Annotated in this window: 56 protein-coding genes and 1 tRNA gene (2 of these 57 cut by a window edge); 38 read left to right on the plus strand and 19 right to left on the minus strand. The window is 70.4% G+C overall.

The window, feature by feature from the left end; translation table 11 throughout:
* On the minus strand, positions 1-220 hold the 5' end (the start) of the coding sequence (locus tag ABD663_RS13535; RefSeq protein WP_344739401.1) for a serine hydrolase domain-containing protein. It extends 1,202 nt beyond the left edge of the window; the window shows 220 of its 1,422 coding nt (coding positions 1-220); its start codon is at positions 218-220; its stop codon lies beyond the left edge, outside the window.
* A gap of 125 nt (positions 221-345) precedes the next feature.
* Here ABD663_RS13535 and ABD663_RS13540 point away from each other — a divergent pair, with 125 nt between their 5' ends.
* From ABD663_RS13540 to ABD663_RS13565, 6 genes are all read left to right on the plus strand, one after another.
* Positions 346-1,350: a LacI family DNA-binding transcriptional regulator gene (locus ABD663_RS13540; RefSeq protein WP_344739402.1), complete on the plus strand. Its 1,005-nt coding sequence runs from the start codon at positions 346-348 to the stop codon at positions 1,348-1,350.
* Positions 1,351-1,450: 100 nt separating this feature from the next.
* A complete protein-coding gene (locus ABD663_RS13545) occupies positions 1,451-2,389 on the plus strand; it encodes a carbohydrate ABC transporter permease (protein WP_425561784.1) in 939 nt (312 codons plus the stop codon).
* Positions 2,386-3,312 (plus strand): carbohydrate ABC transporter permease, encoded by a 927-nt coding sequence (locus ABD663_RS13550; protein ID WP_344739404.1) that lies wholly within the window; start codon positions 2,386-2,388, stop codon positions 3,310-3,312. The genes ABD663_RS13545 and ABD663_RS13550 overlap by 4 nt, the downstream gene beginning before the upstream one ends.
* A 76-nt stretch (positions 3,313-3,388) precedes the next feature.
* The gene (locus tag ABD663_RS13555; RefSeq protein ID WP_344739405.1) at positions 3,389-4,717 is read left to right on the plus strand and encodes an ABC transporter substrate-binding protein; all 1,329 of its coding nucleotides are present in this window, start codon (positions 3,389-3,391) and stop codon (positions 4,715-4,717) included.
* 64 nt (positions 4,718-4,781) lie between these two features.
* Complete coding sequence (locus ABD663_RS13560) at positions 4,782-6,149, plus strand: GH1 family beta-glucosidase (protein WP_344739406.1); 1,368 nt, start codon at positions 4,782-4,784, stop codon at positions 6,147-6,149.
* Positions 6,146-7,657, plus strand: a complete 1,512-nt coding sequence (locus ABD663_RS13565) for a DUF5597 domain-containing protein (protein WP_344739407.1) — start codon at positions 6,146-6,148, stop codon at positions 7,655-7,657. Before ABD663_RS13560 ends, ABD663_RS13565 begins: the two co-directional genes overlap by 4 nt.
* 30 nt (positions 7,658-7,687) lie before the next feature.
* Here the strand turns inward: ABD663_RS13565 and ABD663_RS13570 are convergent, their stop codons facing one another.
* On the minus strand, positions 7,688-8,956 hold the full coding sequence (locus ABD663_RS13570; RefSeq protein WP_344739408.1) for a cation:proton antiporter: 1,269 nt from the start codon (positions 8,954-8,956) through the stop codon (positions 7,688-7,690).
* Positions 8,957-9,109: 153 nt separating this feature from the next.
* On the opposite strand from ABD663_RS13570, the gene ABD663_RS13575 reads away from it, so the two are divergent.
* Positions 9,110-9,514 carry a DUF7144 family membrane protein gene (locus tag ABD663_RS13575; protein WP_344739409.1) on the plus strand — a complete coding sequence of 135 codons (405 nt, stop codon included), beginning with the start codon at positions 9,110-9,112 and terminating at the stop codon, positions 9,512-9,514.
* Here ABD663_RS13575 and ABD663_RS13580 read toward each other — a convergent pair.
* Positions 9,511-11,250: a threonine/serine exporter family protein gene (locus ABD663_RS13580; RefSeq protein ID WP_344739411.1), complete on the minus strand. Its 1,740-nt coding sequence runs from the start codon at positions 11,248-11,250 to the stop codon at positions 9,511-9,513. The two genes, ABD663_RS13575 and ABD663_RS13580, sit on opposite strands and share 4 nt — an antisense overlap.
* 123 nt (positions 11,251-11,373) lie before the next feature.
* Between ABD663_RS13580 and glpK the strand changes: the two genes are divergently transcribed.
* Positions 11,374-12,903: a glycerol kinase GlpK gene (gene glpK / locus ABD663_RS13585; RefSeq protein ID WP_344739413.1), complete on the plus strand. Its 1,530-nt coding sequence runs from the start codon at positions 11,374-11,376 to the stop codon at positions 12,901-12,903.
* On the opposite strand, the gene ABD663_RS13590 is transcribed toward glpK, so the two are convergent.
* The 3 genes from ABD663_RS13590 to ABD663_RS13600 are packed head-to-tail and all read right to left on the minus strand — an operon-like array spanning position 12,881 to position 14,498.
* On the minus strand, positions 12,881-13,228 hold the full coding sequence (locus ABD663_RS13590) for a DUF202 domain-containing protein (protein ID WP_344739415.1): 348 nt from the start codon (positions 13,226-13,228) through the stop codon (positions 12,881-12,883). The two genes, glpK and ABD663_RS13590, sit on opposite strands and share 23 nt — an antisense overlap.
* On the minus strand, positions 13,225-13,584 hold the full coding sequence (locus ABD663_RS13595) for a YidH family protein (protein WP_344739416.1): 360 nt from the start codon (positions 13,582-13,584) through the stop codon (positions 13,225-13,227). The genes ABD663_RS13590 and ABD663_RS13595 overlap by 4 nt, the downstream gene beginning before the upstream one ends.
* The gene (locus ABD663_RS13600) at positions 13,581-14,498 is read right to left on the minus strand and encodes a formylglycine-generating enzyme family protein (protein WP_486341544.1); all 918 of its coding nucleotides are present in this window, start codon (positions 14,496-14,498) and stop codon (positions 13,581-13,583) included. The genes ABD663_RS13595 and ABD663_RS13600 overlap by 4 nt, the downstream gene beginning before the upstream one ends.
* Before the next feature lie 68 nt (positions 14,499-14,566).
* On the opposite strand from ABD663_RS13600, the gene ABD663_RS13605 reads away from it, so the two are divergent.
* The 3 genes from ABD663_RS13605 to ABD663_RS13615 all read left to right on the plus strand — a co-directional run bounded on the left by ABD663_RS13605 (position 14,567) and on the right by ABD663_RS13615 (position 18,504).
* Positions 14,567-15,181 (plus strand): PadR family transcriptional regulator, encoded by a 615-nt coding sequence (locus ABD663_RS13605; protein ID WP_344739420.1) that lies wholly within the window; start codon positions 14,567-14,569, stop codon positions 15,179-15,181.
* Positions 15,178-16,995, plus strand: coding sequence for a sulfatase (locus ABD663_RS13610; RefSeq protein WP_344739422.1), 1,818 nt, complete (start codon positions 15,178-15,180; stop codon positions 16,993-16,995). Before ABD663_RS13605 ends, ABD663_RS13610 begins: the two co-directional genes overlap by 4 nt.
* A 93-nt stretch (positions 16,996-17,088) precedes the next feature.
* Positions 17,089-18,504, plus strand: a complete 1,416-nt coding sequence (locus ABD663_RS13615) for an MFS transporter (protein WP_344739424.1) — start codon at positions 17,089-17,091, stop codon at positions 18,502-18,504.
* 10 nt (positions 18,505-18,514) lie between these two features.
* Here the strand turns inward: ABD663_RS13615 and ABD663_RS13620 are convergent, their stop codons facing one another.
* Together ABD663_RS13620 and ABD663_RS13625 are read right to left on the minus strand one after the other, a co-directional pair.
* Positions 18,515-18,919 carry a hypothetical protein gene (locus ABD663_RS13620; protein ID WP_344739426.1) on the minus strand — a complete coding sequence of 135 codons (405 nt, stop codon included), beginning with the start codon at positions 18,917-18,919 and terminating at the stop codon, positions 18,515-18,517.
* 22 nt (positions 18,920-18,941) lie between these two features.
* Complete coding sequence (locus ABD663_RS13625; RefSeq protein WP_344739428.1) at positions 18,942-19,676, minus strand: CDP-alcohol phosphatidyltransferase family protein; 735 nt, start codon at positions 19,674-19,676, stop codon at positions 18,942-18,944.
* Between ABD663_RS13625 and ABD663_RS13630 the strand changes: the two genes are divergently transcribed.
* Genes ABD663_RS13630 through ABD663_RS13660 form a run of 7 tightly spaced genes read left to right on the plus strand, consistent with a single transcriptional unit; the run spans position 19,662 to position 26,200 of the window.
* Entirely contained in the window at positions 19,662-20,651 is a 990-nt protein-coding gene (locus ABD663_RS13630; protein WP_344739430.1) for a zinc-dependent alcohol dehydrogenase, read from the plus strand. The two genes, ABD663_RS13625 and ABD663_RS13630, sit on opposite strands and share 15 nt — an antisense overlap.
* Positions 20,648-21,043 (plus strand): 6-pyruvoyl trahydropterin synthase family protein, encoded by a 396-nt coding sequence (locus ABD663_RS13635; protein ID WP_344739432.1) that lies wholly within the window; start codon positions 20,648-20,650, stop codon positions 21,041-21,043. The genes ABD663_RS13630 and ABD663_RS13635 overlap by 4 nt, the downstream gene beginning before the upstream one ends.
* Positions 21,040-22,074: a glycosyltransferase family 4 protein gene (locus ABD663_RS13640; protein ID WP_344739434.1), complete on the plus strand. Its 1,035-nt coding sequence runs from the start codon at positions 21,040-21,042 to the stop codon at positions 22,072-22,074. Before ABD663_RS13635 ends, ABD663_RS13640 begins: the two co-directional genes overlap by 4 nt.
* Entirely contained in the window at positions 22,071-22,868 is a 798-nt protein-coding gene (locus ABD663_RS13645) for a class I SAM-dependent methyltransferase (RefSeq protein ID WP_344739436.1), read from the plus strand. The genes ABD663_RS13640 and ABD663_RS13645 overlap by 4 nt, the downstream gene beginning before the upstream one ends.
* Entirely contained in the window at positions 22,865-23,833 is a 969-nt protein-coding gene (locus ABD663_RS13650) for a lysylphosphatidylglycerol synthase transmembrane domain-containing protein (protein WP_344739438.1), read from the plus strand. The genes ABD663_RS13645 and ABD663_RS13650 overlap by 4 nt, the downstream gene beginning before the upstream one ends.
* Positions 23,830-24,555 carry a RibD family protein gene (locus ABD663_RS13655; protein ID WP_344739440.1) on the plus strand — a complete coding sequence of 242 codons (726 nt, stop codon included), beginning with the start codon at positions 23,830-23,832 and terminating at the stop codon, positions 24,553-24,555. The genes ABD663_RS13650 and ABD663_RS13655 overlap by 4 nt, the downstream gene beginning before the upstream one ends.
* A gap of 13 nt (positions 24,556-24,568) precedes the next feature.
* Positions 24,569-26,200, plus strand: coding sequence for an alkaline phosphatase family protein (locus ABD663_RS13660; protein WP_344739442.1), 1,632 nt, complete (start codon positions 24,569-24,571; stop codon positions 26,198-26,200).
* Between the two features lie 53 nt (positions 26,201-26,253).
* Here ABD663_RS13660 and ABD663_RS13665 read toward each other — a convergent pair whose 3' ends face one another.
* On the minus strand, positions 26,254-26,814 hold the full coding sequence (locus ABD663_RS13665) for a YceI family protein (RefSeq protein WP_344739444.1): 561 nt from the start codon (positions 26,812-26,814) through the stop codon (positions 26,254-26,256).
* Between the two features lie 94 nt (positions 26,815-26,908).
* Positions 26,909-27,364, minus strand: a complete 456-nt coding sequence (locus tag ABD663_RS13670) for an SRPBCC family protein (protein ID WP_344739446.1) — start codon at positions 27,362-27,364, stop codon at positions 26,909-26,911.
* Between the two features lie 273 nt (positions 27,365-27,637).
* Between ABD663_RS13670 and ABD663_RS13675 the strand changes: the two genes are divergently transcribed.
* On the plus strand, positions 27,638-28,564 hold the full coding sequence (locus ABD663_RS13675; protein ID WP_344739448.1) for an alpha/beta hydrolase: 927 nt from the start codon (positions 27,638-27,640) through the stop codon (positions 28,562-28,564).
* A 14-nt stretch (positions 28,565-28,578) separates the two neighbouring features.
* Here ABD663_RS13675 and ABD663_RS13680 read toward each other — a convergent pair whose 3' ends face one another.
* The 5 genes from ABD663_RS13680 to ABD663_RS13700 all read right to left on the minus strand — a co-directional run bounded on the left by ABD663_RS13680 (position 28,579) and on the right by ABD663_RS13700 (position 33,060).
* Complete coding sequence (locus ABD663_RS13680; RefSeq protein ID WP_344739450.1) at positions 28,579-29,328, minus strand: glycosyltransferase family 2 protein; 750 nt, start codon at positions 29,326-29,328, stop codon at positions 28,579-28,581.
* The gene (locus ABD663_RS13685) at positions 29,325-30,647 is read right to left on the minus strand and encodes a PIG-L family deacetylase (RefSeq protein ID WP_344739451.1); all 1,323 of its coding nucleotides are present in this window, start codon (positions 30,645-30,647) and stop codon (positions 29,325-29,327) included. The genes ABD663_RS13680 and ABD663_RS13685 overlap by 4 nt, the downstream gene beginning before the upstream one ends.
* On the minus strand, positions 30,644-31,711 hold the full coding sequence (locus ABD663_RS13690) for an acyl-CoA dehydrogenase (protein WP_344739453.1): 1,068 nt from the start codon (positions 31,709-31,711) through the stop codon (positions 30,644-30,646). The genes ABD663_RS13685 and ABD663_RS13690 overlap by 4 nt, the downstream gene beginning before the upstream one ends.
* Before the next feature lie 38 nt (positions 31,712-31,749).
* Positions 31,750-32,328, minus strand: a complete 579-nt coding sequence (locus ABD663_RS13695; protein WP_344739455.1) for a Dps family protein — start codon at positions 32,326-32,328, stop codon at positions 31,750-31,752.
* 105 nt (positions 32,329-32,433) lie between these two features.
* A complete protein-coding gene (locus tag ABD663_RS13700) occupies positions 32,434-33,060 on the minus strand; it encodes a TetR/AcrR family transcriptional regulator (RefSeq protein WP_344739457.1) in 627 nt (208 codons plus the stop codon).
* Between the two features lie 65 nt (positions 33,061-33,125).
* Between ABD663_RS13700 and ABD663_RS13705 the strand changes: the two genes are divergently transcribed.
* The 6 genes from ABD663_RS13705 to ABD663_RS13730 all read left to right on the plus strand — a co-directional run bounded on the left by ABD663_RS13705 (position 33,126) and on the right by ABD663_RS13730 (position 40,912).
* Positions 33,126-34,217: an ABC transporter permease gene (locus ABD663_RS13705; protein WP_344739460.1), complete on the plus strand. Its 1,092-nt coding sequence runs from the start codon at positions 33,126-33,128 to the stop codon at positions 34,215-34,217.
* Positions 34,214-35,992 carry an ATP-binding cassette domain-containing protein gene (locus tag ABD663_RS13710; RefSeq protein ID WP_344739462.1) on the plus strand — a complete coding sequence of 593 codons (1,779 nt, stop codon included), beginning with the start codon at positions 34,214-34,216 and terminating at the stop codon, positions 35,990-35,992. Before ABD663_RS13705 ends, ABD663_RS13710 begins: the two co-directional genes overlap by 4 nt.
* A gap of 79 nt (positions 35,993-36,071) precedes the next feature.
* Positions 36,072-36,569, plus strand: a complete 498-nt coding sequence (locus ABD663_RS13715; protein WP_344739464.1) for a bifunctional nuclease family protein — start codon at positions 36,072-36,074, stop codon at positions 36,567-36,569.
* 19 nt (positions 36,570-36,588) lie between these two features.
* The gene (locus tag ABD663_RS13720; protein ID WP_344739466.1) at positions 36,589-38,466 is read left to right on the plus strand and encodes an alkyl/aryl-sulfatase; all 1,878 of its coding nucleotides are present in this window, start codon (positions 36,589-36,591) and stop codon (positions 38,464-38,466) included.
* 7 nt (positions 38,467-38,473) lie between these two features.
* Positions 38,474-39,481, plus strand: coding sequence for a tocopherol cyclase family protein (locus tag ABD663_RS13725; protein WP_344739468.1), 1,008 nt, complete (start codon positions 38,474-38,476; stop codon positions 39,479-39,481).
* Between the two features lie 72 nt (positions 39,482-39,553).
* Positions 39,554-40,912: a pyridoxal phosphate-dependent decarboxylase family protein gene (locus tag ABD663_RS13730; protein WP_344740248.1), complete on the plus strand. Its 1,359-nt coding sequence runs from the start codon at positions 39,554-39,556 to the stop codon at positions 40,910-40,912.
* A 16-nt stretch (positions 40,913-40,928) separates the two neighbouring features.
* On the opposite strand, the gene ABD663_RS13735 is transcribed toward ABD663_RS13730, so the two are convergent.
* Positions 40,929-41,849, minus strand: a complete 921-nt coding sequence (locus ABD663_RS13735) for an oxygenase MpaB family protein (RefSeq protein WP_344739470.1) — start codon at positions 41,847-41,849, stop codon at positions 40,929-40,931.
* A 56-nt stretch (positions 41,850-41,905) separates the two neighbouring features.
* On the opposite strand from ABD663_RS13735, the gene ABD663_RS13740 reads away from it, so the two are divergent.
* The 5 genes from ABD663_RS13740 to ABD663_RS13760 all read left to right on the plus strand — a co-directional run bounded on the left by ABD663_RS13740 (position 41,906) and on the right by ABD663_RS13760 (position 47,825).
* Positions 41,906-42,904 (plus strand): LacI family DNA-binding transcriptional regulator, encoded by a 999-nt coding sequence (locus ABD663_RS13740; protein ID WP_344739472.1) that lies wholly within the window; start codon positions 41,906-41,908, stop codon positions 42,902-42,904.
* Between the two features lie 95 nt (positions 42,905-42,999).
* Positions 43,000-43,725 carry an L-ribulose-5-phosphate 4-epimerase gene (locus ABD663_RS13745; protein WP_344739474.1) on the plus strand — a complete coding sequence of 242 codons (726 nt, stop codon included), beginning with the start codon at positions 43,000-43,002 and terminating at the stop codon, positions 43,723-43,725.
* Positions 43,722-45,317 carry a xylulokinase gene (locus ABD663_RS13750; RefSeq protein ID WP_344739477.1) on the plus strand — a complete coding sequence of 532 codons (1,596 nt, stop codon included), beginning with the start codon at positions 43,722-43,724 and terminating at the stop codon, positions 45,315-45,317. Before ABD663_RS13745 ends, ABD663_RS13750 begins: the two co-directional genes overlap by 4 nt.
* A 19-nt stretch (positions 45,318-45,336) precedes the next feature.
* Positions 45,337-46,848, plus strand: coding sequence for an L-arabinose isomerase (gene araA / locus ABD663_RS13755; protein ID WP_344739479.1), 1,512 nt, complete (start codon positions 45,337-45,339; stop codon positions 46,846-46,848).
* Positions 46,849-46,883: 35 nt separating this feature from the next.
* Positions 46,884-47,825 (plus strand): aldose 1-epimerase family protein, encoded by a 942-nt coding sequence (locus tag ABD663_RS13760; RefSeq protein ID WP_344739481.1) that lies wholly within the window; start codon positions 46,884-46,886, stop codon positions 47,823-47,825.
* 90 nt (positions 47,826-47,915) lie between these two features.
* Here ABD663_RS13760 and ABD663_RS13765 read toward each other — a convergent pair whose 3' ends face one another.
* Together ABD663_RS13765 and ABD663_RS13770 are read right to left on the minus strand one after the other, a co-directional pair.
* Positions 47,916-48,104 carry a hypothetical protein gene (locus ABD663_RS13765; RefSeq protein WP_344739483.1) on the minus strand — a complete coding sequence of 63 codons (189 nt, stop codon included), beginning with the start codon at positions 48,102-48,104 and terminating at the stop codon, positions 47,916-47,918.
* 101 nt (positions 48,105-48,205) lie between these two features.
* Positions 48,206-49,045, minus strand: coding sequence for an SDR family NAD(P)-dependent oxidoreductase (locus tag ABD663_RS13770; RefSeq protein WP_344740250.1), 840 nt, complete (start codon positions 49,043-49,045; stop codon positions 48,206-48,208).
* Positions 49,046-49,164: 119 nt separating this feature from the next.
* Here ABD663_RS13770 and ABD663_RS13775 point away from each other — a divergent pair, with 119 nt between their 5' ends.
* From ABD663_RS13775 to ABD663_RS13795, 5 genes are all read left to right on the plus strand, one after another.
* The gene (locus ABD663_RS13775) at positions 49,165-49,719 is read left to right on the plus strand and encodes a WXG100-like domain-containing protein (RefSeq protein WP_344739485.1); all 555 of its coding nucleotides are present in this window, start codon (positions 49,165-49,167) and stop codon (positions 49,717-49,719) included.
* An 82-nt stretch (positions 49,720-49,801) separates the two neighbouring features.
* Positions 49,802-49,874, plus strand: a tRNA-Arg gene (locus ABD663_RS13780).
* Positions 49,875-49,955: 81 nt separating this feature from the next.
* Positions 49,956-50,321, plus strand: a complete 366-nt coding sequence (locus ABD663_RS13785) for a VOC family protein (RefSeq protein WP_344739487.1) — start codon at positions 49,956-49,958, stop codon at positions 50,319-50,321.
* Positions 50,318-51,805: an L-serine ammonia-lyase, iron-sulfur-dependent, subunit alpha gene (locus ABD663_RS13790; RefSeq protein ID WP_344739489.1), complete on the plus strand. Its 1,488-nt coding sequence runs from the start codon at positions 50,318-50,320 to the stop codon at positions 51,803-51,805. Before ABD663_RS13785 ends, ABD663_RS13790 begins: the two co-directional genes overlap by 4 nt.
* Before the next feature lie 158 nt (positions 51,806-51,963).
* A complete protein-coding gene (locus tag ABD663_RS13795) occupies positions 51,964-52,416 on the plus strand; it encodes an Hsp20/alpha crystallin family protein (RefSeq protein ID WP_344739491.1) in 453 nt (150 codons plus the stop codon).
* Between the two features lie 50 nt (positions 52,417-52,466).
* On the opposite strand, the gene ABD663_RS13800 is transcribed toward ABD663_RS13795, so the two are convergent.
* Complete coding sequence (locus ABD663_RS13800) at positions 52,467-52,910, minus strand: MarR family winged helix-turn-helix transcriptional regulator (protein ID WP_344739493.1); 444 nt, start codon at positions 52,908-52,910, stop codon at positions 52,467-52,469.
* A 43-nt stretch (positions 52,911-52,953) separates the two neighbouring features.
* Between ABD663_RS13800 and ABD663_RS13805 the strand changes: the two genes are divergently transcribed.
* The 3 genes from ABD663_RS13805 to ABD663_RS13815 form a co-directional block, all read left to right on the plus strand.
* Entirely contained in the window at positions 52,954-54,786 is a 1,833-nt protein-coding gene (locus ABD663_RS13805; RefSeq protein ID WP_344739495.1) for a DUF2207 domain-containing protein, read from the plus strand.
* A gap of 76 nt (positions 54,787-54,862) precedes the next feature.
* Positions 54,863-55,828 carry a TIGR03885 family FMN-dependent LLM class oxidoreductase gene (locus ABD663_RS13810; protein ID WP_344739497.1) on the plus strand — a complete coding sequence of 322 codons (966 nt, stop codon included), beginning with the start codon at positions 54,863-54,865 and terminating at the stop codon, positions 55,826-55,828.
* Positions 55,825-55,829, plus strand: partial view of an alpha-amylase family protein gene (locus tag ABD663_RS13815; protein WP_344739499.1) — the start only. Its footprint extends 1,657 nt past the window's final position; only the first 5 of its 1,662 coding nucleotides appear in the window; the start codon lies at positions 55,825-55,827; the stop codon falls past the right edge of the window. The genes ABD663_RS13810 and ABD663_RS13815 overlap by 4 nt, the downstream gene beginning before the upstream one ends.

The following is a 55,829-nucleotide window of genomic DNA, read 5'->3' on the forward strand; positions in this document are numbered from 1 at the left end:
ACGGCGTCTGCGCGGTGAGGGCCTCTCCGCTGCCGGCGAGCCGTTCGCCCTCGGCGCCGCCCGCCGACACCTCGCCGTCGGTGACGACCGCATAGGCGACGCCCGGGGCGCCGGATGCCGGAAGCTCCACGGCGATCGTTGTCTCGACGTCCGGGTCGGGGGTGGACGCGGGCAGCACCGCGCCGATGCCGAGGGCGAGGATGGCGAGCAGGCGCACCATGGACTCCAGACGTTCGATCTCGGATGGATGAGCCCATGGTACTCGTACTAAGTACGAGAACGCAAGTGCCTCACCGGTCGGGCCCCGTGCCTACAATTGGTTGCGATACCAACGGAGGGTGTGCGATGGCCGACCGTCAGCCGACGATGAGTGATGTGGCGCGGGAGGCCGGGGTGTCCGCCATCACCGTCTCGCGCGTCCTGAACGAGTACGAGTTCGTCAAGCCCGAAACGCGCGAGCGGGTTCTCGCAGCGGTCGAGGCGACCGGATACCGTCCCAATCTCGCGGCGCGCGCGCTGGTCACCCGGAAGTCGCATGTGCTCGGCGTGCTCGTCGCCGACGCCGTCGGCCACGGGCCGACGTCCTCGCTGTGGGCGATCGAGGAGGCGGCGCGCGAGGCCGGCTACGCGGTGACCGTGGTGAGCCTGCGTGGCGACGATCGTGCCGCGATGCTCGACGGGCTCCGGCGGTTGCGGGCGCAGGGCGTGGACGGCATCGTGATGATCGCTCCTCAACACGAAGACACCCAGCTCGAGATCGTGTCCATCGAAGGAACCCCCATCGTCACACTCAGCGCGTTCGAGTCCGAGTCGGTCAAGCCGATCATGCTCGATTCTGCCGAAGGCTCGCGCCAGGCGGTGAGTCACCTGGTCGGTCTCGGGCACACGCGCATCGCCCACCTCGCCGGGCCGGCAGGCTGGGCCGCCGCGGAGGCGCGCCTGCTCGGGTGGCGCGATGCGTGCGTCGCAGCAGAGCTCGAGCCGGGGCCCGTGGTGCACGGCGATTGGTCGGCCCAGAGCGGATTCGAGCTGGTCTCGGACCTTCTCGTGGACGGGACGGTCACGGCGATCTACGCGGCCAGTGACGCGATGGCCCAGGGTGCGCTGCTCGCGCTGCACGGCAGGGGCGTGCGCGTTCCGGAGGATGTCTCCGTCGTCGGGTTCGACGACGCTCCCGAGGCGGAGTACCTGATCCCGCCCCTGACGACCGTGCGCCAGGACTTCGAGACCTTGGGGCGCCGCTGCATCGTCTCGGTGGTCGAGCTGATCGACGGTCGCACCCCCGACCCCTTCCGCCCACTCGTGCCTTCACTGGTCGTGCGCGAGAGCACCGCGCCGCCTCGGCAGTAGCGAAAGTCGCCTCTCCGCTTGACAACGGGCTTGGTTGCGCTAACAATGGTGGTCATTGGTTGCGCTAACAACGACGGGCGCAGGTGAGGAACAGCCGAAGATGACTGCGATGACGACACGGCAGGCCGGTCGCCCGACCGCCTACCGACGCAGTCGGGTGCAGCGTCGGTTGATGGTCGTGGCGTGGACGATGCTCCTGCCGTTCCTGCTGGTGTTCACCCTGACGGTCATCGCACCGCTGCTGTACGCGCTCACGATCAGCGTCTTCCAGAACAGACTCATCGGCGGCACCGTCTTCGTGGGCCTCGACAATTACGCCCGCGCGCTCACCGATCCGCTCTTGGGCGAGGGCGTGGTCAGAGTCCTGCTGTTCGTCGCTGTGCAGGTTCCGATCATGCTCTTCATCTCGCTCACCGCCGCACTCGCGCTGGACAGCGGACGACTCGCAGGAAGCCGGATCGTCCGCCTGGGACTGTTCCTTCCCTACGCCGTGCCGTCGGTGGTCGCCGCGCTGATGTGGGGGTACATCTTCGGCGGCCAGTTCGGCCTCGTGGGCCAGATCTGGGGCTTCTTCGGCGTCGACGCCCCCGACCTGCTCGGGCCGGGACTCATGCTTCCGTCGATCGGCAACATCGTCACGTGGTCGATGGTCGGCTACAACATGCTCATCTTCTATGCGGCGCTGCGGGCGGTGCCGACCGAGATCTACGAGGCGTCGGCGATCGACGGTGCCGGCGAGTTCCGGCGGGCGTGGTCCATCAAGCTGCCCGCCCTGCGCCCGGCGATGCTGCTCGCCCTCGTCTTCTCGATCATCGGCAGCCTGCAGCTGTTCAACGAGCCGAGCATCCTCCAGGCGCTGCGTCCCAGCGTGATCACAACCAACTACACCCCCAACCTCTATGCCTACTCCCTGTCGTTCCTGGGCGGACAGATCAACTACGCCGCCGCGATCGCGATCCTCATGGGCCTTGTCACCGTGATCGCCGCGATCTTCGTACAAGTCGTCTCATCGCGAGCGCGACGGGGTGGTCGGTCATGACCGCGACGGTCGAGTCGACAGTCGACGCCGTGGCCCGCACGCGGTCGCCGCGCGGCGCGGTCGGCCGTCGGCCGCGTCGGCGCTCGGTCGTGCTCACGATCGTCTATTGGACGCTGCTGGCCTACTTCCTTCTTCCGATCGCCTGGCTGCTGATCAATGCGACGAAATCGAACGCGGCGTTGTTCACGACGTTCGGGCTCGCACTGCCCCCCGAACTCAACCTGTGGAACAACCTGCAGGACCTCGTCTCGTACCAGGATGGGATCTTCGTCCGCTGGTTCGGCAACACCGTGCTGTACGCCGTCGTCGGCGCGGGCGGCGCCGCGGTGATCGCGGCCATCGGAGGGTACGCGTTGGCGAAGTACACGTTCGCCGGCAAGCGGGCCGTGATCGTGACGATCCTCGGTGCGACGGCGGTTCCCGGCACGGCGCTCGCGGTTCCGACATACATGCTGTTCAGCCAGTGGGGACTCATCAACACCGAGGCCGCTGTCATCCTGCCGTCGCTGGTCAGTCCGTTCGGGCTGTTCCTGATGATGATCTACGCCGCAGACGCCGTACCCGACTCGCTCCTGGAGGCTGCGCGGATCGACGGGGCGGGCGAGTTCCGCACGTTCTGGACCATCGCGTTCCGACTTCTCGCCCCCGGCTTCGTCACAGTGCTGCTGTTCCAGTTGGTGCAGACCTGGAACAACTACTTCCTCCCGCTGATCGTGCTCAACCAGCAGGACAAATTCCCGCTCACCGTAGGACTGAGCCAGTGGAACAAGCTCGCGAACGCGGGCGGTGTGAATGTCGCCGAACCGCTGTACCCGCTGGTCATCACCGGCGCCCTGGTCGCGATCCTTCCCCTGTGCGTCGCCTTCGTCTTCCTGCAGCGCTACTGGCAATCCGGTATCGCCGCCGGCGGGATCAAGCAATGAACCCGCGATCGTCTTCGTCCATCCGATGCGCCGCACCCGCGACGCGAACACAGCGAAATGCAAAGGAGCACTGTCCATGATCACCCGAAGCATCGCCGCCAAGCGCTGGGGTGCCGCTGCGGCATCCCTCGTCGCGCTCACCCTGGTCACGGCCGGCTGCACGACGTCTGCGCCGACCGGCGACCCGACGACGTCGGACGAACCGGTCGAGATCCTGTTCTGGTCGTGGCTGCCGAACATCCAGACCACGATCGATCTCTTCGAAGAAGCGCATCCGAACATCACCGTGAACCTCGAGAACGTGGGCGCCGGGCAGGAGCAGTACACCAAGATGCAGAACGCGATCGACGCGGGAAGCGGTGGCCCCGACGTCGCACAGGTCACCTACGACGCGATCGCGAGCTTCGCCATCACGGGCGCTCTGGCAGACATCGAGCAGAGCACCGACGCCGATCTCGATGACATCTTCCTCAGCGGTGTGCTGCAGAACGTGCGTGTCGACGGCACCACCTACGGCGTACCGCAGGACTTCGGGCCCGGAGTGCTCTACTACCGCGAGGACGTCTTCACGGACGCGGGAGTCGAGGTTCCCGAGACCTGGGACGACTACGCCGTGGCCGCCGAGGCGATCCGGGCGTCCGGTGATGACCGGTACATCACCTACCTCGATGCCGGACTCGCCGACTTCGCCTACATGGGCTTCTGGCAGATGGAAGCCGACCCGTGGAGCGTGAGCTCCGCCGACGTGTCGATCGACCTCGGCGGAGCCGGGCCGCAGCAGTGGGCCGAGTACTGGGGCGACCTGAACGCGCGTGACCTGCTCATCCACTCGACGATGGGTTCCGATGAGTGGTTCCGGCAGATGGGTGACGGGCAGATCGCCTCGTGGGTCGTCGGCGCGTGGGGGCTGCAGGCGCTGCAGAACAACCTGCCCGACAACGAGGGCCTGTGGCGCGTCGCGCCGATGCCGAGCTGGGAGGCGGGTCAGCCCGCGTCGAGCCAGTTCGGAGGAAGCTCGACCGTCGTGCTCGAACAGAGCGAGAAGAAGGACGCGGCGACGACCTTCGCGCTGTGGCTCAACTCCGATCCCGTCGCCGTCGAGTCGTTGAAGAACGATCAGGGTCTCCTGCCCACGACCAACGCGGCGTGGGAAGCACCGGACTTCGTCGACGAGGAGATCGCCTACCTCGGCGGTCAGCAGGCTCGTCAGGTGTTCGCCGAGTCCGCAGACACGACCGCCCCGGGCTGGGAGTGGCTGCCGTTCCAGGTCTACGTGACGAGCGTGTTCCAGGACACGGTCGGTGCGGCGATCGACTCCGGGGGCGACATGGAGGCCGCGCTGCTGGATTGGCAGGGGCGGATCGTGGAGTACGCCCAGAACCAGGGATTCACCGTCGCCGAGTGAGTCGACGCCGTACACCGGGGCGGGGCGTCCTGCCCCACCCCGGTGCTGCCCGGAAAGAGATGACATGACCAGCGCACGCTTCCCCGACGACTTCGTCTTCGGCACGGCGACATCCGCGTTCCAGATCGAGGGCGGGTGGGATGCCGACGGGAAGGGCCCGTCCATCTGGGACACCTTCTCGCGGCGGCCCGGCGCCATCTGGCAGGACCAGCGCGCCGATGTGAGCTGCGACCACTATCACCGTTCCGCGGAGGACGTCCGGCTGCTGTCCTCGATCGGCGTCGACGCCTATCGCTTCTCGATCAGCTGGCCGCGCGTGCTCCCCGAGGGCACCGGACGACCGAACCCGGCAGGGCTGGCGTTCTACGACCGCCTCGTCGACGACCTCCTCGCGGCGGGCATCGCGCCGTCGGCGACGCTGTTCCACTGGGACCTGCCCCAGGCGCTCGAGGATCGAGGCGGGTGGCCGTCGCGCGACAGCATCGACTGGTTCGGCGAGTATGCGGGTCTGATGTTCGATTCGCTCGGCGATCGCGTCCCGCAGTGGAGCACTCTCAACGAGCCGATCGCGCTGTGGGTCGGGTACGGCCTGGGCGGGTTCGCGCCGGGGCGCACCGATCGTGCGGCGGCGCATCAGGCGATGCACAACGCCCTCGTCGCACATGGCCGGGCAGTCGACGTGTTCCGGGCGAGCAGGGCCACCGGCGAGATCGGCATCGTCATCGACGTATGGAAGCGCCATCCCGCCACGGATCATCCTGATGACGCCGCCGCGGCGCTGCGGGGCGAACAGGACGGCTTCCGATTCTTCTTCGACCCGCTGTTCGCGGGTGGGTACGACGAGGCGATGCTCGCTCGCTTCGACGCGCAGGGCTCGGGCTTCCAGATCGCCGACGGCGATCTCGAACAGATCGCGCGTCCGATCGACTTCGTCGGGCTCAACGTGTACTCGCGGATCATCGCACGTGCCGACCAGGAGGTCGACGAGTGGTGGAAAGCGCTCGAGCAGCACCCGGGTGGCAACTACCTCGCGAACGGCATGGAGTTCTACCCCCGCGCCGCCTATGACGCGATACGGATCGTGACCGACGAGTACGGGGTGGATCTGCCCATCTTCATCACCGAGAACGGCATGTCCGACACCGTGCAGACCTCAGCCGGAGAGACAGCCGACGACGACGAACGCATCAGGTACGTCAGCGGGTTCCTCGAGTGGATCGCCCGTGCTCGCGCGGAGGGTGCCGACGTCCGCGGCTACTACCTCTGGAGCCTCATGGACAACTTCGAGTGGGCCGCGGGGTACAGCCAGCGGTTCGGCATCGTGCACGTCGACTGGGACACACTCGAACGCACACCCAAGCGCAGTGCGTATTGGTACCGCGACCTGATCGCCTCGCGTAGCCTTCCCGTGGAAAGCGAGGCATCGACATGAGCAGTCCGCGATCTCGTCTCGACGACGGACGCCTGCTGGTCGACGGCGCACCGTTCACCGTGCTCGGCGTGGAGCTGCACAACTCGAGTGCATCCACACCCGTCTCGATAGACGCGGCATGGGTCGCGGTCGCCCGCAGCGGCGCGAACACCGTGCTCGCACCCGTCGCGTGGGATCAGTGGGAGCCGACCGAGGGGGTCTTCGACACCCGGTTGGTCGACCATCTCCTCGCCGTGGCGCGCGCCGGTGGTCAGCGTCTCATCCTGCTGTGGTTCGGCAGCTGGAAGAACGGCGTCTCCAGCTACACGCCCGCGTGGGTCAAACGCGACCCCCACCGGTTCCCTCTCGCCCGACGCGCGGACGGCGAGCCGCTGATGGCGCTTTCGACTCTCGCGGACGCGAATGCCGCCGCGGATGCGCGGGCGTTCGCCTCGCTCATGTCGCATCTGCGAGAGGCGGACGCGGAACACGGCACGGTCGTCATGGTGCAGGTCGAGAACGAGGTGGGCCTGCTGGGCACGGCCCGCGATCACGGCGCACTCGCTGAGCGCGCCTGGCGGCAGCGCCCACCCGCCCGGTTCGGTCTCGACGCCTGGGCCGATGCCGACGCGGACGTCGACCGCGCGGGCGAGATGTTCATGGCGTGGCACTACGGCCGGTATGTCGACACGGTCGCCGAGGCCGGCAAACGCGAGTGGCCCCTGCCGATGTACGTCAACGCCTGGCTCGATGGCGACGAGGATGCCAACCCCATGGCGGGCGGCACGGCGCCCGGCGACTTCCCGAGCGGCGGCCCTGTGCCGCGGATGCTGGAGATCTGGCGCGCCGCCGCGCCGTCGGTCGACTTCGCGGCACCGGACGTCTATGCCGGCGACGTCTTCGAACGCGCATCGTCGTACGACGCGTCGTTCGGAATGCAGTTCATCCCCGAGATGCGTCGGGACTCGCCCGCTCAGCTGTTCCGGGCCCTGGGGCGGACATCCGCGATCGGAATGGCGGCCTTCGGAGTCGACTCGGCCTCTGACGGGGAACTGGCCCGCATCGCGCGTGCCTATGCACAGCTGTCGGCGGTGGCAGAGGTCGCCGGCACCGGAGAACGGGCCGCGTTCCACCTCGACGACGACCGCCCACGCGAGAGCATCGCACTCGACGGCGTCACGTTCGAAATCGAGCGCGACTTCGACCCGCAGGGCGAGGGCGACCTCCCCGACGGCTACGGCCTTCTCGTCGCCTGTGCGGATGGGTTCCTGCTGTGCGGGAGCGGCGTCGTGCTCACACCGCGCCGCGCGGACGGCAGCCGGCTGTGGGTGGAGTCGTGCGTCGAAGTGGCCAGAGCCGACGACGGGCTGGTGCCGGCCCGCGTCCTCAACGGCGATGAGACGGGCGGAGGAACCCACATCCGGATCACCCGCGACGATCCGCCCGGGTTCGGCCCGGTGCCGATCGCGGCCAGCCGCACCGGCATCCTGTCGTTCCGCCTGTACGCGGCAGGTGCCGATAGCCGCTGACCAGGCGGCCGCGGTGAGCTCGGCAGGTTCTCACGCACCCGGGCGCTCACGCCGCAGTCGCGGCATTCGCGCAGGGACCCCTTCCGCCGAGTTCGGATCGCTCGCGATGTGGGCGGTCGACCACCGGTGGTAGACCGCCACGAGCGGCACCGACGACAGGCCGTGCAGCAGGATGCTCAGAGCCACGGTCACCACGACGGTCGACAGCAGGATGTTCCCCTCGGGCACGCCCTCCTCGAGCACCATGAGCCCGAAGACCAGCGAAGCCAGACCGCGCGGACCGAACCATCCGATGAACGCGATCGTGGGCAGCCGGATGCGTCGCCCCGCCAGTGCGACCGCCACCGGCACCATGCGCACCACGGTGAGGCTCAGCACCGCGTAGAGCACCACCTGCCACGTGATGGAGGGGAGCACCAGCACGAGGGCGAGCGCGCCGAAACCGATCCAGGTCACGGCGGCGAGCAGGTCTCCGGCCTCTTCCGTGAGCACGCTGATCTCGGAGCGCGCGCGGCCGGCGACCCGGCCGAACACGAGCCCGCCGACGAACGCGGCGATGAATCCGCTGCCGCCGAGCGTGTCGGCGATCGCGAAGCACAGCAACGCGGTGGCCAGCGGCATCACCTGTCGCCAGTGCGCGCCCACCCAGCCGCGGGCATCCGCGAAGGCGAACACGGTGCCGCCGACGATCGCCGCGCCGACCCCGGCCAGGACGCCGCCGCCGATCTGCGTCCACATGTTCATCAGCACCGCGCCGGGGACGCTCATCTCGAGCTCCGCATTCGCGATCGACAGCGCGACGAGGAACAGGGGCACGGCGAGTCCGTCGTTGAGCCCGCTCTCGACGTCGAGGGCCTGACGGACGCGGCTCGGCACCGCGGTGTCCTCGACCACCTTCTGCCCGAGCGCCGCATCGGTCGGCGCGAGCATGATCGCGAGCAGGATGACCGAGGCGAAGGCCACGTCGGGGAAGACGAGCAGTCCGACGCCGACGCCCGCGAGCACCGTGAGCGGCAGGCCGATCAGCAGCAGCCTGCTCGGCCAGCTGAGCTGGTGTCGCAGGGCGCGCAGGTCGATGCGCATGGCGTCGCTGAACAGCAGCAGCACGAGTGCGAGCTCGGCGATCAGGCGAGCCGTCGTCAGGTCGGTCGGCGCCTCGAAGGCGCTCGGCAGCAGCAGTCCGACGACGAGCCCTGCAGTCGCGAGGAACAGCGCCGATGTGATGCCGCGGCGATCGAGGGCGCCCGAGAACGCGCTCCACGCCAGCAGGATGATCAGCACCGCCAGCGCGGCGATCATGCCGGCACCATCCGCATCGCGCGTCGGGTTCTCACCCGGATCGTGTGATGCGCGCCGTTCTGCGCGGGATCTATCGTCGACGCGGGCCCCCTCCGGCGCAGAGCCGGAAGAGGGAGCGCATGATCACCTCGCCGATCAGAAGGAGCGATACTCGTGACCGACAACAGCAACGTGACCGGATGGGTCGGGTGGGGATACTTCGCCGCCACGGTTCTCCTCATCGCAGGAATCTTCGACACGATCCAGGGCTTCGTGGCCATCCTGGCACCTGACAGCGCCTACTTCGTGCTCGACGGCACGCTCTTCGTCTTCGATCTGCAGGGCTGGGGCTGGTGGACGCTCCTGATCGGGCTCCTGCTCGTGCTCGTCGCGATCGCCCTGTTCCTCGGGGCGACGTGGGCGCGCGTGGTGGCCGTCATCCTCGCGATCCTGAGCGCCGTCGGGCACCTGTTCACCATCCCCGCGCAGCCGTGGTGGTCGCTCATCGTGATTGCGCTCGACGTGCTGATCATCTACGCGCTGACCGTGCACGGCCGCGAGATGAAGGCCCGCGGCTAGCCCGAGCGTCGGCCGGCGGCCTCGCGGCCGCCGGCCTCCTCGCGCATCCAGTCCTCGATGGGCGCGTTGCGCAAGCCGCGCACCGAGCCCGTCGCCGCGAGACCGATCAGCACGCCGAGCGCGATCGACACCATGGTCGCGATGGTCGTGACGATCGTGCCCGTCCCGGACGCGTCACCCTCGAGAACGCCGGCGACGCCGATGAGCCCGAGCGCTCCCGGCACGAGCAGCCAGAACGCGGGCAGGAAGCTCACCAGCGCGGGCGGCCCGGTGCGCTGGCGCGCGATGACGATCGCGACGGGCGTCATCGCGGCCGCCCCGACGAGCGCCGAGAGCACGCCGTCGAAGAAGACGTCGCCGATCACCTGCGCACCGTAGGCGACGTACAGGACGACGATGATCCAGCCGATCGAGCGCGGCTTGGCGCACTGGTAGATGCCGATGCCGATGCCGAAGACCGCGACGGCCAGCCAGGGCGCGACCGGGCCGAGCGGCCACTCGGTCGATGTGACGCCGGGCACCCCGATGAGTGCACTGGCCGCGACGATGCCGGTCGACAGCAGCAGCAGCCTCATCGCACCGGCTGCGACCCGCGCGGCACCCGACATGATGTCGCCGGTGGCGAGTTCGATCGCCGCGATCGTGAGGAGACCACCGGGCAGCAGCATGATCAGCGGGGCGACGATCGCGGGGAGCACGCCGGGGTCGACGAAGCGGGCCACCAGGAGCACGACGAGTGACACGCCGAGCGACGCGCCCACGACGGCGAGCGCGCGGTACACGGCGCTGAGCCGGTCGGTGACCAGCAGCAGCGTGCCGACGCCGACCCCCAGCAGCGCGGCGAGCAGCATGCCGGGCAACGACGACCCGACCAGAACGCTCAGGGCTCCCGACAGCAGCGCGTAGGCAGCGATGCGCTGCGGTGCGCTGAACGGTCGGGGCAGAGCACGCGTCCGCTCGAGCTGGCGGCGCACCCACCCGGCGCTGGCCGGCCGTGACCGCGCCACGCCGGCGATGCGATCGACCGCGTCGACCTGGTACAGCAGCGCCGGGCGGTCGCCGGCGCCGACAGCCCTCGTCTGCGCCGTGCCTTCTTCGCTCGAAGACACCAGGATCGACGTCGGGAAGACGACGGCGGATGCCGCGGGCAGCCCGTTCGCCGCGGCCATCTCCTCGAGGGTTCCCCGCACGAGGCCGACGGGGTAGCCGCTGTCGATCATCGCCGTGCCGAGGCCGGCCATCGACTCCAGCACGATCGCTGGTGTCTCGTTCGCGGGCGGCGTGACCGCGGCGGTCGGTGTCGGCTCGGTCGTGGTTCTCTGGCGCCGCAGCAGCAAGCCGACCAGCACGGCGCCGGCGGCCAGGACCGCCCCGGCGATGAGCAGCGTCGGCAGCCCGACGGTCGACGTCGTCACGGCCGGCGGGATCGGGGCGACGGTCGTGGCGGGCGTCGGTGTGGGCGTGGGGTCCGGGTCGGCCGTGGGCGTCGGCTCGGCCGTGGCCTCGGTCGGTGTCGGCTCGGGGGTCGGCTCGGCCGTGGGTGTCGGCGTGGGCTCGGGCGATTCGGTCGGCGCGAGCGGGGCCGGCGTCGACGCTTCGGGGTCGGGCGCACTCGTCGTGAGTCCCCAAGCGGGCGCCGACGCGTGGACGGGCGTTGCCACCGCGCCGAGCGCCAGCAGGCATCCTGCCACGGCGCGCACCAGACCGCGCCGCCACCCCAGCGCGCGTCGACCCATGCCGAAACTGCATCATCTTCGCGCGCCGACGTCAACGTTCGGGCACCGGCCCCGGCGATAGGCTGATCGGCACGCAGTCGCCCGAGGCCGCATCCGCACACCACGAGCGAAGGAGCTCGCACCATGGCTGAGCACATCATCGCGATCGACCAGGGCACGACCAGCACCCGGGCGATCATCTTCGACCGGTCGGGTTCGGTCGTCTCGACAGGGCAGCTCGAGCACGAGCAGATCTTCCCCCGCGCGGGCTGGGTCGAGCACGATCCGGCCGAGATCTGGCTGAACACCCGCGAAGTCATCGGCCAGGCGCTGTCGAAGGCCGACCTGACGCGCCATGACATCGCCGCGGTCGGCATCACCAACCAGCGCGAAACGGCGGTGGTGTGGGACCGGCGCACCGGGAAGCCCGTCTACAACGCGATCGTCTGGCAGGACACCCGCACGCAGGACATCGTCGACCGACTGGCGGCAGACGGCGGCGCCGACCGCTACAAGGACCGCGTCGGCCTGCCGCTGGCCACCTACTTCTCGGGCACCAAGATCGTCTGGATCCTCGAGAACGTCGAGGGTGCACGCGAACGTGCCGAGGCCGGGGATCTGCTGTTCGGCACCACCGACACGTGGGTGCTGTGGAACCTGACCGGCGGCAAGAAGGGCGGTGTGCACGCGACCGACGTCACGAACGCGTCGCGCACGCTGCTGATGGACCTGCGCACCCTCGACTGGGACGACGAGATCCTCGCCGACTTCGGCATCCCACGCGCCATGCTGCCCGACATCCGATCGTCGTCGGAGGTGTACGGCACCGCCAACCCGCGCAGCCTGCTGCGCGAGGCGCCGATCGCGGGCATCCTCGGCGACCAGCAGGCGGCGACCTTCGGCCAGGCGGCGTTCGATCAGGGCGAGGCCAAGAACACGTACGGAACCGGGAACTTCGTCATCGTCAACACCGGCGAGGACATCGTCTACTCCGAGAACGGTCTGCTCACGACCGTGGGCTACAAGCTGGGGGATGGTCCCGCGCACTACGCACTCGAAGGGTCGATCGCGGTCACCGGCTCGCTGGTGCAGTGGCTGCGCGACAACCTCGGCCTGATCAGCTCGGCGCCGGAGATCGAGACGCTGGCGACGTCGGTGGACGACAACGGCGGCGCCTATTTCGTCCCGGCGTTCTCGGGCCTGTTCGCCCCGTACTGGCGACCCGACGCGCGGGGGACGATCGTCGGGCTCACCCGATACGTGAACAAAGGGCACATCGCACGGGCGGCGATCGAATCGATCGCGTACCAGTCGCGCGACGTGCTCGAGGCCGTCAACGCCGACGTCGACGTTCCGCTGACCGATCTCAAGGTCGACGGAGGCGCCTCCGCCAACGACCTGCTGATGCAGTTCCAGGCGGACATCCTCGATGTGACCGTCATACGGCCGGTCGTCGCCGAGACCACCGCGCTGGGGGCCGCCTACGCCGCGGGGCTCGCGGTCGGGTTCTGGCAGAACCTCGACGAGCTGCGGGCGAACTGGCAGGAGGATCGCCGGTGGGAGCCGACGATCGCCCCCGAGGAGCGTGAGCGGCTCTACGCGGACTGGAAGCGTGCGATCGAGAAGTCCCTCGGCTGGGTCGGCGGTGACGTCACCACGGCGCCCAGTTCGTGAACGCGAGCAGCGCGGCCGCAAGGCATCCCGTGAGCACCGGAACGGCGAGGGCGAGGGGCATGAGTCCGCCGCCGAAGGGCTCCTCGGCGCGCAAGGCGGTGTGGAATCGTCGATAGCGGATCGAGATGATGATCCATGTCGCGGCCGCGACACCGAGGCCGGTGATCCCGATGAACGCCGCGGCGAGGCCGAGAGTGTCCCACAGGTAGCGGATGCCGATCGCATTGCCGACCGCGAGCGCGAGGCTCGTACGCCGCCACGCGAGCAGGGTGCGCTCGGCCTGCAGACCGACGTCGAACGGCCCGTCGTGCTCGGCCGTCGTCACAGCAGCATCCCGGCGACCAGCAGCAGGATCGCGACCACCACGCCCACCACGACGTACACCCCGGCGGTGGGTCCCGACAGCGCGCGGTTCTGCCGAAGGGCCCGTTCGGTGCGCAGCCACGACACCCATCCGTAGACGGCGGCGGCCGCACCCAGCGCGATGAAGATCAAGCCGGCGATGAACCGCAGGACGGGATCGGCCCCGAGGGCGAGGGCCTCGATGGCGACGCCGACGGCGAGCAGCGCGAGCGCCGTGCGGATCCACGCGAGGAACGTGCGTTCGTTGGCGAGGCTGAACCGGGGGTCGGGTTCGTCGCCGACGCCGTACACAGAGCGGGGGAAGCGCCTGTCGGTCACGGGAGGGGTCCTTCCTGAGCGGCATCCGCAGGCCGGCTGACCGTACGGAATCCGCAATTTCCCATTGTGCTGTCGGGTGTGTTGCCGGTGCGTGCGGCCACGCGGTAGCGGTTGCAGTACGACTCGTGGCACAGATACGAGCCGCCACGCGTCACGCGGCGCTCTTCGTGCACGAGCGGCAGTCGCCGGCCCCCCGCGGGCGGGGCATCGGTCGTCGGTGTGAAACGGTCTGCGCACCATTCCCAGACGTTGCCGGCGACGTCGTACAGGCCGAGCCCGTTGGCGGGGTAGGTCCGCACCGGCGAGGTGGCGAGCCAGCCGTCCTCGCGCGTGTTGACGGTGGGAAAGCGGCCCTGCCAGATGTTGCACATCCATCGACCATCGGGAGTGAGCTCGTCTCCCCAGGCGTAGCGGGCACCGACGAGACCGCCGCGTGCGGCGGCCTCCCACTGCGTCTCGGTCGGCAGCGCGCGTCCGACCCAGTCGGCGTAGGCGGCGGCATCCGCCCACGACACGTGCACGACAGGGTGGTCCGCGAGCTCGTCGATGTCCGAGAGCTCGCCGAACGGATGCCGCCAGTCGGCGCCGTCGACGAGAAGCCACCAGGGCGCGCCGGGGGAGGACCCCACGACACGGTGGCGGGGTGCGGCGACAGCGAGGTGGAACACCGCGGAGTTGCCGTAGCGCTCGGCGTCGGTCGTATAGCCGGTGGCGTCCGCGAACTGCGCGAACTGCGCGTTGGTGACGGGCGTTTCGTCGATGTCGAATGCGGGGAGCTCGACCGTTCGCCGGGGGCCTTCGCCGTCGAACGGGTAGCCCTCGTCGAACGCGTCGCCGAGCAGGTATTCGCCGGCGGGTACGGGGCGGATCGCGGCGCCCCGGAGAGAGGAAGTCACACCGAAAGCTTGACACAGGCCGGGAGGCGTCGCTATAACACTAGTTACATATGTGCAGATGCACAGAGCCGCAATGAGGAGGCGACATGAAGTTCGAGAACGTGGTGCTGGGCGTTCTGGCGATGAAGCCCTTCCACGGCTACGAACTGATGAAGTGGTTCGACGTCGAGGGGCAGTTCATCCGCTCGAACACCCACCACAGCCAGATCTACCGAGAGCTGGCCCGCATGGTGAAGAACGGGCTCGTCGAGTTCGAGATCGACGCCCGCGACGGCAAGCCCGACGCCAAGGTCTACCGCATCACCGAGATGGGGCGGCAGGTGCTCATGGAGTGGGTGCGCTCCCCGTACGAGCCGACGAGCCGATTCCAGGATGCCGACTTCAACACCCGGTTCACCTTCGCCGTCGCCCTCGACCTCGAAGCCGCACTGCGCGTGGTCGAGACCGAGCTCACCTACCGCCGCGCGCAGGTCGCCAAGAGTCGCGTCCGCAAGCGCGGCCTCGTCGGTGTGCAGCCCATCGACGGCTTCGACGCCGAACGCTACTTGCGCTACGGCGAGCAGATGCACTACTTCGGCGCCGACTCGGTCGACCGCTGGATGGACTGGCTCGAGACGATGCGCACGATGATCACCACCGAACTCGAGTCCCGCGACGCGGCGACCGACACCGACACCGACACCGAGGAGCACACGGCATGAGAGCCATCATGGTCATGTTCGACAGCCTGAACCGACGGATGCTGCCGAACTACGGCGGCGACTGGGTGCACGCGCCGAACTTCGAGCGCCTCGCGTCGCGCTCGGTCACGTTCGACAACTGCTACGGCGGCTCGATGCCCTGCATGCCCGCCCGCCGCGAGATGCACACCGGCCGATACAACTTCCTTCACCGGTCGTGGGGGCCCCTCGAGCCGTTCGACGACTCGGTGCCGGCGATGCTGACCGCCGCCGGCGTGCACACCCACCTCACCACCGACCACCAGCACTACTGGGAGGACGGTGGCGCGACCTACCACAACCGTTACTCGACGTACGAGTTCTTCCGGGGCCAGGAGGGCGACCCCTGGAAGGGGCAGGTCGCCGACCCCGAGATCCCCGAGTCGCTCGGCCTGACCTCCACGGTCAAGCCCAAGTACTGGCGTCAGGACTGGGTGAACCGCGCGCATCTGGAAGACAAGGCCGACCACCCGCAGACCCTCACCTTCGACGCCGGCGTCGAGTTCATCGAGACCAACAAGGCCGAGGACTCGTGGTTCGTGCAGATCGAGACCTTCGACCCGCACGAGCCGTTCTTCAGCTACGCCGAGTACAAGGCGCACTACGCGGCCGCCGAGTACGACGGACCCCACTTCGACTGGCCCGACTACGCGAAGGTCACCGAGACGCCCGAGGCGGTGGAGCACGCCCGCGCCGAGTACGCGGCGCTGCTGTCGATGTGCGACGAGTCGCTGGGCCGCGTGCTCGACCTCATGGACGAGCACGACATGTGGGACGACACGATGCTCATCGTCTGCACCGACCACGGCTTCATGCTCGGCGAGCATGGCTGGTGGGGCAAGAACGTGCAGCCCTGGTACGACGAGACGATCCACAACCCGCTGTTCGTGTGGGATCCCCGCGCGCAGGTGGCCGGTGAGCGGCGTGGAGCACTCGTGCAGACCATCGACTTCGGTCCGACGCTGCTCGACTACTTCGGTCTCGACACGACCGACGACATGCAGGGCGCGTCGCTGGCGACCGTCGTCGCCGACGACACCCCGGTGCGTGAGCACGCGCTGTTCGGCATCTTCGGCGGTCACGTATGCGTCACCGACGGCCGCTATGTCTACATGCGCGCGTCGGCGACGCCTCAGAATCAGCCGCTGTCGGAGCACACGCTCATGCCGACCGTGATGAACGGCTTCTTCCCGCAGCAGATGCTCGCACAGGCTGAGCTCGTCGACCCGCTGCCGTTCACCAAGGGGCTCAAGGTGCTGAAGACCCCCGCGCACGCCTGGGTGAGTCCGTTCGCGTTCGGCACCCAGCTCTTCGATCTGGAGTCCGACCCCGAGCAGCACGACCCGCTGCGCGACCCCGCGCTCGAGCTGCGCCTCGCGCAGGCACTGCGCGACGCGATGGTCGCGGCGGATGCTCCCCACGAGCAGTTCGTACGGCTCGGTCTTCCGGCCGAGGGCGAGGTCACCGACGAGCACCTGCTCATCGAGAAGCAGTGGCCGATGCTGCAGGCGTCACTGGCCCCGGCATCCCGTGCCGAGGACTTCGGCGCCGACGGTGTCATCCTCGACCGCCCGCTCGCCGAGCTGCTGGGCGATCCCGCAACGCGCGGAGTGCTCGTCGAGCACGCACCCATGCTCGCCGGCGGACCGATGCTCGGGATGATCGGCAAGCTCACCCTGCTGCAGATCGCCGCGATGATGGTCGGCCTGCTGCCCCGACCCGTGCTCGCCGGCCTCGCCCAGCAGCTCACCGCAGCGGGCGCCGCCCCGGCGCCCGAGCCCGTCGAGCGGGGGTAGCCCGCCGTCATCACCCGACCCCCGTCCGAACCCGACCCCACCGACTGATCCCGGGCGCCCAGGGCAGCCCACCTCACAAAGGAGTGACAACCGATGTCCGACACGACCGAACCGATGACGGCCCCCGCGCCGCCGGTCGCCGCCCCCACGGTGACCGCTGCCATCCGGCATGGCGACCTCGACAAGAAGGGCGGCGTGCCCCGCCGCAAGACCAACCTCGTCATCCTCGGCGGCTCGATGGTCGCCGACGGCGGCGAGGGCAGCATGGCGACCACGCTCTTCCCGGTGATCGCCGCGGCCCTGAGCCTCGCGACCAGCGCCCTCGGCGTGCTCGCGGCGGTCGGCCGCATCGTCGGCGTCGTCGCCGGCCCCGCGTGGGTCTTCCTCTCCAAGAAGTTCGGCCGCAAGGCGATCCTCGCGATCGCCACCGGCTTCTGGGGACTGTGGGCCGTCGCCGCGGGCCTCTCGCAGGACTTCGCGCAGCTGCTGGTGCTCTACGCGATCATGGCGGCCGGTACCGCCGCAGCGCACGTGCTCGTCCCCGAGGTCATCGGCGACTCGTTCGAGGACAAGAAGCGCGGCCGCGTCGTCGGCTGGGTCTACGGCGGTACCGCCGCGATCGGAAGCCTGATGGCGCCACTCATCGGCAGTCTTGCCAACATCGAGGACGGGTGGCGCTACGGCTTCTTCATCTTCGGCGCGATCAACGTCTTCTTCGGTCTGCTGATCCTGTTCTTCTACAAGGATCCCGGCACCGGCGCCGGCGAGGCGCAGCTGAAGACCTTCACGCAGGAAGAGCGCCAGGCGGCCTCGAAGATCACCTGGGCCAAGGTGCGTGCGCTCCTGACCATTCCGAGCTATCTCGTCCTGCTGGGCAGCCGGCTCCTGTCGACGCATCTGCTGCTAGGCACATTCGGCGTCGTACTGCTGGTCAACGAGTTCGGCTTCGACGTCGCCATCGCCGCGACGGCCATGGCGCCCTTCGGCATCGGCTATCTCGTCGGCACCATCATCGGCGGCTTCGTCAGCGACTGGCTGAACAGGGTCAGCGTCAACTACGGTCGCCCGGCGATGCTCCAGGCATCGCAGCTGATCTTCGCCTTCGTGGCGTACTTCGCCACACAGATCACGTACGGCGGAATCGTGCCGTACCTGGTGCTGTTCGGCATCGTCGGCCTCACCGTCGGTCTGAACCCGGGCGTCAACCGTCCGCTCGTGATGGCTGTGGTGCCACCCGAGCTGCGCGGCGCCGCGTTCGCGATCTTCGTCTCGATCGTCGAGTCGGCCGGGTTCGCGATCTGGACCCTCACCGCCGGATTCCTCGCCGACACGATCGGACTGCAGGAGGTCATGCTGTGGCTGGTGTGCGGGGTGATGGTGATCAACGCGCTGTTCCTCACCCTGCTGTACCGCCCCTTCAAGAAGGACCGGCTCGCGCTCGAGGCCGAGCTCGACCGTCGCCGCGACGAGATCCTCGAGAAGGAGGCCCGCGAGGCCGATCGGATGTGACCGGCCGGGGTCAGTCGTGCTGCGCCGTCACCGGACGGCGCAGCACGACTGCGGTCGTCACGGCGAGCACGACGATGCCGATCGCCTCGACGATCACCGTCTCGGGGACGAGCGCCATGTCCCAGGTGGTGTGGATGCCGAACAATCCCACCGTGAGCGCGAGAACGAGAGCGAGCAGGGTCGCGACCAGGAACAGCAGACTCAGCACGGTGGCCAGCTGCAGCAGCCGCCCGCGCAGGATCAGCATCGCGATGGCGAGCACGAGGCCCGCGATCGCGTTGAGCACGAACATGACGCCGAGGACTCCGCCGGTGCCGGTGAAGACGAGGAACAGGTGGATCCCTCCGGCGGCGAGCAGGACCAGGGCACTGAGGATGCGGAGGACCCACATCCCTCGCGTCCGAGCAGCAGCCATCTGCGTCCCCTTCCGTCGGACCTCAGGATGCCGTATCCGGCGCGAGCCCACCAGGGGCGCCCGCCGCCCCGCCCCGGTGGCGCACCAGCCACACGACGTCACGGCCGAACGACTCCGACAGCAGACAGAGGGCGAATGCAGTGACGCCGAGCCCCACCCACGGTGAGCCGATTCCGGATGCTGCGATGACGAGGGCGATCCCCGCCACGGCCGTCACCACCTTGCGCCAGTACCGCGGCGGCAGGGGCGCCCGCATCCAGGGCACGACCCGGCCGACGGCGACGAACGCGTAGCGCAGCAGACCGATCGTGAGCACCCACCAGCCCAGCTCCGACGCGACGAACGCGCTCAGCGCGAGCAGCAGGAACGCGTCGACCTCCATGTCGAACCGCGCACCGAGTTCGCTCGACGTGCCGGTGCGTCGCGCGACCCAGCCGTCGACCGCGTCGAGGACGAGGGCGACCGAGGCGAGGACCACGAGCAGGGGCACCGAGATCGCGTCGGTGAAGGAGGTCGCCACGATCGCCGTCACCAACGCCACGAGCGTCGACCGCGACGCCGTCACGATGTTCGCCGCACCCAAGCGCATGACCCCCCGCGTCCGCAACCCCCTGGCGAGGAGGGTGTTCGAGACGATTAGGTAGAGGAGTCCGGCACCCCATCCCGCCGCAGAGAGCGCGTCCGACGCGTCGACGGCGACCAGTCCGATGACGCCGGCGCCGACCGACCAGAGCGGGGTGAGATGAGCCTTCTGCATCGTGCGAAAGCGTATTGGCTGGAGGCGCCGGGTGAGGGCGCGCTCCGCGAGTCGCAGCTCCGCGCGCCGGGGCCGGACGAGGTCGCTGTGCGCACCCTGTACACCGGGATCAGCCGCGGTACCGAAGCGCTCGTGCACCGCGGCGAGGTTCCCGCCGGCGAGAGGGACCGGATGCGCGCCCCCTTCCAGGAGGGCGACTTCCCCGGGCCGGTCAAGTACGGGTACCTCAACGTGGGCGTCGTCGAGCGGGGTCCCGCGCCGCTTCGGGGTCGCACGGTCTTCACACTCCACCCGCACCAGTCCTCCTTCGTGGTCCCCGCCTCGTCGGTCGTGCCGGTCCCGGACGACGTGCCGCCCCGACGGGCGGTGCTCGCCGGTGCGGTCGAGACGGCGATCAACATCCTGTGGGATGCCGCGCCGCTCGTCGGCGACCGCGTCACCGTGATCGGTGGGGGCATGATCGGACTGGCAGTCGCGCGCGTGGCCCGCGGCATCCCGGGCGTGGACCTCGTCGTCGTCGACGTGGATCGCGGAAAGTCCGACGCATGCCGCCGGCTGGACGTCGCCTACGCCCACCCCGGCAGTGCGCCCGTCGACCGCGACATCGTCATCGACACGAGCGGTTCGGACGAGGGACTCCAGCTCGCACTGGAGTCGACCGTGACCGACGGAGAGGTGGTCGAGGCCAGCTGGTTCGGCGATCGCCCGGTGCGCCTGCACCTGGGCGGCGACTTCCACGCACGGCGTCTGACGATCCGCTCCAGCCAGGTCGGCGCGGTCTCCCCGCGGCGGCGAGGCACCCGTCGTCCGCACGATCGGCTCGCGCTCGCGCTCGATCTGCTGCGCGATGACGCCTTCGACGTGCTGCTGACCGGCGAGTCGTCATGGCGGGATCTGCCGACCGTGATGGCCGCGATCGCGTCCGGCGCGGCACCTGGACTGTGTCACACCATCGACTGGAGGGATGCCGGATGACCTACTCCGTGACCGTCCGCGACCACATCATGGTCGCCCACAGCCTCGCCGGCGAGAGCTTCGGACCCGCGCAGCGTCTGCACGGCGCGACGTTCGTCGTCGACGCGACCTTCCGCGCGCGCGAGCTCGACCCCGACGGGGTCGTCGTCGACATCGGGCGGGCGTCGACGGTGCTCGGCGGCATCCTCTCCGAGCTCTCGTACCGGAACCTCGACGAGGAGCCGGCCTTCCAGGGCGTCAACACCACGACCGAGCGACTGTGCGGCGTGATCACCGACCGCCTCGTCGCCGCACTGCGCGACGGACGCCTCGGGCAGGCTGCGCTGTCGGGGATCGCGGTGACGCTGCACGAATCGCACATCGCGTGGGCATCGTTCGAGGTGGCTCTGTGACGGATGCCGCCACGCTCGCGTTCGTCGTCCCGCGCGGCGTCGACGATCCTGCGCGCGTGAGCGGCGGCAGCGTCTTCGACCGCCGACTCGCCGACGCGCTCGTCGCGCGCGGTCGTCCGGTGCGCGTCGTCGAGGTCGGTGCGACGCCGGCAGCGCTCGCAGACGTTTTCGACGACATCCCCGACGGTGCACCGGTGCTCATCGACGGACTCGTCGCGCGCGCGGGACCCGATGTGCTCGAGCGGCACGCCGGACGCGTGCGGACGGCGGTGCTCGCGCACATGGTGACGGCCGCGTTCGCCGACGCTGCCGAGCACGAGATCAGCGCCGAACGGCGGGCGTTCCGGTCGGCGAGCACCGTGATCGCCACGAGCGACTGGACGCAGCGTCGCCTGATCGACGACGAGGGCGTTCGCCGCGAGCGGGTCGTCGTCGTCGCACCCGGCACGGATCCGGCGCCCGTCTCGCTGGGAACACCGGATGGCGCTGCGCTGCTGTGCGTCGGCACGGTCGCGCCGCACAAGGGACAGGACGTGCTCGTGGAGGCGCTCCGGGGCGTCGGCACCGATCATCCTTGGCACTGCACGATCGTTGGTTCGGTCGAGGGGAGTCCCCCTTTCGTGGCGCACGTGCGCACGCGGGCGCGCCGGGCGGGGATCGAGGATCGGCTGTCCTTCGCCGGCGTCCTCGACCGCGCCCACTTGGAGCGGGCCTACCGCCGCGCGGATCTGGTGGTCGCACCCTCGCGGGTGGAGAGTTACGGCATGGCCATCGCCGAAGCCCTGCGGCGCGGCATCCCCGTCGTCGCCAGCGACGTCGGCGGCATCCCGCAGGCGGTCGGGGTGGGCGGTGCGGCGCTGTTGGTGCCACCGGACCGCCCTGATCTGCTCGGCCGCGCCCTGGGCGCGTGGCTGACCGATCCGGGCCTGCGCGAACGGCTCACGAATCGTGCACGGTCGACGCGCCGCGAGCGGCCGACGTGGAGCGAGGCCGCCGCTCGTGTCGACGCGATCGTGGCGGGCCTGTCGTGACCGCGATCGTGCCGGTGTCGGCGGACTGGCTCGCGCTTCGCGAGCCGGCCGACGGACGGGCACGCTCACTGCCCCTCGCGCGACGCGCGGCCGCGCTCGCCGGCAGTCCTGCCGTCGTGCATGATCTGGGAAGCGGCACCGGATCGATGATGCGGTGGCTCGCCCCGCATCTCGATCCCCGGCAGAGCTGGGTGCTGCACGACTGGAACGACATGCTGCTCGACCGCGCGGTCGAGCAGCACCCCGTGCCCGGCGCGGTCCGGACGCACGTCGTCGACATCGCGCGCCTGCAGGCCGCCGACCTGGCCGGCGCGACGCTCGTGACCGCGTCGGCGCTGCTTGATGTTCTCACCGCCGACGAACTCGCCGCCATCGTCGAGGCGTGCGTCGCGGTCGGAGCTCCTGTCCTGTTCGCCTTGAGCGTGGTCGGTCGCGTGCAGATCGATCCGCCCGACGGTGACGACGGATCGTTCGAGGCCGCCTTCAACGCTCACCAACGGCGTGTCGTGGGTGGGCGCCGACTGCTCGGTCCGGATGGGGTGGGCCGTGCGCGCGTCCTGTTCGCCGATGCGGGCTGGTCGGTCGAGGAGACGTCGACCCCGTGGCGACTCGACGCGACCGACGGGGCCCTGGTCACCGACTGGCTCGACGGCTGGCTGGACGCCGCCGTCGAGCAGCGTCCCGAGCTGGCTTCGCGCGCTGCGGCGTCGTCGGAGCGCAGAGCGTCGCACAGGGACGCCGGGATGCTGCGGGTCACCGTCCACCACCGCGATCTGCTGGCGTGGCCGCCATGACCGTGACGTCGACGACCACCCACGCCTCGACGCTGTCGGCGTCGCCGCGCGTGCGCGCGCTGCTGCGCGCGGCGGTCGGACTCGGCATCCTGGTCGCGGTGGTGGTGCAGGTCGGCGCCGAACCGTTCGTGGCGGGTCTCGCCGCGGTGTCGGTGCCGACGGCGGCGATCGCTCTCGGGCTCGGCGCGATCGCGACGGTCGCGGCGGCGTGGCGGTGGCGAGTGGTCGCGGCCGGCCTCGGACTGCGCCTCGATCGCGGGCCTGCGATCGAGGCGTACTACCGGTCGCAGTTCCTCAATTCCGTGCTGCCGGGCGGCATCGTCGGCGACGTGCACCGGGTGGTATGGCACGGGCGCGGCGCCCGTGCCATGGCCGACGCCGCGCGCGCCGTCGCGGCCGAACGTGCAGCCGGTCAGGCGGTGCAGCTGATCGCTGCGGTGGTCGTTCTGATCCTGCTGCGGGAGTACGCTTCGCTCTCGGCGCTCGGGGCGGTGATCCTCGCCCTCGTCGGCGTCGTCGCGGTGGGGGCGATCATCGCCGCGGTCAGTCGGCGGGTGCGCGTGATCCTCGCTCGCGAGGTCGCGCTGCTGCGCACCGCATTCGGCTCGACCCGCGCGATCGCGGGCGTCACGGCGGCATCCCTGGTCGTGATCGCGTGCCACGTCGTGACCTTCGTGGTCGCCGCGCAGGCGGTGGGGGTCGATGCGCCGACTCCTCAGCTCGTCTCGGTGTCGGTGATCGCGGTGCTCGCCGGCGGCATCCCGCTCGGGATCGGCGGGTGGGGTCCGAGGGAGGGCGTCGCGGCGTGGGCGTTCGCCTCCGTCGGCCTCGGCGCGGCCTCGGGTCTGGCGGCGTCGACGGCCTTCGGGGTGCTCGCGCTGATCGCGGTCGCACCCGGTGCCGTCGTGGTCGCGGCATCCGCACGCCGTGGTCGGGACCACGCCCGACGCGAGGGGGCGGCATGACCCGGCCCTACGTGCTGCTCAGCTGCGCCATGTCGATGGACGGCTACCTCGACAACGCGACGCCGTGCAAGCTGGCGCTCTCGAACGCGGCCGACTTCGACCGCGTCGACGGTCTGCGTGCCGAGTGCGACGCCATCATGGTCGGCGCGTCGACGGTGCGTCGCGACGACCCCCGTCTGCTCGTGCGCAGCCAGCGGCGCCGTCGGGAACGCGTCGAGGCGGGGCGCACGCCGTCGCCTATGAAGGTCACCGTCACCGCGTCGGGAGACCTGCCGTCGACGGCGGCCTTCTTCACCGCGGGTGACGGTGTCGACAAGATCGTCTTCTGTCCGTCGGCGTGCGCGCCCGCGGTACAGCGGCAGGTCGGCGCCCTCGCCCGCGTGATACCCCTCGGACCGGAGGCCACCGTGGCGGGCGTGGTCGACGGCCTCGCCGAGCTGGGCGTCGAGCGCCTCATGGTGGAGGGTGGCGGAAGGCTGCTCACCCAGTTCCTCGTCGCCGATCTGGCCGACGAGCTCCAGTTGGTGATCGCGCCGTTCTTCGTCGGCGAGACGGGCGCGCCGCGGTTCGTCGAGGCCGGTTCCTTCCCGTGGACCTCCACCCGGCGCGCTGCGCTCGCCGACGTCCGCCCGATCGGCGACGTGGTGCTGCTTCGCTACGCCCTGTCGGAGCGCTGCGACCGGGCCGTGTCCGACGATGCCGCCCCTCCCTTCCCGACCTGACCGCGGCGGAGCCATGCCATCCGGGCCTCACCCCACCCCACGGCGCGGTTCGCGCGTCGTCTCGGCCGTCGCGGTCGCCGCCGTCGTCGCGGCTCCGCTGCTGGCCTCCGCGCTCTCGCGTGGGAGTCCGGACGCACTGCTCGCCGTCCCCGTCGAGCCGCTCGCGGTGGCGCTCCTGCTGCTCGCCGTCGCGGCGCGAGGGGTCCGGATGCTGGTGGCGGGGCTGTTCGGGCTCACGGTGATGCTGGCGCTCGCCGTCGCGGCGCTCGACCTCGCGTTCACCGCCACGATCGATCGCCGATTCGATCCGGTGCAGGATGCGGGCGCGGTCGCTGCCGCCGTCGGTGTGGTGGCGGACGCGACCGGACCCGCGATGGCCGGGCTCGCCGTCGGCGGCGCCGCGCTCGCGCTGGTCGCCGGGGCAGCGGGGCTCGCGGCGGCGGCGCTGCGTGTGGGGCGTGCCGCCGACGTCGCCGCGCCGACCGGTCGCGCGGTGGTCACCGCCCTGACGGGGGTGTGGATCGCGGCCGCGCTCACCGGTGCGCAGCTCGTGCCGGGCGTGCCGTTCGCGGCCGGGCCCGCGGCATCGGTGCTCACCCAGGCATCCGCCCGCGCCGTGCAGAGCGTGCACGACGACGCCGCGTTCGAGCGAGCGCTCGGGTCAGATCCGCTCGCGGCGGCCGACGACTCCCGGTTGCTCGCCGGGCTCGAAGGGAAGGACGTCGTGTTCGCCTTCGTCGAGAGCTACGGCGAGGTCGCGTTGCGGCCGGCCCCTTTCACCGACCGGATCGCGGCCACCCTGCGTGCGGGGGAGGACCAGCTCGCGCGCGACGGCTACACGGCGCGCAGTGCCCTGCTCGAGTCACCGACGTTCGGCGGAGTGAGCTGGCTCGCACACGCCACTCTCCAGAGCGGCGTCTGGGTCGATTCTCAGGGCAAGTACGACCGCCTGACGTCGGGCGACCGGCGGACGCTCACGAGCCTGTTCTCCGCGGCCGGATGGCGCACCGTCGCCGTCGTGCCGTCGAACACCGAGCCGTGGCCGCTCGCGTCGACGTTCTACGGCTACGACGCCGTGCTCGACGCGCGCAACTCGGGCTATCGGGGCCCCGGGTTCGGCTACGCCCGTATGCCCGATCAGTTCACCTGGCAGGTGTTCCACGACCATGCCGCCTCGACGGGGGCGACACCCGTGATGGCCGAGATCGACCTCGTCTCGTCGCACACACCCTGGACGCCGACACCGCGCCTCGTGCCGTGGCATCGTCTCGGCGACGGCACGGTGTTCGAGGGTCACGGCGACGGCCAGCCGTCGCCGATGGAGGTGTGGGGCGATCCCGACCGCGTGCGTGACCGGTATGCGGAGTCGCTCGCGTACTCCCTCGGTGCCGCGTTCTCATACCTGCGCGAGCACTCGCAGCGCGACCTCGTGCTCGTGCTCGTCGGCGACCACCAGCCGGCTCGCATCGTCAGCGGCAGCGGGGCCGATCGCGACGTGCCCGTCACCGTGATCGCGCAGGACCCGGCGGTGTTCGAGCAGATCTCGTCGTGGGGGTGGCAGCCGGGACTGCACCCGTCAGCGGATGCTCCGCGTTGGCGGATGGACGAGTTCCGCGATCGCTTCGTCGCCGCGTTCTCGGGGTGAGACGGGGCGGGACCGGCCCTTCCGGACCGGCCCCGCGCGACATCCGTCGTTCGTCAGCTCTGCAGCGAACCCTGCAGGTCGAGAGTGATCGCGATGTCCTTGCCGACGAGCACGCCACCGGTCTCGAGGGCGGCGTTCCACGTCAGACCGAAGTCCTCGCGGTTGATGACCGTCTGCGCGGTGGCGCCGGCCTTGTAGTTGCCCCACGGGTCGGCGCCGAAGCCGCCGAAGTCGAACTCGAAGGTCACCGGCTTGGTGACTCCGCGGATGGTGAGGTCGCCGTCGACGAGGAAGTCGCCGTCGTCGATCCGCACGCCGGTCGAGACGAAGTCGATCGTGGGGTGGTTCTCGACGTCGAAGAAGTCGGCCGAGCGCAGGTGGCCGTCGCGACCCTCATCCTTCGTGTCGACCGACGCGACGTCCACGGTCGCCGTGACCTGGGCGTCGAGCGGGTTCTCGGGGGCGACCAATGTGGCCTGCTTGATGTTGAAGGCGCCGCGCACCTTGGAGATCATCATGTGGCGCACGCTGAAGCCGACCTCGCTGTGCGAGGGGTCGAGGGTCCAGGTGCCCGCCTTGTAGCCGGGAACGTCGATCGTCGTGGTGTCGGTCATGGGAGTCCTTTCGAGGATGGGTCGCTTCCGTGGGACCAACCCACTCCCGGCGGGATCTATTCCGGTGAATGTAAATCCCGCAGGCAGGGTGTCGTCAGGCGTCGACGTCGCCCCGCCATGCACCGCTCTCGACGCCCTGGGCCTCGATGAACCGCTTGAAGTTGTCGAGGTCCTTCTTCACGGCGTGGCTCGCGACGCCCACCAGCGCGCCCGCCTTCTCGAGCAGGCCGTCCGGCTCCCAGTCGATCTGGACCGTCACCCGTGACGTCGAGTCCGACAGCTTGTGGAAGGTCACCGCGCCCGCGTGGGCGGTCTCGCCGCCCGTGCTGGTCCACGCGACGCGCTCATCGGGATGCTGCTCGGTGACGACGGCGTCGAACTCGCGCTGGACACCGCCCACCTCGACGACCCAGTGCAGCTTCGTGTCGTCGAGCTGCGTGACCGAGGTCACCTCGTCGAGGAACTTCGGAAAGCTCTCGAACTGCGTCCACTGGTTGTAAGCGGTCTCGACGGGGACGTCGACGTCGATGGTCTCGATGATCTGTGCCATCTTCTCCTCCTCAGGTCGGGAGACCATTGCACCCCGTCCTGCCCGCGCAGGGAGGGGACTTGACATTCCGTGGGGGCCCCGCCGACAATGCCGACCCCGGGCTCAGGCCGATGGGCGCGTGGCCTCGAAGCGGTCGTCGCCGTGGACCGCGATCAGGTCGACCATGACCCCGGTGTCGCGGATCGTCCTGCGCGGCACCATCGTCGCACCGACCGCACGGGTAACCTGCCGTCGCCGGGCGAGACCCGAAGCCGACCGGCCGGAGGAACGCCCGTGGACTTGAGCGATATCGACCCCGCGCTGCGCGACGCCGCCAGGCGCGTGCCGAAGCTGCCGATCCTGACCGGCTTCGGCCGAGCGGTCACCGCCGCCGCGCTTCGGCTCGCCCCCGGCGCGAGGGTCGACGGCGTCGAACGCCGGATCGTGCGCGAGGGCGCGGTCAACGTCCGCGTGTACACGCCCGCGGACGCCTCGGGCGCTGCGCTGCTGTGGATGCACGGCGGGGGCCTCGTGATCGGCGCGGCCGCCATGGACGATCGATTCTGCGGCGTGACGGCTCGCGAGACCGGCGTGACGATCGTCTCGGTCGACTATCGCCTGCCTCCGCGGCATCCCTTCCCCGAGCCGCTGGACGACTGCGCCGCCGCATTCCAGTGGATGCGCGCGCACGCGACCGAGCTCGGCGTCGACCCGCTGCGGGTCGCGGTCGGCGGGCAGAGCGCCGGAGGGGGACTCGCCGCCGCCCTCGTGCAGCGCCTCCACGACCAAGGGGTGGAGCTGGCCGCCCAGTGGCTGTTCTGCCCGATGCTCGACGATCGCACCGCCGTCGATCGCCGCCTCGACGCGGCGGAGCACTACGTGTGGGACAACCGCAGGAATCTCGTCGGCTGGCGCGCGTACCTCGGCGACGAGGTCGGCGCGGCAGTACTGCCGCCGTACGCGTCGGCGGCGCGTCGAGACGACCTGCGCGGCCTGCCGCCGACGTGGAGCTACGCCTCCGACGTCGAGCTCTTCTACGCGGAGGCTCGCGCCTACGCCGACCGGCTGAGGGCCGCCGGAGTGCAGGTGCACTTCGAGACCGTGCCTGGGGCGCCGCACGGCTTCGAGGCGTTCGCCACCGACAGCGCGCCCGCGCAGGCACTGCTCGCGGGTGCGCGCGGATGGCTGCGTGCACGCCTCGAGGTCGCTTCCGCGTCCTGAGCCCGCGGCTCGGCTCAGAGCAGCGCGATCTCGGCCGCGCGGTCGGATCCGGCCACCGCGGCGAGCGACTCCAGATCGTCGCGCAGATAGCGTGCGTACCCGTCCGGCGCGCGGCCCACACCCCGCCCGCTGGTGCGGACCCAGGCGGCATCCGATGCGACGATGCGGGCTCCGGCCGCTCGGGTCGCGTCGACGAGCGCGACGTCCTCGTGGGCCGCGACAGGGGGGAAGCCGCACGCGGCGAGGTAGGTCGACGCGCGGATGCCGAGGTTCGCACCGTGCACGTGCCCGTTGGCCACGCCGGGTACGTGAGTGCGCCACCACGCCGCGCTCTGGCGCTCGGTCAGGTCGCGGAAGTCGGGGCGGACCGTGCCGATGACGACGTCGGCTCCGTCTCGCGCGAGTCGCAGCTGGTGCACGAGCCAGTGTGGCGGGACGACGCTGTCGGCATCGGTGTGCGCCAGCCACAGCGACGACAGCGCGGCCTCGCCGAAGTCCGCCAGAGCGCTCTCGATCGCGGCACGTCTCGCCGCCCCGACCCGCCGCTGCGTGAGGGCGACTGTGTGCACCCCGGCGGCGCGCGCGATGGCCTCGGAGCGGTCGGAGCAGTCATCGAGCGCGACCCACGTGTCGACGGACACTCCGCCGGCCTGAGCGGCGCGCGCCGCGAGCGCGACCGACTCCAGGCACGCCCCGAGCAGTTCCTCTTCGTCGTGCGCGGGGATCGCGACGACGACACCGTCGATCGCGTCCTGCGCGTTCACCGCGATTCCTCGTCGTCGGCGCGGAAGACCTCGAGCAGGAACGGATCCTCGGCGTGGGTCAGCACTCGACGGAAGAGTCCGCTCGCGCGGATCGCCGCGTGGACGTCGTCTCCGGCGAGCGCGCGGCCGTCGATGCGCGGTCGGTGGTGGCAGACGACGAGCTCGCCGTCGGGGGCGAGGCACCCTCGGATCCGGCGGAGCGCATCGGCCAGCTCGGCCGCCGACCAGTAGTAGGCGAGCTCGGACAGCACCACCAGATCGAATCTGCCGTCGGGCCACTCGCCGGGCGCCCGCTGCTGCAGGAGACGGGCGTGGGGAACCCGCGCATGGGCCTTGGCCAGAGCCGCGTCGACGACATCGACGGCGGTGATCCGGGCCGACCGTGCGGCGAGCAGCTCGGTGAGCAGTCCCGTCGCGCAGCCGAGTTCGAGCACGTGCTCGTACCGCTGTCGGGGCAGCGACGCGACGATGAGCTCGCGTTTGCGGCGCTCGTACCACCGTGACTCGAAGCCCCACGGGTCGTCGTGGCGTTCGTAGAACGCCCGGAACCACGACGGATCCACCGACACGTCGTGCCCCCCGACGTCTTCAATGTAGACCTCGACCTTCCGCTCGAAGTGGCTGCGCATTCCGGCATGGAGCATCGGGGGTTCGGCCGGCGACGGAGGCGTGAGCTGGCTCACGTGCCGATCGACGGCACCCACCTTGGCCGCGTGGGCGTGGTCGTCCAGGGTGAGCGTTCGCCACGCAGCGGTGTCGACGCTCTCGGACGACGCCCAGTGCCACATCCAGATCGGGTACTGCACGACGCGGACTCCTGCACCGGCGAGCCGCGCGGCGACCGAGCCGACGATCCGGTGATCGCGGTGACCGTCGCCGTGCCACGGTGTGACCAGGAGCGTCCGGGTACCCGCCGCCGCCGTCGACAGTGTGCCGGCGATCGCCGATCGTACGTCGGCCTCGTGCTCGCGCAGTCCCCCGTCGGGGAGGGCGGCGTACGTGAGGGCGATTCCGTCCCCGAGCTCTGCGAGTGCATCGACGGTTTCGCGTCGCCGCGTGCGGGCGACGGCGGTCGGCGAGGCGCCGTCGGCGCCCGACTCATGTCCATCCGTGAGGACGATCACCATGACCGGGATGCCACGGGCGCGCGCCGTCGCGATGAGTCCTGCCGCGCCGAGCGTCTCGTCGTCGGGGTGCGCTGCGACCACGACGACCCGGTCGCAGTCCAGATTCAGCGCAGCAGCGTCTTGCCACGGCGCCGCCTCGGCCCAGTGTCGTTCGTCGGTTCCCGGATCCCGGTGGTCGAAGGTGAGGGTCACGACGTCGCCAACAATCTGCCGAGGCGGGTGAAGTCGCGCTCTGCATGGTGCTGCCTGAGGTAGATGCGAAGGTCGGCGACGCGTCGCGCATGACGTTCGTCGATGGTCAGCGGCGCCGGCCCGAGTGCGTGATCGGCGAGGGTGAGGATGCGCTCGGCGTGCGTCGCGGTCACCGATCGCGCTCGCTCGGCCGTGATCGCGAGATCGCGGGAGGCGATGCCGGCGTCGACGAGCGTCGCGGCCTCGGTGAGCAGTGCCCGCACGGTCCAGAACGCCGAGTCGACTTCGCCCGCATGCATCGCGGCGATCTGGTCGGCGTCGTCTCGCGCGGCCCTCGCGACGACGGCGCGGACCAGGGGTGCCGTCGCACCCCACCACACGGCGGCGACTCCCATCCCGCCCCATGCGAATCCCGAGCGCGTGTAGTACCAGCCGTCGTCTCCGATCGAAACGGCGGGCACGTCGGCGAAGTCGACCGGTGCGCTCACCACCTTGTTCAGGCCGCGGGCGACCCAGGGCCCGCGATGGCAGGTGACCCCTTCGTTGCGCAGCGACACCGCGAACAGGCGTCTCGTGTCGGGGCCCGTCCACGCGGTGACCAGTGCATGCGAGACCACGGCCGCGAGCGAGCACCACTGCTTCCGACCGGTCAGCACCCAGCCATCGCCCGAGCGCCGTGCTTCCAGACGCGTGCCCTCCGCGGCGAACACACCCCACGACGAGTCGTCGCCCGCGCCGACCGCCGAGAGCGCAGCCGTGACGGACAGACCGTCGTCACGAGCCTGGGCGAGGATCGCGAGGGCGTCCAGATGGGGCTCGAGCACGCGTGCGGCGGTCACATCGAGCGCGGCCGTGGATGCGAGCACCTCCCATGCGCCGTGCGTGCGACCCGACCCCGGCAGCGGCGTGCGCCGACCGCTCTCCACGGCCCAGTCGACCGTGGCGGCGACGTGGGTCCCGAGCAGGGGGACTTGCCGCGCGGCGTCCAGCACGGAGGCCGCGGCGCCGGATGCCCGGTGCCCGAGCGGGTGCAGCGAGAGGGGTTGATCGGCGGGTTCGATCACGGCGGAAACGGGCCGGGGGGCTTCCCGCAGCGCCGTACTCAACGCCGACCCGACGGCGTGCGGTTCTCGGCACTGACCATCCATGCGAACTGCTCGAGCTTCTCGAGGACGCCGTGCAGGATGTCCGCGCTCGTCGGGTCCTCCTCGTCGACGCCGTCGTGCACATCGCGGCACGTCGCCACCACGGCCTCGAGGCGCTCGGTGACGAGGTCGACGACCTCGGACGTGTCGATCTCGCCCTGCGGGAACTCGGGCAAGGTGGTGGTCTGCGCGACGACATCGCTGCGGCCGTCGGGCAGAGCGTGGAGCGCGCGCATACGCTCGGCGACGACATCGCCGAGTTCGCGCGCGGCGTCGATGATCTCGTCCAGCTGGCGATGCGTGTCGCGGAAGTTCGATCCGACGACGTTCCAGTGGGCCTGCTTGCCCTGCAGGGACAGTTCGATGAGGTCGACCAGAACGCGCTGGAGGCTCTCGCTCAGCGTCGTGGACGCGCGGAACCCGCTCTCGGCGTTCTGCTCGTCGGTGAGCCGTGCGCCGGCGCCGCCCTTCGCGGGACGCCGGCGGTTCGGTGCGGTCTTCGTCGATGCGGACGCGGGCTTCGTCTTGGTGGCCATCGCTTCTCCTTCGGGGGGCGGTGGCATCACGTTAATTCGGGGCGTGGGGATCCGTACGGGGATTGATTCCCACCTGCCGGGGTGCTAGCCGATCGACCGGTTCGCTCACCCCTCGAGGTCGCCGGTCAGGTAGCGCTGCAGCGTCGGACCGACGGCGGCGACGACCTCGTCGGGCGTCGCCTCGGCGATCGGCGGCAGCTCGATCACGTAGCGCGTGACGATGAGGCCGACGATCTGACTGGCCACCAGGCCCGCGCGGCGGCGTGCGTCGTCGCCGCCGCCGAGTCGCGTGGTGATGCGGCGCAGGATCTCGCGCGACACGAACCCGACCAGGATGTTCGCGGTGCGCTTGCTGCCCATCATCGCGCGCATCACCGCGATGCCCCGGCGGCGGAAATCCGGCTGCTCCCACAGATCGAGCAGGAAGCGCACGAGCCGCTCGCCAGCTCCATCGAGGTCGCCGTCGAGGATCTCGGGCAGGAACCGCGCCGGCTGCATCGGGGCGTCGATGACGGCGGTGAACAGATCGGCCTTGCTGCCGAAGTAGTGGTGCACCAGCGCGGGGTCGACATCGGCGCGCGCGGCGATCGACCGGATGGTCGCCGCGTCGTAGCCGTGCGCTTCGAACTCGGCCACGGCGGCATCGAGGATGCGCTCGCGTGCGTCCGTGGCGCCTCCGCTCGGGCGTCCGCGACGGCGACGACGCGGCACCGGGAGCGCGGGATCGGCCATGCCGAAACCCTACGTGCTGCACTCGGGGCTTGCCAGATATTCACTGCTCGTTGAATAATGCGGACATGCGCGCTGTCTTCTTCAAGGAGTTCCAGGAACTGCGACGGGATCGCCGCACGCTCGGGATGCTCGTGGTCATGCCCCTGCTGCTGCTGATCATCTTCGGCTACGCGGCCAACTTCACCGTCGACGAGTTCGACGTCGCCATCGTGGGCGCCGACGCCGACACCGTCGACACGCAGATCGAGGACACCGAGGACCTCGCCGAACACCTGAACGTCGTCTCGATCGACGCCGACGCCACCGCCGACGATGCCGAGGACATCCTGCGCGACGGCAAGGCCGATGTCGCGATCGACGCCGAGTCCGATCAGATCACCGTGTATCTCGACGGATCGAACCTGTTCGCCGCGCAGTCGGCGCAGGTGCTGTTCAGCCAGGTGCAGCAGCAGATGGGGCAGAACCCCCAGGCGCCCCCGCTCGAGATCGACATCCTCTTCAACCCGGATCTCAAGACCTCGTGGGTGATGATCCCCGCCATCATCGGCCTGATCCTCACCTTCATCGGCACGATCATCACGAGCATCGGGCTGGTGCGCGAGCGCGAGGCGGGCACGCTCGAACAGCTCGCGGTCATGCCGCTGAAGGCCAGCTCGGTGATCCTGGGCAAGGTGATGCCGTATTTCCTGCTGGCATCCTTCGACATGGCGCTCATCGCGCTGCTGGGGATCTGGCTCTTCGACGTGCCGTTCGTCGGCAGCGTCTGGGTCTTCATCCTCGGCGCCGCGCTGTTCCTGTTCGCGGTGCTCGGCATCGGCGTGCTGATCTCATCCGTGTCGCAGACGTCCGGCCAGGCGATCCAGCTCGCGATGATGACGTTGCTGCCGCAGATCCTGCTCTCGGGCATGATCTTCCCGCTCGACGCGATGGCGGCGGGTGTGCGGTGGATCGGCTACCTGCTGCCGCTGACCTACTTCACGATGATCTCGCAGGGCGTCATGCTGCGCGGGGCGCCGCTCGATTCCCTCTGGCTGCCGCTCACCGTCCTCGCCGTCATGGCCGTCGTGATCTTCGGCCTCGCCGTCGTTCGCCTCCACGCGAGCCTCTCGCCGGCGCGGCCGCGCAAGCCCGCGCGTGCCCACGGGAAGCGCTCGTGAGCGGGCTCGGGGTCGACGGCCTCCGCGTCGCACTCGGCGACACGGTCGCGCTCGACGACGTCTCGCTCGCGGTGCCGGCGGGTGAGGTGACGGCCGTGGTCGGCGGTGACGGCGCGGGCAAGTCGACGCTGCTGCGCGTGCTCGCGGGCCGGGTCGGTGCGGTGTCCGGAGCGATCCGCACTCTGCCGCAGGCCGATATCGGCTACCAGCCGTCGACGTCAGGGGTGTGGGGCAATCTGAGCGTGTCCGAGAACATCGAGTTCGTCGGCAGTTCGTACGGCATGTCCGCCAAGGCGGTGCGCGCTCGCGGAGACGAGCTGCTCCAGCGGGCGGGGCTCGCGGATGCCCGGACGCGACTTGGACGCGCGCTGTCGGGCGGCATGCGGCAGAAGCTCGGCTTCGTCCTGGCGATCCTGCATGAGCCGCGGCTGATCCTGCTCGACGAGCCCAGCACCGGGGTCGACCCCGTCAGCCGTGTGGAGCTGTGGCGACTCATCTCGGCGGCGGCTTCGGGCGAAACCGCGGTGCTCATGGCCACGACCTACCTCGATGAGGCGGCGCGCGCGGCGTCCGTCACCGCGCTCGACGCCGGTGCCGTCATCGCCGCGGGCCGGCCCGACGAGATCATCGCCGGAGTTCCGGGTGCGATCGGGATGCTTCGTCCCGGCATCGCGGTGCCGCCTCGCTCATGGCGCCGGGGCGTCGAGCGCCACACGTGGGTTCCCGAGGGGACGCCGCTCGACGGTGCCGATCCGATCGCGTCGCCCGACCTCGAGGATGCGCTCATCGCCCTCACCCTCGCGCGGCGCGCAGTGGCCGACGACGAGGCATCCGCCCATCCGCGGCGAGCGGCACGGCGGGCGAGCGCCGAGGATGCCGCGAGCCCGACCATCGACGAACCTGCGTCCGCGGCACCCGGCGCGGTCGTCGCCGAGGGGCGTGACGTCACCCGGCGCTTCGGCTCCCACATCGCGGTCGACGCCGTGAGCCTCGACGTGCGGGCCGGTGAGGTCGTCGGCCTCATCGGCGCGAACGGGGCGGGCAAGACGACGTTCCTGCGCGCCCTCATCGGCCTCGATCGTCCCGACGACGGTCAGGTCGGGCTGTTCGGCGCGCCCCCGGACGCGGCATCCGGTCGACGACTCGGATATGTGCCGCAGGGCCTCGGACTGTTCCGCACGATCAGTGTCGCGCAGAACGTCGAGTTCTTCTCGCGCGTGTACGGCACCCCCGAGATCGCGCTGCCGCCGTCGCTGGCGGCGGTGTCGCAGCGCGTGGTCGAGTCCATCGGGCTCGGCCGGCAGCGGCAGCTCGCGTTCGCGCTCGCGCTCGGGCACGACCCCGAGCTGCTCGTACTCGACGAGCCGACCTCGGGGGTCGACCCGCTGTCGCGGGCGCGGCTGTGGGACGTCATCCACGCGCAGGCCGATGCCGGGCGCGGCGTTCTCGTCACGACCCACTACCTGCAGGAGGCCGAGCAGTGTACGCGCCTTGCGCTGCTGTCGCAGGGGAGGCTCATCGGCGCGGGCTCGGTCGCCGACCTCACGACCGGGGTCACCGCCGTCCTCGTGCGCTCGCCGCAGTGGCAGCAGGCGTTCACGGCGCTCGGCGACGCGGGCCTGCCGACGATGCTGTCGGGCCGCGCGGTGCGGGTCGCCGGCGTCGACGTCGATCGCGTGCGTGACGCGCTCCGCGGCATCGATGCGCAGGTCGAGCAGGTCGCACCGACCCTCGAAGAGGCGATGGTGCTGCGCGAGACCGTACCCGCCGCGTGAGGCCGCTCGGCAGCACGGGTCACACACGGCGGCATCCGTCCTACGATGGCTGGAGCCCCCGATGCGAAGGGAGGCGGCCATGGTCCAGGTGCGGGTCGCCGGCGTCGCCCTCGACGCCTCCCAGCAGCATGTGATCCTGCTCAAACCCCTGGACGAACTGCCGGGCAAGGGCAAGCTGCTTCCGATCTGGATCGGATCCCAGGAGGCCACGTCGATCCTCATCGCCATCGAAGGGGCCGCGGCGCCGCGCCCGCTCGCGCATGATCTGATGCGGTCGATGCTGGACACGCTCGGAGCCGGGGTCGAGCGTGTCGAGGTCACGAAGATCGACGACGGCACCTTCTACGCCGAGATCGGGCTCACGACGTCGTCGGGTGATCGACACGTCGACGCGCGTCCGTCCGATGCCGTCGCCCTCGCGTCCCGCGTGGGCGCGCCGATCTGGGTCGCGGACGCCGTGATGGAGGAAGCCGGCGTTCCCGATGTGTTCACCACCGCCGACGATGCTGAGGAGAGCGTCGACGAGTTCAAGAAGTTCCTCGACGACGTGGAACCAGACGACTTCCTCGATGGCTGACCTCGACAAGGAGTAACCAATGCCCCCGAAAGACGCGACCGCTGCGGTCCGTGAATCCAACAGCGCCGTGCGCGACGCGCTGCCGTTCGACGACACGACAGACTTCGACCTCGCCGATCGAGGCTTCATCGCGACCCTCGACGACGGCGCGATCCGCAACGCCTCGGGCGACGTGGTGTGGGATGCCGCCGGCTACGGCTTCGTCACCGGCGACGCCCCCGACACCGTCAACCCCAGCCTGTGGCGCCAGTCGACTCTCGTGTCGAAGCATGGTCTCTACGAGGTCGTCGAGGGCATCTACCAGGTGCGCGGCTTCGACCTGTCGAACATCACCTTCGTCGAGAGCGACAACGGCGTGATCGTCATCGACCCGCTCATCTCGGAGGAGACCGCGGCCGCGGCGCTCGCGCTGTACCGCGCGCATCGCGGCGACCGCAAGGTCGTGGCGGTCATCTTCTCGCACAGCCACATCGACCACTTCGGCGGCGTGCTCGGCGTGACCTCGCAGGCAGACGTCGACTCGGGTGCCGTGCAGATCATCGCGCCCGACGGCTTCCTCGAGCACGCGATCGAGGAGAACGTCTACGCGGGCACCGCGATGGGCCGCCGCGCCGGGTACATGTACGGCGCCAAGCTGCCCCGCGGGCCGAAGGGGCAGGTCGGCGCGGGGCTCGGGCAGACGACGTCGACCGGTGTCGCCGGCATCCTCGTCCCGACGCTCACGATCACGACGACGGGCGAGAGCCACACGATCGACGGGGTCGAGATCGAATTCCAGATGGCGCCCGGCACCGAGGCGCCCTCCGAGATGCACTTCTACTTCCCGGCGTGGCGCGCGCTGTGCATCGCCGAGAACGCGACGCACACGATGCACAACATCCTCACGCTGCGTGGTGCCGTCGTGCGCGACCCCCGCATCTGGTCGCACTACCTGAACGAGGCCATCGAGCTCTACGGCGACCGCAGCGACGTCATCTTCTCGCCCCATCACTGGCCGACCTGGGGCGGTGACGGCGTGGTCGAGCTGCTGTCGAACACACGCGACCTCTACTCGTACATCCATGATCAGACGCTGCGGTTGCTCAACAAGGGCCTCACCGGCACCGAGATCGCCGAGCAGATCACGCTTCCTCCGGCGCTCGAGCACACGTGGAGCGCACGCGGCTACTACGGCTCGCTCAGCCACAACGTCAAGGCCGTCTACCAGCGGTACATGGGCTGGTTCGACGGCAACCCGGCGCGGCTCTGGCCGCATCCGCCGGCGGCGCTCGCAGAGCGGTACGTCGCGGCGATGGGTGGGATCGACGCCGTCGTGGGTCTCGCCCAGACCGCCTTCGACGCCGGGGACTTCCGGTGGGCGGCGACGCTGCTCGACCACGCGATCTTCGTCCAGACCGACCACGCCGCCGCCCGCGAGCTGTACGCCGACACGCTGGAACAGTTGGGCTACCAGGCCGAGAACGGCACCTGGCGCAACTTCTTCCTGTCCGGCGCCTACGAGCTGCGCGAGGGCAACTTCGGCACGCCGACCGCGACCAACGCGCCGACGATCCTGGCCGAGCTCTCGCCGGAGCAGGTCTTCGATGCCCTCGCCATCACCATCGACGCACCGCGCGCGTGGGACCTCGCCTCGATCACCGACGTCACGATCAGCGACCTCGGCCGCAGCTTCCGCCTGCGGCTGCGCAACGGCGTGCTCACCTACATCGAGCGAGAGCCGGCCGACGGCGCCGATCTCACGATCCGACTCACGAAGCAGCGGCTGCTGCAGCTCGCAGCCGGCGACACGTCCACCGACGGCATCGAGGTCGAGGGCGACTTCTCGGCACTGGCCGACCTGTTCTCGGTGCTCGACCCCGGCGATCCCAACTTCGGCATCGTCGAGCCGTTGCCCTAGGTCGCGCATGCGGTCTCCGGCGGCGTGGCTGCGCGGCGTGCGGCATCCCGAGGCCTTCCACGGCCACGGGGTCGCACGCGGGTTCTTCGAGGGCTGGTACGTCAAGCTCGTCTCGGCCGATCGCGCGCAGCGGTGGGCGGTGATCCCCGGCATCTTCCAGGGGCTCGAGCGTGGGAAGACCGCCGACGATGAGGCGTTCGTGCAGGTGCTCGACGGGCTGACCGGCCGATCGTGGTACCACCGGTTCGACGCGGCGGAGTTCGAGGCATCCGATCGGGAGTTCGAGGTTCGCGTCGGACCCAACCGGTTCTCGGCGTCCGGCGCCGACCTCGACCTGCCGCAGCTGCAGGGCCGGGTCGAGTTCACCTCCGCGCTCGAACCCTGGCCGGTGACGGTGCGCGAGCCGGGGATCATGGGCTGGTACGGGCTGGTGCCGTTCATGGAGTGCTTCCACGGCATCGTGTCGTTCGGGCACGGGTTGTCCGGCACCCTCGACGTCGAGGGATCCGACGTCTCGTTCGACGGCGGCCGCGGCTACATCGAAAAGGATTGGGGCCGTGCATTCCCGTCGGGGTATGTGTGGCTCGCGAGCAACCACGTGGACGCCACGACCGGCGACGCGACGGATGCCTCGCTGATCGCGTCGGTCGCGATCATCCCGTGGCTGGGCGGCAGCTTCCGGGGCTCGATCATCGGCTTCCGGCACGGCGGTCGCCTGCACAAGTGGACGACGTACAACCGCTCGCGCGAGACCGGTCTCGAGATCACCGACACGCACGTGCGGTGGAGCGTCGGCGGTCCTGACGGGACGCTCGAGCTCGATGCCGAGCGTGTGCGCGGCGGTCTGCTGCACGCCCCGTTGCGCACGGCCATGCACCAGCGGGTCGAAGAGACCCTCGACGCGCGCGTGCGCTTGCGGCATCGCGACCTCGACGGACGCGTGCTGCTGGAGGGAATCGCCGAGTGCGCCGGATTGGAGGTCTTCGGCGACATCGAACGCCTCCTCGCGCTGTGACCGGGGCCGTAGACTTCGGGCGCCCCTGTTCCCCGTTCCTCGGAGGCATCCGTGTCAGATTCACCCACCGGAATGCACGCGCTGACGCCGCAGACCCGCGCGACCGTCGACGGCGTCATCGATTACGCACGCAAGCGCGTCATCTATGAAGACGTGCCGCTGGATCTGCCGCAGACGATGATCGAGCTCGCTGAGACGGCATCCGGATCGATCTCTGCCGAGGGCATGGGATCCGACCGGGCGATCGCCCTCTTCGAGGATGTGCTCGCCCCGACGTGCCTGTCCACCGACCATCCCGGGTACCTGTCGTTCATCCCGTCCGCGCCGACCAAGGCGGCCAGCGCGTTCGACCTCGTCGTGTCGGCCTCGTCGATCTACGGCGGCTCGTGGCTCGAAGGGGCGGGCGCTGTCTTCGCCGAGAACGAGGTGCTGCACTGGCTCGCGGGTGAGTTCGGTCTGCCTGCGGGCAGCGGCGGTGTGTTCGTGCAGGGCGGCACGATCGGCAACCTGTCGGCGCTCGTCACCGCGCGTGACGTCGCCCGCCGTCGCCGCCGCGCCGAGGGCCTGCCCGACCCGCGGCGCTGGATCGTGGTGTGCAGCGCCGAGGCGCACTCGTCGATCGCCTCGGCCGCCGAGATCATGGACGTCGACGTCGCTCCGGCCACACCGGGTGAGGACGGCCGTCTGCATGGCGACGCCGTCGCCCGTGCGCTGGACGAGCACGGCGATGCGGTGTTCGCGGTCGTCGCGACCGGCGGCACCACCAACTTCGGCATCGTCGACGACATCGCCTCGATCGCCGACGCCGCGACCGCGCGGGGTGTCTGGCTGCACATCGACGGGGCGTACGGGCTCGCGGCGATGCTCGTCGAGAGCATGCGGCCCGCGTTCGCGGGCGTCGAGCGCGCCGACTCGGTCATCGTCGACCCGCACAAGTGGCTGTTCGCGCCCTTCGACGCGTGCGCCCTGATCTATCGCGACCCGGATGCCGCCCGCCTCGCCCACACGCAGAAGGCCGAGTACCTCGACACCCTGACCGACTCGCCCGACTGGAACCCCTCCGACCTCGCGGTGCAGCTGACGCGCCGCGCACGCGGCCTGCCGCTGTGGTTCTCGCTCGCGGCGCACGGCACCGACCAGTACCGCGCCGCCATCGCGCACGGCATCGACCTGGCGCGCCGGATCGCCGACGAGATCGAGGCCCGCGACGGCCTGTCGCTGGTGCGGCAGCCGCAGCTGTCGGTCGTGGTGTTCCGCCGCGAGGGCTGGACGATGGCCGACTATCAGGCGTGGTCCGATCGGCTCCTGCGCGAGCAGCTCGCGTTCGTGGTGCCGAGCTCCCACGCGGGCGAGCCGGTGCTGCGCTTCGCGATCATCAGCCCGCTCACCTCGTACGAGCTGCTGGTCGAGGTGCTCGACACCCTGGGCTGACCTCGCATGGTGCGGCTCAGACGCCGAGACGCCGCACACGCACACGGGCGCGGTCGTTGGCGCGCGGACCGCCGGAACTGAGGGCGCGCCCGGCGACGGCGAGCACCAGCCGCGTCGTCGTGATCACCGGCAGCGGCAGGCGCCGGAGGCCGAGCATCCGCCGGTAGCGCGTCGGGATGGTCGCGACGGCCGAGGCGAACAGGCCGCGGTAGGCGATGCCCATCACGCCGGGCCAGGGCGGCCGCCGCAGGAACCCCACGACCTCGGCGACGCGGGCGTCGCCGCGCAGCTCACCGCGGTCGGCGAAGCCGTCGAGCCGCGCGGTCAGATCATCCGCCGACAGCGGCGGGTCGGCGACGTGCATGAGGCGCCCCGCCGTGGCCCAGTCGGCGACATAGGCGTCGTCGCCGCCGGGGATGGGCCCGCCCCAGTGGCGGTGGCAGGTCAGGAACGAGTCCGTGAAGGCGAGATGCACCCACTCGACGAGCTCGGCGTCCGCTGCGGAGTAGCGACGCTCGGCGCCCGCGCCGGCGGTGTAGGTGCCCGCCACCCGCTCGTGCAGCCGCGCGACGCGGGCCGTCTCGTCCCCGGCTTGGGCCGTCGATCCGTAGGTGACGCAGATGATCCACCGCACGGTGCCGGCGAGGCGTCCGAGCGGGTCTTCGCGATACCGCGACCAGTCGTGCACGCCGGCGAGGGCGCCGGGATGCAGCGCCTGCATCAGCAGGGCACGGATGCCGGCGACGAGCGTGCCCATGCCGGCGTGCACCGTCCAGGCCGGTCCGTCCTCGGCGAAGTACCCGGCGTCGTCGCCGTCTTCGAGCCGCAGCACCCACGGCGGTGCGCCGTCGGGGTCGCCCGACAGGGCGGTGAGCAGTGTCGATCGCAGCGCCGACCGACGCGTGTCGCGGGTGTGCGTCACGCGCTCGCTGCTCATGGCTCCAGCGTGCCATGTGCCGAGCCCGGCGGCGTCGCGCGCTAGCCTGTGCACTCGTGAGCACTCCCTCCGCGCGCGGTTCCGGCCGCGTCGGCGTGCGGCAGGTCGCGCAGGCGGCAGGGGTGTCGACTCAGACGGTGTCGCGCGTCATCAACGACCACCCGAACCTGCGGCCCGAGACGCGGCGGCGCGTGCTCGACGCGATGGCCGCGCTCGGCTACCGCGTGAACAATGCCGCGCGCGCTCTCGGCACGCGGACCACCCGCACGATCGGCCTCCTCGCCTCCGACGCCACCCTCTTCGGCCCCTCGGCCGGCATCGCCGCGCTCGAGGCCGCCGCTCGCGATGCGGGCCGATGGATCGCCACGGCCTACGCCGCGGCCGCCGATGAGGCATCGGTCGTCGCCGCGGCATCGCACCTGCGCGACCAGGGCGTCGACGGGATCGTCGTCCTGGCACCGCATGCCGGCACCCTGCCCACGATCGTCCGCACGCATGCCGACGTTCCGGTGGCGGCGCTGCACGCAGGTCCGGGCGCCGATGCGCAACGGCGTGCGGCCGCCCTGGCCGTCGCCCATCTCGCCGGTCTCGGCCATCGCCGCATCGCTCGCGTCTCGGGCCCCTCCGACTGGCTCGAAGCCGCCGCGCGCGACGAGGGTGTGGACGGGGCGATGGCGTCCGCGGGAGTGACGCCCGGTCCGTCGTGGGTCGGCGACTGGTCGGCGGCCTCCGGGGCGGCGCTGGCACCCGAGGTGGTCGATGCGATCGTCGCGCCGAACGGCCCGACCGCGGTCGCTGTCGCCAACGACCAGATGGCGTTGGGTCTGATCGCGGGCTTGCGCGAACGAGGCATCGACGTGCCGGGCGTGGTCAGCGTCACCGGCTTCGACGACAATCCGGATGCCGCCTACTACCGGCCCGCGCTGACGACGGTACGGCTCGATCTCGACGGCGAGGCGCGCCGCGTCGTCGCCGAGATGATCGGCGCGCAGTATTCGCCCGTGAAACCGCCCGTGCTCGTGGTGCGCGCGTCGTCCGCGTCTCCGCCGGCATGACCGCCGAAGGAGCGGGCCGGAACGCATCATCGCTGGCGCACAGGGAGTGTTACCGGTAACATCGGCGACGTTCGCACGACGCCGATGGAGGACCCGTGACGCTGTTCAGCCCCGATGTCGAGGCGGCCATCATGCAGGTGCGCGTCGATGTCGCTCGCCTCCACGGCGAGCTCGTCCGCTACGGCCTGGTCGTGTGGACGGGCGGAAACGTGTCGGGTCGCGTGCCCGGCGCCGATCTGTTCGTCATCAAGCCGAGCGGTGTGGGCTACGACGACCTCACCGCGGAGAACATGATCCTGTGCGACCTCGACGGCGTCGTCGTCTCCGGCACGTCGGGCAGCGAGCGCAGCCCGTCGAGCGACACCGCGGCGCATGCGTACGTCTACCGCCACATGCCCGACGTCGGCGGCGTCGTCCACACGCACTCCACCTTTGCGGTCGCGTGGGCCGCGCGTGGCGAGGAGATCCCGTGCGTCATCACGGGCATGGCCGACGAGTTCGGCGGGCCGATCCCGATCGGCCCCTTCGCGATCATCGGCGATGACTCCATCGGCCGTGGAATCGTCGATACGCTGCGCGGGCATCGCTCGCGAGCTGTGCTCATGCTGAATCACGGCCCGTTCACGATCGGAGTCACGGCCGCCGACGCGGTCAAGGCGGCCGTGATGTGCGAAGACGCCGCGCGCACGGTGCATCTCGCGCGTGAAGCAGGACCGCTGATCCCGATCCCGCAGGAGAAGATCGACGCCCTCTACGCCCGCTACCAGAACGTGTACGGGCAGGCGGGCGACGACCGTCGCGACGACGGGGTCACGTCGTGAGCGCCGCCGGCGCCGAGGCGATCTCATCGGGCCGCACAGCCTTGGGCATCGAGTTCGGCTCGACCCGCATCAAGGCGTGCCTGATCGACGCCGACGACCCGGCGACCGTGCTCGCCGTCGGCGGCCACGACTGGGAGAACCGCTTCGAGGGCCGCACGTGGACCTACGCGCTCGACGACGTGTGGGCAGGTCTGCAGTCGGCGTTCGGCGCCCTCGTCGCCGACGCCGAGGAGCGGCACGGCGTGCGTCCGGACACGTTCGGCGCGATCGGCATCTCCGCGATGATGCACGGCTACCTGGCCTTCGACGAGGCGGGCGACCTGCTCGTCCCCTTCCGCACGTGGCGGAACACGACCACCGGCCGGGCCGCAGAAGAGCTCTCGACGCTCTTCGGCGTCAACATCCCGCTGCGGTGGTCGATCGCCCACCTGCACCAGGCCGTCCTCGACGACGAGGCGCACGTGCCCGGCATCCGGTCGATCACGACCCTCGCGGGGTACGTGCACGAGCGGCTCACCGGCCGCGGCGTGCTCGGCGTCGGCGACGCGTCGGGCATGTTCCCGATCGACCCCGCCGCGCGCGACTACGACGAGCGGATGCTGCGCACCTACGACGACCTCGTCTCCGGCACCGCGCTCTCCCGGCCGCTGCGCGACCTGCTGCCCGAGGTGCTCGTCGCGGGGCGATCCGCCGGCACGCTGACAGCGGGGGGTGCGCTGCTGATCGATCCGACCGGCAGCCTGCGTCCCGGCATCCCGTTCTGCCCGCCCGAGGGCGATGCGGGCACGGGGATGGTCGCCACGAATGCCGTCGCCCCGAGGACGGGAAACGTGAGCGCCGGCACAAGCGTCTTCGCGATGGTCGTGCTCGAGCATCCGCCGGCAGCGGCGCATGACGAGCTCGATGTCGTGACGACCCCGTCAGGCGACCCGGTCGCGATGGTGCACTGCAACAACGGCGCGAGCGAGCTGGCCGCGTGGGCCGCGATGTTCGGGCGATTCGCCGCCGCAGCCGGCTCGCCGCTCGAGCAGGATGCCGTCTTCGAGACCCTGCTCGGCGAGGCGCTCTCGGGTCCCGCGGATGCCGGGGGAGTCGTCGTCTACAACCATCTGGCCGGCGAGCCGATCATCGGCCTCGACGAGGGCCGGCCGATGGTGGTGCGCGCGCCCGACAGCGCCCTGACGTTGGGATCGTTCATGCGCGCACAGGTGTACGGCGTGTTCGGCACGCTGTCGATCGGGATGCGCGTCCTCGCCGACGAGGGCGTGATGGTCGAGCGCATGTTCGCGCACGGCGGGGTCTTCCGCACCGCGGGGGTCGCGCAGCGCTTTCTCGCTGCGGCGCTCGATGCACCCGTCGCGGTCGGCGACACCGCATCGGAGGGTGGTGCGTGGGGGATCGCGGTGCTGGCCGCCTACCTCGCGCACGCACCCCGCCGCGCACTCGGCGACTACCTCGACGGCACCGTGTTCGCGAGCGCCGCCGTCGACGTCGCCGACCCCGACCCCGAAGCCGTGGCCGGCTACGCCGCCTACCTCGACCGATACATCGCCGGTCTCGCCGCCGAGCGCGCCGCGGTCGACGCACTCTGACCGACCCGAAGGACCACCCATGACCCGCACGCCGCTGTCCCCATCCCTCGACGGCCAAGAGGTCTGGTTCGTCACCGGCAGCCAATCGCTGTACGGCGAGGAGACGCTGCGCCAGGTCGCCGAGCAGTCGCACCAGGTGGCGGCCGGGCTCGTCGGACTGCCCGTGCGCGTGGTGTGGAAGCCGGTGCTGACCGACGCCGACTCGATCCGCCGGCTGGCCCTCGACGTCAACGCCCGTGACGACGTCATCGGCGTGATCGCGTGGATGCACACCTTCAGCCCCGCGAAGATGTGGATCGCAGGCCTCGACGAGCTGCGCAAGCCCCTGCTGCACCTGCACACGCAGGCGAACGTCGAGCTGCCGTGGGCCGACATCGACTTCGACTTCATGAACCTGAACCAGGCCGCGCACGGCGACCGCGAGTTCGGCTACATCCAGACGCGCACCGGCATCGCGCGCAAGACCGTCGTCGGACACGTGTCGAACCCGGCCGTGGGCCGTCAGGTCGAGGACTGGCAGCGCGCGGCCGCCGGGTGGGCGGCATCCCGCACCCTCAAGCTGGCGCGATTCGGTGACAATATGCGCTACGTCGCCGTGACCGAGGGCGACAAGACCGAGGCCGAGCTGCGCTTCGGGGTGCAGGTGAACACGTGGGGTGTCAACGAGCTCGCCGAGGCCGTCGGGCAGGCGACGGATGCAGAGGTCGACGGGCTCGTCGACGAGTATCTCGAGCTGTACGACGTGCAGGCCGACCTGCGTCCCGGTGGCGACCGCCACCCGTCGCTGCGCGACGGCGCCGCGATCGAACTCGGGCTGCGGTCCTTCCTGGAAGATGGAGGATTCGGGGCGTTCACGACCACGTTCGAAGACCTCGGGTCGCTCACCCAGCTGCCCGGACTCGCGGTGCAGCGACTCATGGCCGAGGGGTACGGGTTCGGCGCCGAGGGCGACTGGAAGACGGCGATCCTCGTGCGCATCGCGAACGTCATGGGCGCGGGCCTCCCCGGCGGCGCCAGCCTCATGGAGGACTACACGTACGACCTCGTGCCGGGCGACGAGAAGATCCTCGGCGCGCACATGCTCGAGGTCGCGCCGTCGCTGACCACGGCGAAGCCGCGGCTCGAGGTGCATCCGCTGGGAATCGGCGGCAAGGCCGACCCGGTGCGGCTGGTCTTCACCGCCGACCCGGGACCCGCGCTCGTCGTCGCGCTGAGCGACATGCGCGATCGGTTCCGCCTGGTCGCGAATGTCGTCGACAACATCGAAGCGCCCGACCTGCCGAACCTGCCGGTCGGCCGCGCGGTCTGGAAGCCGCAACCCGACTTCGCCACCAGCGCGGCGTGCTGGCTGGCGGCGGGCGCCGCGCACCACACGGTGATGACCACGGCGGTCGGCATCGAGGTGTTCCGAGACTTCGCCGAGATCGCCGGCGTCGAGCTGCTGACGATCGACGAGGCGACCACCGTGCGCGGTTTCCAGCGCGAGCTGCGCTGGAACGCGGCATACTATCGACTGGCCCTGGGGCTCTGACCGCTCCGAGCACCCTCTCGATCGGAGCATCCTGCATGTCCGCAACCCCTCTGTCCGGCACTCAGCACGTCCTTCGAGCGGGCGCACTCGAGGCCGTCGTCGCCAGCGTCGGGGCATCCCTGCGCTCGTACACCGCCGACGGCCGGCACCTCACCGTGCCGTACGAGGCCGACGAGGTGCGTCTCAGCTATCGCGGAGCCACCCTCGCGCCGTGGCCGAACCGCGTGGTCGACGGGAAGTACACCTTCGCCGGCGAGGAGTTCCAGGTGGCGCTCACCGAGCCCGCCCGCGGGCACGCCCTCCACGGGCTCTCGAGCTGGCTCGACTATGAGGCCGTCGAGACCGCAGATGATCGCGTGGTGCTGCGCGCGGTGATCCAGCCGCAGACCGGCTACCCGTGGCGGGTCGCGGTGACGACGACGTTCGCGCTCGACGCCGACGGGATCACGCAGACCGTCGTCGCCGAGAACCTCAGCGACACGGCGGCACCGTGGGGCACAGCCGCGCACCCCTATCTGGTGGCCGGAGACGGCGTCGTCGACGACTGGTATCTCGAACTGCCCGCCGACCGCGTGCTCGAGGTGACGCCCGATCGGCTCATCCCGACCGAACTCGTCGGCGTCGACGCGCACGATCCCGAGCGCTTCGACTTCCGCATCCGCAGGCAGATCGGCCCCACCGAGCTCGACCACGCCTACACGGGTCTGCGCCGGACCGGCGCAGTCACCGAGGTGCGGGTGACGGATGCCTCCGGCCGAGGGGTCGCGATCTCATGGGATGGAGCGTGCCCGTGGGTGCAGGTGCACACCTCCGACAAGCCCGGCAAACCCGGCCACCGCGCAGGCATGGCCATCGAGCCGATGACATGCGCACCCGACGCCTTCAACGACGCGACGTACCCGTTCGACACCGGCCTGATCGTGCTGGAACCGGGAGCGCCCGCGACCGCGTCGTGGAGCATCCGTCCGCTGGGCTGACCGGAGCCCTGACGCGACAGAGGGCCCCCGAGTACTCTCCGAGGCCCTCCGCGTCTTCCGCCGGCGATGCGCCGCCGGGTGGTCCGTGGATCAGCTGTCGCGCAGCTCTTCCTTGATCTCGTTGCGCTTGTGGACCGAGTCGCGCTCGGCCTCGGCGCGCTTGACGTCGGCGTCGGCCTTCATCTCGTCGGCCTTGTCCTCGATGCGCTCAGTGGTGTCCTCCCACGAACGCGAGATCTTCTCGCCGACGGCCTCGGCCGTCTCCTTCGCGTCATCCATGAATCCCATTTCGTGCCCCTTCCCGATCAGCTCAGCGACGACGCTACGCGCGCGTGATCGGGTCGTCACGGGGGTTGCGCGATGGCCCGGTGCTTGCTACTTCACGTGACGGGGGTGGTCGTGTCGACGGCCTCGCGCAGCGGACCCCGCATCGGCGCCCAGTACCGCGTGGGAGTGATCCGCGCGAGCACGTCGACGAGCCGCGCTTCGCGGCCGATCATGGTGCGGGGTCTGCGGCGCAGCGTCGCCTCGACGATGCGGTGGGCCGCGTCAGCGGGCTCGGTGTGGTACATCGCGGCCTGGGCCGCCGCGGCCCGCTGGGCGATCGCCGGGTCGAGTGCGGCCGCGTAGCGCCCGTGCAGGATGATCCCCGTCTTCACGCCGGCCGGGTAGATGGCCCCCACGGTGACCGACGAGTCCTCCAGCTCATGGCGCAACGACTCGGTGAAGCCGCGCACTGCGAACTTGCTCATCGCGTAGGGGATGCGTCCGGCCGGAGCCGCCAGTCCGTAGATCGAGACCAGGTGCGTGATGTGGGCCGCTTTCTGACGGCGCATCGCGGGCAGCAGCGCCTGCGTGATGTTCACCGTGCCCCACAGGTTGACGTCCATGAGCCAGCGCATCTCGGCCATGGTCAGCTGGTCGATCGACCCCAGCATCGACGAGCCGGCGCAGGTGATGAGGCTCTGGATGTGGGGGTGGGCCGCCTCGATGTCGACGGCGAGCGCGGCGACGCCGGCGTCGTCGGTGAGATCGACCGCGTGCACGGTGTGGCCGGTGCCGGTGAGGGAGGCCGCCAGAGATTCCAGACCCTCGGCGTTGCGGTCGACGAGCGCCAGGCGCGCCCCCCGCCGTTCCAGCTCCCGCGCCACCTCGGCTCCCATGCCGCTGGCCGCTCCGGTGATGACGCTGGTAGCGCCGCGTGGGTCGAGTCGTCGCATCCTTGCCACGGGTGTCCTTCCATCGGGGATCCTTCGATTGTCGCCCACGGTGACGGCGGCGCCTGCCCGTCATCCCCAGGCCTCGGCTCGGCTAGCCTCTCCTCAGGAGGATGGGGTCGATGGGACGGACCGCGGATGCGATCGCGGAGGGCGTGGCGATCGCCTATGCCGCAGCGCGGCTGACGATGCGCAACCGCATCCTCGTCGGCGCGATCGCCAACGACGAGCCGTTCGACGCCGAGCGGCTCGCGCCGCAGGCGAGCGAGGTGCTCAGAGCACTCGCCGACGAGCAGGACGCGGCCGCCGACCTCGCAAAGCGGCTGCGCCGACGGGCAGGCGGCAACTACACCGACCCCGACGGCACGCACGACTACCGCGAGCGCGACACCCGCAACCTTCGCCGTCGTGAGCGTCAGTACCGAGGGGTGGCGCACGCCCTGCGCAAGCGCGCCGACGACCCCGCCGACATGGCGACACTCATCGAGCAGGCGAGGGATGCCGCGTGGCACGACGTGGAAGCCAATCTCGAGCGGCGGCTGGCCGTCGAGGGCATGCGGCCCGAGCTCGATCCCGACTACGCGATGATGCGCGCGGCGCGGATGCAGTCGATCCGGCTGATCGATCTCGCCCGGCTCGAGGCCCATCGCCGCGCCGCCATCGCCGCCCCCGACTGAGGCGGCCCTCGTGGATTCGCAGCTCCGTCGGCGGTGGGGTAAGCTTCTCGGGTGCCCTGGCGCCGTTTCGCGCCGGGCATGTGCGCCCGTAGCTCAATGGATAGAGCATCTGACTACGGATCAGAAGGTTAGGGGTTCGAGTCCCTTCGGGCGCGCACTGTGTTGAGACAGTACCGAACGAAGCCCCACGGTCATCCGCGGGGCTTCGTCGTCTGCACGGCCATAGACTGAGCCGCATGGGACTCGTGCAGATCGCCCAGCACGCCGACGACCTGGATCGCGCGGCTGAGTTCTACACCGTGCTGCTCGAACGCGAGCCGGCGGCGCGGTTCGATCCGCCTGGCCTGCTCTTCTTCGACCTCGACGGCGTGCGCCTGCTGCTCGACCGTGAGGCGCCGTCGTCGCTGGTCTACCTGCGCGTCGACAATGTGCACGAGGCGCTCGAGCGTCTCGACGGCATCGTCGACGTCGTCTCCCACCCCCACGTGATCTTCACGCACGAGGACGACACCCTGGGGCCGGCCGACCACGAGGAGTGGCAGGCGTTCATCACCGATTCCGAAGGCAACACCGTGGGTCTGGTCGCCTTCCAGCGCCCGTGAGCGCGTACGTCTCGGCGTTCGAGCTGTTCTCGATCGGCATCGGACCCTCGAGCTCGCACACCGTCGGCCCCATGCGCGCGGCCGCCGACTTCGCCCGCCGTGTGAGCGGATCGCCCGGGGTCGCGCGCGTGACGTGTGTGCTGTACGGCTCGCTGGGGGCGACCGGCATCGGCCACGGCACGCCGGATGCCGTCGTCGCGGGATTGCAGGGACGTCATCCGGACACGGTCGATCCGGACGCCGTGCGCTCGGCGTGGAGCGACTGGCCGGAGGGCCGGGATCTGCTCCTGGACGGCTCTCTGCCCATGCCCTTCGCGAAGTCCGATATCGCCTTCGAGCCGCGCACCCGCCTGCCGCAGCATCCGAACGCCATGACACTGACGGCGCTCGACGCCCGCGGCGAGGTGCTCGCCGCAGACACGTACTACTCGGTCGGCGGCGGCTTCATCCGGCGCGAGGGGGAAGCGGCCGCTGTGCGGCACGCCGTGTTCCCGCTGTCGTTCTCGAGTGCCGAAGAGCTTCTCGCCCTCTGTGACGAGCAGGGCATGACGATCGCCGAGGCGGCTCGCCGCAACGAAGAGGTGCTCCGGTCTGAGGAAGAGGTCGCGGCGGGACTGGACGGGATCTGGGACGCGATGGCGGGATGCGTCGACGCGGGCCTGCACGCCGAGGGGGTCCTGCCCGGCATGCTGAAGGTGAAGCGTCGCGCGGCCGTGATCCGCCGACAGCTCGAAGAAGCCGAGTCCGACGGCCATCGTGAGCTGCCGGGGGAGTGGTTGGGTGCATTCGCGCTCGCGGTCAACGAGGAGAACGCCTCGGGCGGCAGGGTCGTGACGGCGCCGACCAACGGAGCCGCCGGAATCCTGCCCGCCGTCGCGATGTACTGGTGGCGCTACCTGGCCGATTCCGGTCTCGGCGTCGGCAACGCGGTCACACCGCACGGCGAGCTGGTGGGCAGCGCTCTCTTCGGCTTCGGTGCGGCTCAGGCGATCACGACCGGCTCGGTCGGGGTGCCCGAAGAAGCGATCGCCGACGCCAACCGGCGTCGTGGCATCCGGCGCTTCCTGTTGACCGCGACCGCTCTCGGATCGCTGTTCAAGGCGAATGCCTCGATCTCGGGGGCCGAGGGTGGGTGTCAGGCCGAAGTGGGCTCGGCGTGCGCGATGGCTGCGGGTGGACTGACCGCGGTGATGGGCGGTACCAACCGCCAGGTCGAGAACGCCGCCGAGATCGCGATGGAGCACCACCTGGGACTGACGTGCGATCCGGTCGGGGGCCTCGTGCAGATCCCGTGCATCGAGCGCAACGCGATCGCAGCATCGACGGCGGTCACAGCCGCGCGTCTCGCGCTGCGCGGTGACGGGTCCCACTACGTCTCGCTCGATCAGGTGGTCGAGACGATGCGGCAGACAGGCATCGACATGTCGCACAAGTACAAGGAGACGAGCGAGGGCGGACTCGCCGTCAACGTCATCGAGTGCTGATCCTCGAGCCGCCGAGAGTATTGCTCGCCTTACGATCGCGTTCGCTCACAGCGAACGATCTCTCGTTAGCACTCTCGGGGGTCGAGTGCTAATCTGTGAATACCTGAGTCGACATGACTCAACTTCAGACCAGTACATCCACACAGAAGGAGACGAACATGGCCACCTATGACCCGTTCCGCGACCTCGATCGCCTCGCTTCGAGCTTCTTCGACGCGCGCCGCGGACCGCGCCGCATGCCGATGGACCTCTACCGCGATGGCGACCACTACGTCCTGTCCGCCGATCTGCCGGGCATCGACCCGGGTTCGGTCGACATCGACGTCGACGGCCAGCTGCTGACGATCCGCGCCGAGCGCACCCTCCCGTCGGGCGATGGCGTGAAGTGGATCACCCGCGAGCGCGAGGGCGCAAGCTTCCTGCGCCAGCTCAACCTCGGTCAGGGCATCGACACCGAGCGCATCTCGGCCACCTACGGCAATGGCGTGCTCAGCGTCACCATCCCGGTGAGCGAGCAGGCCAAGCCGCGCAAGGTCGCGGTCACCACCGACACCGCGTCGCCGGTTCTCACCGCGCAGGAATCCGACGAGCCCCAGCCCGTCGAGCAGTAACGCGCTCTCCGGATGCCCCGCCCCGCTCCCTCGGGCGGGGCATCCGCGTGTCAGCAGTCGTCGACGCGCGGGCGGCGGAGTTTGGCGGTGAGGTCGCGCAACTGAACGAGTTCGTCGTCGGTCAGCTGCGACATCCGCTCGGCGATCGAGGCACCATGCGCCGAGGCGAGTGCACGGAACAGACGTGCGCCGTCATCGGTCGCCGTCACGAGCGCTCCGCGGCCGTCGATGGGGTCGGCGCACTTCGTCACCAGCCCGCGCGCGACCATGCGGTCGACCAGGCGCGACACGCTGGGCTGGCTGATGAGCATGTTCGCCGTGACGTCGCGCAGTCGGGCGGTGCGGCCCTCGCCGCGCGTGACGGTCAGCAGGACGTCGTACTCGGCCTGCGTGAGCTCGTCGCCGTCGAAGTCGGTGCTGATCTCAGCGAACACCTCGTGCTGAGCGCGGAAGAGGCTCTCCCAGGCGTCGATGGCGAGGCGGCGATCGGTCACGCAGACCAGAGTACGACCATCGCGGGCATCGTAGAGTGTCCGCATGGGGAGGATCGGCCGTTGGCTGACCCGCGGTCTGGGTGCGGCCCTCGTGTTCGCGTTCCTGGGCGCGGGTGCCTCCAGTGCGCTCGCGGCACCGGCAGAAGCTCCGGCCGCACCGGATGCCGCGGTACGCGCCACCCTCGCGGATGTCGACGACTTCACGTTCGACAGCATGGACGTCGAGTACACGCTCGCGCTCGCGGACGACGGTACGAGCGAGCTGCGGGTCGTGGAGCGCTTCGTCGCCGTGTTCCCCGAATTCGATCAGAACCGTGGGATGCGTCGCAGCATCCCGGCCAGCTATCTCGGAGTCCCGCTGTTCCCGAGCCTGGTCTCGATCACCGACGAGGACGGTCGACCCCGGGCGGCCGAGGCAGACTCGGAGGACGGCTACTACTCGATGACGTCGAGGGCCGACGACTTCGTGCACGGCCGCCAGACGTACGTCTTCACCTATACGCTGCGCAACGTCACGCGGAACTTCGACGACTCCACCGGCGTCGACGAGTTCTACTGGAACGTCAACGGCACCGAGTGGCGGCAGCCCTTCGGGCGGGTCTCAGCCCAGCTGGTCGTCGCCCCCGAGATCGCAGCGACGATGACCGGTGCCGCCGCCTGCTACCAGGGCTACGGGGGCTCGACGGACCCTTGCGAGATCGCGGTGACGTCAGCCGGCGCCCATGCCGTCGCGACGGATGTGCTGCCGTTCCAGACGATGACGATCGCGGTGGGGTTCGAACCGGGTACGTTCGCTCCCTTCGACTCCTCGTACTTCGCGTCGGGCTTCGGCTGGGCGCAGGCCGCCGCCGGTGTCGGGCTGGTGCTCGCGCTGGTGTGGGGGATCGCCACGCGTGCGGGTCGCCTGCGCAACTCGCCCGGGCGCCCGACGATCATCGCCGAGTACGAGCCGCCTCAGGGTGTCGATGCGCTCGAGAGCGCGGTGCTGCTCGGCAAGAAGGCCAAGGCGATCCCGGCCGAGGTGCTCGAACAGGCGGTGGTCGGCAGCATCCGCATCGTCGAGGGCAAGCGCAAGTTCTGGGGTGGCGTGCGCCTGAAGGCCGTGCTGCTCGATCCGTCACGGGCGGACGGCGACGGGCGGATGCTGCTGCGCGGGTTGTTCGGCTCGCTGATGACGCCGGGCATGGAGTTCGAGTTCGGCACGCGCGACACACGTCTGTCTTCGGCGGCCCAGCGCATCCTGAAGGCCGCCGATCAGGCGCTGGAGGGCAATGGGCTGCGCCGGCACGTTTCGCCGCTCGCGCGCAGCGGACCGGTGCTGGCAGCGGTAGCGGCGGCGGCGCTGGTGTGGGTGTTCGGATTCTTCGCGATGGGCAACGGCGTCGACGAGCTCATCCCGATCGCTCTCATGATGCTCGCGGCGGTCGTGGTGTTCATCACGATCGGCCTCGTCGCGCATCGCCCGCTCAGCGCAAAGGGTGCGGAGGTGCGCGACCACCTCAAGGGCCTCAAGGTGTTCATCGAGTGGGCCGAGGCCGATCGGATCCGAATGCTGCAGTCGCCCAGAGGGGCCGAACGGGTGCGCGTCGATCCGAATGATCCGCGCCAGATGCTCAAGCTCTACGAGGTGCTGCTGCCGTACGCGGTCGTGTTCGGCCAGGAGAAGCAGTGGGCGAAGGAACTCGCGATCCTCTACGGCGCCGGCAACTCGCCCTCCTGGTACTCCGGCTCGCACGGCTTCAGTGCGTCGTCGTTCTCGTCGGGCATCTCGTCGCTGTCAGCGAGCACCGCGTCGTCGTCATCGACATCGGGCGGGTCGAGCGGCGGCGGCTCGGCCGGCGGTGGGGGCGGCGGCGGGGGCGGCGGCGGAGTCTGATCGACTCGCGGTAGCCGAAGTGACGGCATCGGGCAAGACCCGGTCGATCGTCGGCGAGGTCGGTGACACTCGGGCCATGGTGTTCATCGGATTCCACGCTTCTCACGAACAGATCCCGCCCAGTCGGCTGCTCAGCGATGTGCAACGCGCCGAGTCGGCCGGCTTCGACGGGGCGATGTGCTCGGACCATGTCGCCCCATGGAGCAGGCGACAGGGCGAATCGGGATTCGCGCTGAGCTGGATCGCCGCCGCGCTCGCGCGCACCGACTTCTCGATCGGCATGGTCAACGCGCCGGGCCAGCGCTACCACCCGGCGATGGTCGCGCAGGCCTTCGCCACCCTGGAGGAGATGTTCCCGGCACGGTTCTGGGCGGCCTTGGGCAGCGGCGAGGCGATGAACGAGCACGTGACCGGTGAGGGGTGGCCCGACAAGCCGGTGCGTGAGGAGCGCCTGCGCGAGAGCGTCGCCGTCATTCGGCGGCTGTTCGCTGGCGAGGAGGTCGACCACGACGGCCTGGTGCGCGTGCACCGTGCGCGGGTGTGGAGCCTGCCCGAGACACCGCCTCCGCTGTTCGCGACCGGAGTCAGCCGCGAGACCGCCGAGTGGGCGGCGTCGTGGGCCGACGGCTTCGTCACCGTCGCGCAGCCGCCCGAGGCCCTCGAGCAGGCGCTCGCGGCCTACCGCGCCGCTGAAGGGCGCGGACCCACCGCGCTGCAGGTGCACGTCAGCTGGGCCGAAACCGACGCCGCCGCCTACGCGATCGCCGAGGATCAGTGGCGCAACGGTCTCGTCTCTCCGCCCCGCTCGTGGGACATCGAGCATCCCGACGACTTCGACGCCGCGGTCGGCGAGGTGGACGAGGACGAGCTGCGCGAGACCGTGCTGGTCGACCATGACCCCGCCTCGCTCGCGGAGCGCGTCGCCGGCCTCGTGCGGATCGGCTTCGATCGGGTCTATCTCCACCACGTCGGCCAGGACCAGGCCGACTACCTCGACATGGCCGAATCCGAACTGCTGCCGCGACTGCGGGAGGCGCTGTGAA

The sequence above is a fragment of the Microbacterium awajiense genome (assembly GCF_039536545.1).
GTDB lineage: Bacteria > Actinomycetota > Actinomycetes > Actinomycetales > Microbacteriaceae > Microbacterium > Microbacterium awajiense.

What these genes read in the sequence shown, in the direction of transcription:
- ABD663_RS13540 (WP_344739402.1), top strand. Translation starts at nt 346, where the DNA reads ATGGCCGACCGTCAGCCGACGATGAGTGATGTGGCGCGGGAGGCCGGG.
- ABD663_RS13545 (WP_425561784.1), top strand. Translation starts at nt 1,451, where the DNA reads ATGACTGCGATGACGACACGGCAGGCCGGTCGCCCGACCGCCTACCGA.
- ABD663_RS13550 (WP_344739404.1), top strand. Translation starts at nt 2,386, where the DNA reads ATGACCGCGACGGTCGAGTCGACAGTCGACGCCGTGGCCCGCACGCGG.
- ABD663_RS13555 (WP_344739405.1), top strand. Translation starts at nt 3,389, where the DNA reads ATGATCACCCGAAGCATCGCCGCCAAGCGCTGGGGTGCCGCTGCGGCA.
- ABD663_RS13560 (WP_344739406.1), top strand. Translation starts at nt 4,782, where the DNA reads ATGACCAGCGCACGCTTCCCCGACGACTTCGTCTTCGGCACGGCGACA.
- ABD663_RS13565 (WP_344739407.1), top strand. Translation starts at nt 6,146, where the DNA reads ATGAGCAGTCCGCGATCTCGTCTCGACGACGGACGCCTGCTGGTCGAC.
- ABD663_RS13570 (WP_344739408.1), bottom strand. Translation starts at nt 8,956, where the DNA reads ATGATCGCCGCGCTGGCGGTGCTGATCATCCTGCTGGCGTGGAGCGCG.
- ABD663_RS13580 (WP_344739411.1), bottom strand. Translation starts at nt 11,250, where the DNA reads ATGGGTCGACGCGCGCTGGGGTGGCGGCGCGGTCTGGTGCGCGCCGTG.
- glpK (WP_344739413.1), top strand. Translation starts at nt 11,374, where the DNA reads ATGGCTGAGCACATCATCGCGATCGACCAGGGCACGACCAGCACCCGG.
- ABD663_RS13605 (WP_344739420.1), top strand. Translation starts at nt 14,567, where the DNA reads ATGAAGTTCGAGAACGTGGTGCTGGGCGTTCTGGCGATGAAGCCCTTC.
- ABD663_RS13610 (WP_344739422.1), top strand. Translation starts at nt 15,178, where the DNA reads ATGAGAGCCATCATGGTCATGTTCGACAGCCTGAACCGACGGATGCTG.
- ABD663_RS13615 (WP_344739424.1), top strand. Translation starts at nt 17,089, where the DNA reads ATGTCCGACACGACCGAACCGATGACGGCCCCCGCGCCGCCGGTCGCC.
- ABD663_RS13620 (WP_344739426.1), bottom strand. Translation starts at nt 18,919, where the DNA reads ATGGCTGCTGCTCGGACGCGAGGGATGTGGGTCCTCCGCATCCTCAGT.
- ABD663_RS13630 (WP_344739430.1), top strand. Translation starts at nt 19,662, where the DNA reads ATGAGCCTTCTGCATCGTGCGAAAGCGTATTGGCTGGAGGCGCCGGGT.
- ABD663_RS13625 (WP_344739428.1), bottom strand. Translation starts at nt 19,676, where the DNA reads ATGCAGAAGGCTCATCTCACCCCGCTCTGGTCGGTCGGCGCCGGCGTC.
- ABD663_RS13635 (WP_344739432.1), top strand. Translation starts at nt 20,648, where the DNA reads ATGACCTACTCCGTGACCGTCCGCGACCACATCATGGTCGCCCACAGC.
- ABD663_RS13650 (WP_344739438.1), top strand. Translation starts at nt 22,865, where the DNA reads ATGACCGTGACGTCGACGACCACCCACGCCTCGACGCTGTCGGCGTCG.
- ABD663_RS13655 (WP_344739440.1), top strand. Translation starts at nt 23,830, where the DNA reads ATGACCCGGCCCTACGTGCTGCTCAGCTGCGCCATGTCGATGGACGGC.
- ABD663_RS13660 (WP_344739442.1), top strand. Translation starts at nt 24,569, where the DNA reads ATGCCATCCGGGCCTCACCCCACCCCACGGCGCGGTTCGCGCGTCGTC.
- ABD663_RS13665 (WP_344739444.1), bottom strand. Translation starts at nt 26,814, where the DNA reads ATGACCGACACCACGACGATCGACGTTCCCGGCTACAAGGCGGGCACC.
- ABD663_RS13670 (WP_344739446.1), bottom strand. Translation starts at nt 27,364, where the DNA reads ATGGCACAGATCATCGAGACCATCGACGTCGACGTCCCCGTCGAGACC.
- ABD663_RS13695 (WP_344739455.1), bottom strand. Translation starts at nt 32,328, where the DNA reads ATGGCCACCAAGACGAAGCCCGCGTCCGCATCGACGAAGACCGCACCG.
- ABD663_RS13700 (WP_344739457.1), bottom strand. Translation starts at nt 33,060, where the DNA reads ATGGCCGATCCCGCGCTCCCGGTGCCGCGTCGTCGCCGTCGCGGACGC.
- ABD663_RS13705 (WP_344739460.1), top strand. Translation starts at nt 33,126, where the DNA reads ATGCGCGCTGTCTTCTTCAAGGAGTTCCAGGAACTGCGACGGGATCGC.
- ABD663_RS13715 (WP_344739464.1), top strand. Translation starts at nt 36,072, where the DNA reads ATGGTCCAGGTGCGGGTCGCCGGCGTCGCCCTCGACGCCTCCCAGCAG.
- ABD663_RS13720 (WP_344739466.1), top strand. Translation starts at nt 36,589, where the DNA reads ATGCCCCCGAAAGACGCGACCGCTGCGGTCCGTGAATCCAACAGCGCC.
- ABD663_RS13725 (WP_344739468.1), top strand. Translation starts at nt 38,474, where the DNA reads ATGCGGTCTCCGGCGGCGTGGCTGCGCGGCGTGCGGCATCCCGAGGCC.
- ABD663_RS13730 (WP_344740248.1), top strand. Translation starts at nt 39,554, where the DNA reads ATGCACGCGCTGACGCCGCAGACCCGCGCGACCGTCGACGGCGTCATC.
- ABD663_RS13735 (WP_344739470.1), bottom strand. Translation starts at nt 41,849, where the DNA reads ATGAGCAGCGAGCGCGTGACGCACACCCGCGACACGCGTCGGTCGGCG.
- araA (WP_344739479.1), top strand. Translation starts at nt 45,337, where the DNA reads ATGACCCGCACGCCGCTGTCCCCATCCCTCGACGGCCAAGAGGTCTGG.
- ABD663_RS13760 (WP_344739481.1), top strand. Translation starts at nt 46,884, where the DNA reads ATGTCCGCAACCCCTCTGTCCGGCACTCAGCACGTCCTTCGAGCGGGC.
- ABD663_RS13765 (WP_344739483.1), bottom strand. Translation starts at nt 48,104, where the DNA reads ATGGATGACGCGAAGGAGACGGCCGAGGCCGTCGGCGAGAAGATCTCG.
- ABD663_RS13770 (WP_344740250.1), bottom strand. Translation starts at nt 49,045, where the DNA reads ATGCGACGACTCGACCCACGCGGCGCTACCAGCGTCATCACCGGAGCG.
- ABD663_RS13775 (WP_344739485.1), top strand. Translation starts at nt 49,165, where the DNA reads ATGGGACGGACCGCGGATGCGATCGCGGAGGGCGTGGCGATCGCCTAT.
- ABD663_RS13785 (WP_344739487.1), top strand. Translation starts at nt 49,956, where the DNA reads ATGGGACTCGTGCAGATCGCCCAGCACGCCGACGACCTGGATCGCGCG.
- ABD663_RS13795 (WP_344739491.1), top strand. Translation starts at nt 51,964, where the DNA reads ATGGCCACCTATGACCCGTTCCGCGACCTCGATCGCCTCGCTTCGAGC.
- ABD663_RS13805 (WP_344739495.1), top strand. Translation starts at nt 52,954, where the DNA reads ATGGGGAGGATCGGCCGTTGGCTGACCCGCGGTCTGGGTGCGGCCCTC.
- ABD663_RS13810 (WP_344739497.1), top strand. Translation starts at nt 54,863, where the DNA reads ATGGTGTTCATCGGATTCCACGCTTCTCACGAACAGATCCCGCCCAGT.